The organism is Acinetobacter sp. G18, assembly GCF_052660225.1.
Genome location: NZ_CP109658.1, coordinates 3,171,936 through 3,229,606, shown reverse-complemented (window position 1 = coordinate 3,229,606; position 57,671 = coordinate 3,171,936). Strand labels below are relative to the sequence as shown.

Here is a 57,671-nt window from a genome sequence, read left to right as displayed (position 1 = left end):
CTTAATTGATAGCAATCGAATTGTCCGAGTTATGCCAAATACGCCAGCCCTCGTTCAAACTGGTGCGCATGGTATCTATGCAAATGATGTGGTGGGTTCTGCGGATCGTGAATTAACGAGTCAAATTTTAGCAGCCACAGGCTTAACAATTTGGGTAAACTCCGAAGCTCAAATTGATGCGGTAACAGCGGTTTCTGGCTCAGGTCCTGCATATTTTTTCTATCTCATGGAAAGTATGATCCGTGCTGGTAAAAATTTAGGACTTGATGAAAAAGTTGCCACTGCTTTAACTCTTCAAACGGCATTAGGTGCAGCTCAAATGGCGATTACGAGTTCAAATACTCCATCTGAACTTCGTAAGAATGTGACATCACCAAATGGTACGACACAAGCTGCACTTGAAGTTTTTGACCGTGCACAAATCTCCCAAAATATTCAATCTGCATTGGCTGCTGCACAGAAGCGTAGTCAAGAGTTGGCTCAAGAACTGAGTGACAGTGCAAAATAGCTTAAATAGGATAAGACAACTATGGGTGCAAATTCTGCGCTAATTTTTGGAATTTTAATTAATGTCGCGATTTTATTGGTCTTTTTCCGTTTTTTAATGCAATTGGCGGCAGTAAGTCCTTATAATCCTGTGGTTTTATCGACAGTAAAAGCGACGAAAATTGTTGATATTTTTGGCCGAATTTTTCCAACGGTCGCAAAAGGCCGATTCAATTTAGCCGCGTTAGTTCTTTTAATTATTTTATATTTACTGAAAATTTTCGGTGTAATGTATCTTTCAGGTTCAATGCCAAATAGTCCGATTCATTTAGTGATTCTGACATTTGTGACCATGATTCAAGATTTGATTCGTTTCTGCCGTTATTTAATTTTTGCGACAATCATTTTGAGTTGGGTGGTTATGTTCACTCAATCGCGTTCACCTTATATTGAGGTGATTCAAGATTTAGCTGAACCATTACTGGCACCATTCCGTCGTTTGTTGCCTAATATGGGAATGATTGATTTATCTCCAATTTTGGCATTCTTGGCACTCTATATTGCCGAGATCTTAATGAATGAAGTCGCTAAAGTTCTTTTAACTGGACTCTAAGTTGAGACGATAAAAAAAGGGCTGTATTTCACAGCCCTTTTTTATTGGTTTATTGATGACTTAGTGCGCGTCATCCCAGTTTTGTCCTTGCCCAACTTCAACCACTAAAGGTACGGAAATTTCTACAACAGATTCCATGACTTTTGCGATTTGTTTTGAAAGTTCCTCAGCAATATTTTGATTAGCTTCAAATACTAATTCATCGTGTACTTGAAGTAGTAGTTTGGCTTGATCTTTTGGCAAGATTTTATCAACTTCAATCATTGCAAGTTTAATAATATCAGCCGCACTACCTTGTAAAGGCGCATTAATTGCAGCACGTTCGGCAGCCTTACGCACCATCACATTTCGTGCATCAATATCAGGTGTATATAGACGACGACCTAAAATGGTTTCAACAAAGCCTTGCTCTGATGCAACTTGACGTGTGCGTTGCATATATTCATAAATGCCAGGATAGCGCTGGAAATATTGCTTAATATAATTTTGCGATTCTTGACGTGTGAAGCCTAATTGACGAATTAAGCCAAACTCAGACATACCATACAGTAGACCAAAGTTAACTGCTTTCGCTTGGCGGCGTTGGTCATTAGTCACATCTTCAATTGCAATACCCAATACTTCTGCTGCCGTACGACGGTGAACGTCTTGACCATGTTGGAACGCGTGTACCAATGCTTCATCTTGAGAAAAATGAGCCATTAAACGAAGTTCAATTTGCGAGTAATCGGCCGCTAGTAAAACTCGCCCTTCTGGTGCAATGAATGCTTTACGAATTTGACGGCCAATTTGTCTACGAATTGGAATATTTTGTAAGTTCGGATCGGAAGAGGAGAGACGACCTGTTGCTGTGAGTGCTTGGTGATAACTCGTATGTACGCGATGCGTATCGTTATGAGATTGCTCAACTAAACGGTCAGTATAGGTACTTTTAAGTTTTGCTAAACCGCGATGCTCTAGAATAATTTCCGCTAAAGGATGTTCTATTTTTTCTAAAACACTTTCACTGGTGCTGTATTGCCCAGTTGCAGTTTTTTTACCACCTTTGATTCCTAATTTATCAAATAGTATTTCGCCGACTTGTTTAGGTGAAGCAATATTAAAAGTTTCATCTGCAATTTCCATCGCTTGATTTTCAAGCCCTTCCATTGTTTTTGCAAATTCAACGCTTAACTTGTCTAAGAATGCATGATCTAGTCGAATACCATCTTCTTCCATGCCTGACAAAATTCGGGCAACTGGCATTTCAATGTTATATAAAATATTTTCTAGCTCAGGATGTGCTTTGAGCTTACTTGAAAGAACTTCATATAAACGATAGGTCACATGTGCATCTTCGGCTGCATAATGAGCAGCAACTTCAATCTCAATTTGATTAAAAGTCTTTTGTTTAGCACCCTTACCAGCAATTTGTTCAAAAGTAGTGGTCAAGTGACTTAAATAGACACGAGCTACGTCATCCATGCCGTGACGAGTTGCTGCTGCATTTAATACATAAGATGCCAGCATGCTATCGAAGTACCAGCCTTTAAGCTCTATACCGTGGTTTGCAAAAATATGGGCGTCATATTTAAGGTGATGACCAATTTTTTTAACTGCTTCATTTTCTAGCACAGGCTTAATTTGCGCTAGAATTTGTTCACGGTTCAGTTGTTGTGGTGCATTTTCATAGTTATGCGCTAAAGGCACATAGTAGGCATCTTGTGCATCAAAGGCGACTGAAAAACCGACCATCTCTGCAATACGGTAATCAAGACTTGTGGTCTCTGTATCAATAGCAAAATGATCGGCATTTTGCATGCGTTGCCAGAGTTGATCCCAAGCTTCTTGAGTTAAAACAGTATGATAATTTGCAGTTCCAAGCTGGTCATCTTGACTAGTTAAGCTGGCGTGATCTTCGGTTTCTATCGTTTCAGCAGGTTTAACTTCATTTTGAACCACTGTCTGTGAAGCTTGCTGTTTGTAGCTTGAACTATTGGGGTTGTTTGGATGATCAAGCGATTGTAATTGGTTTCTAAACTCAAGCTCAGTGTATAGATTACGCAAAGCCTCTACGTTTGGATCAGTAAGCTTTAACTCATGCCAGTCGAGTTCTAAAGAAAGATCGCAAACAATACTTGCCAATTGATGATCAAGCTTAATGTTATCTAAATTGTCTTTAATATTTTGGCTCAGTTTGCCTTTAAGCTGTTCTACATTAGCAATGATATTATCTAAAGTGCCATACTCGGTCAGTAACTTAGCTGCTGTTTTTGCTCCCACGCCAGGCACGCCCATAATACCGTCAGATGCATCGCCCATTAGAGTCAAGTAGTCGATAATCTGATTTGGCCAAACACCAAACTTCTCAAATACGCCGTCGGTGTCCATTACACGGTCTTTAAAGCTATCTTCTAATTTTACATGGTCATTGACGAGCTGAGCCATGTCTTTATCTCCAGTTGAGATAAGGACATGATGGCCCTCGAGTACGGCACGTTTAGCAAGTGTACCGATAATGTCATCAGCTTCAGCACCCGGAAGGCTATATAAAGGAATCCCTTGAGCTTTAATCAATGCATGCAAATATGGAATCTGTTGAGATAACTCTTCAGGCATGGTTGGGCGATCACCTTTATAAATAGGTGAAAGCTTATGACGGAAAGTTGGCTCAGGCGTATCAAAAATGACAGCCATATGTGTTGGCTGCATACGGCGCATTAATTTTTGAATGGCAGAAATTGCCCCACGTATTGCATTGGTATGTAACCCTGTAGAGGTCGTCAATGGTGGTAATGCATGATATGCACGAAATAAAAAATAGGACCCATCAACCAAGACAAATGGTGGCATTGAACAATTCCTTAATTTGAATTAGGGGTATTTTACGTGAAAATGGCTATGAATGCAGGATTATGATTTTTGCAGTATTTTGTATGAATAAATATACGCTTGTATTGGCTTGAAGTAATATGACATGTAATGAAGCTGTTATATTGCTAAGCCCATGTATAAAAAAGACAAACAGGGAATGATCGTCGTTTTGATCGCTTTGACTTTGTTTTTAGCCATTTCAATTGGTTTTAAATTTCAAAGCGCCGTTGTTGCTTTATCTATTGCGCTCACTGTCATATTAGTTCAATTTTTATCAAATTTGCATCAGCGTTTAATTCATTTAGAACAACAGTTTTCTCAGCAGAAAACGCCACTTTATTCTATACACATACAAAGAACAGTAATTTATGCAGCCGCCTTGGTTGCATTAGTTGCTTATATCAATCATTGGATGTGGATTGCTGGTGGGGCATTACTGGTTTTATTATTATGTTTGATTCAAACTATTAGTACATTTCATACTCGTCTATTGTTCCTTGAGTCAGCAAAACAAACTGTTCGTGTAAACGATACTCTACAAACAGAAGCTATAACTCCAGCGATAGAGCAAGTTGATCCAAAAAATATCGTTGAGCCAGTCAAGCCAGCTCTACCTGAAACAATAGCTTTAAATCAAGAACAACAAATAGCTCCTGTACATGCCGCATGGTGGCAACCAGCAGTCGATTGGATGGTTCATGGCAATCCAATTTTAAGAGTTGCTGTCGCTGTACTGATGGTTGGAGTAGTGTTGTTATTACGTTTTGCAAGCGAGCACTGGCAGTTAAGCTTAGGTGTAAAACTTGGTTTTATTGCTCTTGCTGGAGGTGTGTTAACAGCATTTGGGTATACCTTGCAAAAGAAAAACCAGCTTTTTGCTGTGGCATTGCAGGGTGTAGGACTTGCGGTTGTATTCCTGACGCTTGTGTTCTCACATCATTTTGGTGTAATTGCCAATATCACTACAGCGAGTATTTTATTTGCTATTTTATTAGCAATTACGGTATTCCTGAGCTTAAAACAACAAGCAATTTATTTAGCAATATTAGCACTCGGTATGGCTTATGCGGCTCCTTTAGTTATTCCACAATATCGCCCAGATGTAATTTTTCTATTTAGTTATTACTTCGTCATTAATCTTGCAGTGGCTGCTGTTAATTTTATTCAGCCTTGGAAAATCCTAAATCAGATTGCTTTCTTTGCCACGATGTTTATTGGTGGTAGTGCAATCGCATTTTATGCTGAGCCAGCAAAATTTGACACATTAGACTGGATCTTATGGTGTCATATTGCTTTGTTTATTTGGTTAAGTGTTCGTTATAGCCAAAATATATCGCGGGTTTCAGAACATGATAAACAAGTGGGTATTCGCTTACCTCCACTGTTAGATGTTGGTCTTATTTTTAGTGTTCCTGTATTAGGCTTTACGCTTCATGCCTATTTAGTTCATGAATCTACGCAAGCATTAACAATTGGTGCTGCTGTCTTGGCGGGCACCTATGCGGTATTAACTTATTGGATTAAAAAATCCCATCCTCAACTTTCAGTTCTTGCCAAAAGCTTTTTCATTCTTTCCGTTGCATTTTTTGCCTTAATTTTTCCACTCGCGAAAGGGGCACATTGGACAGCAATTGGTTGGGTTGCTCAAGGTACAGCTCTTATTGTATGGGGTGTCACTGAGCGCTACCGTTTAAGCCGATATATTGGGGTAGTTTTAGTTTTACTTAGCTCACTTGCACTGTTTTATCAGGTTTGGGCAAATGAAGAGTTCCCAACGCTAAGCACTAGCATTTATGCAATTGCTCAATTCATTTCAGCTTTTTATTTACTGCAATACAACAGTAAAGAACAACGTTATTTCAGTGCAAGCATGTTTAGTGGCATTTTCTTATGTCTAGGTATGTATGCGGGTGCTGTAGCAGGTGTAGAAATAATGGCATGGCATCATCATGCATTAAGCCCATATTTGATGTTTGCCATAGCCCTAATCGCAATATTTAGTGCAGTTATTCATTATAAGCTTCGCGTCCAATGGGAAAGTTTACAGTTACTTTTAATTAGTCTGTTACTGTTACTAATTTTGGGTGAAGCCTTTACAAGTCAAGTTTTTACGTTGTTTAAATGGGTAGATTCATTACAGCAAATTACTTTCCTTGTTAGTACTATTCTTCTTAGTGGTTTATTTATTATCGCTCAACCGCAGTCGGGGGAGTCTAGCTACTTAAAAGTCTGGGCTGGTTTAAGCTGGTTAGTATTAGCGATAGTGGGTATGGCTATTTTTCCGCAAATGCCAATTGTGGCTTTGGCTTTTGTTCCAGGGGGGTATTCACTTTGGGCATATAAAGCTCATAAAACGACGTTGTTGCATCAAATTCCGGTGTGGTGTTTGAGCTTATTGTGGTTGCTTGCGATGAGTGTTGATATTCATTCTGCCGAGTACCTATATTTTGTTCCTTTATTTAACTTAACTGACTTACTTTCAATTGCGGGATTTGCAGGCCTACTCTTTATTATTTATCAACATGATTTTGATCAAGATAAGTCACTGGAGTGGACTTTTAAAATTACAACAATTTTAGTGGGACTGTTAGTGTTCAGTAGTGTGGTCGTTCGGGGCTTGCACCACTACTGGGCGACACCACTATGGAGCGTGGCAATTTGGACAAATGGAATAGTCCAATTAAGCCTGACACTACTTTGGGTTATTTTGGCATTTGTATTGACCACATACTCTAGTCGGAAAATGATTCGTCAACTCTGGTTTGTAGGTGCAGCACTTTTAGGGATTGTTGTATTAAAGTTGATTTTGCTTGATCTATCGCAAAGTGCAACATTAACTCGAGTTATTTCATTTATTGGAGCAGGTGGGGTAATGTTGATAATTGCTTATCTTGCACCATTACCACCATCATCCTCTGTGCAGAAGAATCAAGAGCCTAAGCTTTAGGCTCTCGTTTTAACTCTTTCTGGTTGCTGTATTGATCGATATCATCTTCAGCAAAAACACTAGATGGACGATCAATTAATCCCATTTTAGGAACAGGAATTTCAATTTGATTATCTAAAAAGCCATTTCGGATACGTTCTTGCATTTCATCTCGAACTTTTAAAGAATTTTCTTGGCGGCACCACATTGCAAATAAAAGCTCAATCGATGACTCTCTAAATGCAGTTACAGTTACCGCAGGTTTTGGGTCATCTAATACGAGTGGATAATTCGCTGCCACATTTAGTAAAACTTCGCGAACTTTAATAATGTCTTCGTGAAAGTTAATGGCGAGTGTAATTGGAATACGCCGTATTGGATATTTAGATAAGTTGTGTACAGGTGCACGAATAAGTTGTTCATTCGGCAAACGAATATAAACATTGTCGAGCGTGAGTAGCTTAACCGAGAGTAGGTCAATTGAAATGACTTCACCTTCAATGGTATTGCCACGAATGAGGGTAATTTGAATGGTATCACCGACTTCAAATGAACCTTCTCCAATCAAAAATAGACCACTAATTAAGTTACTGGCTGATGTTTGTGAAGCAAAACCAAGTGCTACTGTTAAAATCCCTGCCGCTCCAAGGAATACACTAAGTTTAAATCCTGCCTCTTTCAAACTCGTCATAATGAAGAGTAAGAAAATAAAATAAAAAATACCACGACGCCACACTAAACGTTGATGAGCATTAAAGCGTGAACCAATAGTTCTAATAAATGTATTTGAAATAATGCGTGCAAGAACAAAACCAATAAAGCAAAGCACAACACCGACTAAAATTTCACTAATACGTTCGGTATTAATATTGGTAAATATACTTTTGAGGCTATCAGCGATATCCTTAGGAATACTTGTATCAGCCATATAAACCTCTTAAAAGAATGAATCAAACATATTGAATAATGCTCCACCAGGTGAACGTGGTGGGTGAACATAGGTCACTTCACCAGCAAGAGGTGGCGTACGATTTTCAATACGAATACGGGCAGGACGGTCAGAGCCCTCATAATAAACTTTAATTTGAGAAGTCCATAAACGACCAGTACTTTCACTGTAAAAAAGAGGTAGGGCAGTTACTGGTACATTCATACGATCAAAGCGTAATTGATGGTTACTGGTATTGTGAAAATCAATGGGTGTAACCGCACGAAATGCACGTGGTGTTAACAAGTTTAAATCGGTACGTCCATCAACAGAGGTTGCATAGCAAATTTCACCTTGCTGCGCATTAGGCCCAAACCATGTATCTTTAGGCTGAATTACAGGAATTTCAAATAAAGGCTCATGCTGACTTTCAACTAAACCAGCAATCCAGAGAGGCGTACTAATATAAAGTGTTCCTCGCTGACCTGCTGGAATATAAATCGGATCAACAGGTTTAATAACAACAGAACGATCTGCCAGACGTGGCATAAGTAAAAATTCTGAATTGGTCTTTCGAAACATATACCGTTCGACTTGAACATTGTGTGGAAAAGCAAAGTGTGGGTCGGCAACTGAGTGCCAATCTTGCTCATTATCATCTTGAAGAGAAGGACGATAATATTCAATACGCCATTCTTTTATGCCACGCGTTAAACGAAAGAGCATTGAACCAAATTGCCATGCTTTGGATTGGTTAATTTCAAAGTGCTGTTCACCCCACCATTTTAAAGAATTTTGGGGGCTAGGCTGATATTCATTATTTTCAAACAAGACGTAAAATTCCTCTACCGAGTTGTTAAACAGACTTCACGCTGTAATCTGCTTAGAGTACACTCAAAATCATCTTACTCATCATTATAAATTGTGATGCAAATATTGAAACAAATACAAGTTCCATATAGTTTTGCCAAGCGTCATGGTGTTTTATTTCGTTATGACGGTGATCAAGTTTTTATTGTTAGACGTCAAAATACAGAAAAAATTGCATTGCAGGAAGCAAGACGAATTTTGGGGAAGCCTGCACATTATCAGTTATGTACTGAACAAGATTTTAATAGCCTATTAAGTACGAGTTACGCAGGCGACACTGGGGAGTCGCAACAAGTTGCGGCTGGTTTAGAAGATCATCCAGATTTATTGAGTCTTGCAGATCAAGTTCCTGAAACAGAAGACTTAATGGATCAAGAAGATGATGCTCCTATTGTCCGTCTTATTAATGCATTACTTTCAGAGGCAATTCGGGTAGGGGCTTCAGATATTCATATTGAAGCTTTCGAAAAGAAATTATCTGTTCGTTTACGGGTAGATGGTCAATTGCGTGAAATTGTACAGCCACGCCGTGAACTAGCTCCGTTACTTGTTTCACGTATTAAAGTTATGGCGAAACTCGATATTGCCGAAAAGCGTGTACCGCAAGATGGACGTATTTCTTTACGTCTTGCTGGCCGTGAAGTTGATGTCCGTGTTTCAACTTTGCCATCGTCACATGGTGAAAGGGTTGTTATGCGTTTACTCGATAAACAAGCGGGTCGACTCAATATGACTCACTTGGGCTTAATGTCAAATGATTATGAACGTTTAACGCAATTGGTACATCGTCCACACGGCATTATTTTAGTCACAGGGCCTACGGGTTCGGGTAAAACAACAACTTTATATGCAGCTCTATCTGATCTAAATGACAATACCCGAAATATCTTAACTGCTGAAGATCCTATCGAATATCAACTCGAAGGTATTGGTCAAACCCAAGTGAATACCAAAGTAGATATGACATTTGCTCGTGCTTTAAAAGCAATGTTACGTCAAGATCCTGATGTGGTGATGGTGGGCGAGATTCGTGACTTGGAAACTGCTGAAATTGCAGTACAAGCCTCGTTAACAGGTCATTTGGTTTTATCTACACTACATACCAACACTGCTATTGGAGCGGTTACTCGTCTTAAAGATATGGGGATTGAACCCTTCTTATTATCAAGCTCTTTAATTGGGGTGGTTGCTCAACGTTTGGTTCGTACTTTATGTCCACATTGTATGACATGGCGTGAAGCCGATACTTTTGAAAAGCAGGTTTTTCAACATATCTCGCATGAGCCAGCTTTAAAGTTACCTGAAGCCAAAGGGTGTGATCATTGCTCACATTTAGGGTTTAATGGTCGTACGGCTATTTATGAAATTGTACCTGTTGATGAACCTATGCGTCGCCTTATTCATGGCAATGCCGCTGAATATGAATTAGAAAACCATGCTCGTCAGTATTCAGGCTCAATTCGTGATGATGGTTTACGTAAAGTGCTTTCGGGTAAAACTACACTTGAAGAAGTGCTGCGAGTAACCAATGAGGCAAGTGAAGCATAATTTGGAAGATATAAAAAATGCCCGATTTGATTCGGGCATTTTTGAAATATCAAAACTTATTCAGTCACAATATTAAAAGTCACATCAATATTATTGCGAGTCGCATTTGAATATGGACAAACAATATGAGCTGCCTCCACTAATTTTTCAGCTTCTTCACGGTCCATACCGATTAAGTAAACATTTAACGTTACTTCAATACTAAAACCTGTAGGAATTGGACCAATACCGACTTCGCCTTCAACATAAGCATCTTTGCTAATATTAAATTTATCGCGGTTTGCAACAAACTTTAAAGCACCCAAAAAGCATGCTGAATAACCAGCTGCAAATAATTGTTCTGGGTTGGTTACGGCACCACCAGCACCACCCATTTCTTTAGGTACACCGAGTTGTACGTCTAATACGCCGTCTGATGAAGTTGCACGACCATCACGGCCACCAGTTGCTTTAGCTTTTGCACGATACACAACTTTTTCTAAAGACATCTTATAATTCCTAAATTAAATTGAATACAAATATATCGTACACGACTTAATTATTTTAACAAGTCAAAATTGTAAAAAAATGGGTGATTATTTAGCTATATTTGTACGAAGTTGTGTCAGCTGATCTTTCAGACCAAGTAGGGTGGTCATGTCACAAGAACTTGCTTCTAAAATATGAGCTGGAATATTTACGGCTTGTTCTTTAAGTTTTTTCCCTTTTTTACTTAGTGTAATAATCACTTGGCGTTCATCTTCTTTTGAACGCGTGCGATTCACAAGTTGCATTGCTTCTAATTTTTTTAAAATGGGAGTTAAGGTAGAAGATTCTAAAAATAGTTTGTTGCCAATTTCTGAAACAGTGATCTCATCTTTTTCCCATAGAACCAACATCACCAAGTATTGAGGATAAGTAATGCCTAATGGAGTCAAAAGTTTTCGATAAAGCTGATTAAGAGCTAAATTTGTTGAGTAAATGAGGAAACATAATTGATTCTCAAGCTTTAAATTTTGACAGTCTTGGTCCATATATTCCTCAGAAAACTAAAAGATGCTTTTCTAGTATATCGCTTTATGTCTGATTTCTTAAATGCTCATAATTCTGAGCTATTGATAAAAATGAGATAACGCAAAAAAAAGAGTAATCGAAAGATTACTCTATAACTTTAAAATATGAATTTGGAACAGTTACCAGAGATCGGCAATTTTCTTCATTAAACGAGCACGATATTTTGCAGTTGGGTTATTTTCATTACGTTGCTGTTCTTGTTCGTAGAAATCTTGCCAAGCTGTAATCATTTCTAAGGTTGTTCCTTGTTTTTTAATCATAGAAACATCAGCAGGTTGAATATTCTCTAAACGTTGTCTCGCACCTTCTGCACCGGTTCCCCAACCAATAATCCGTTGTCCAAAAGCAGGGAGAGGGATATTTTTAGGAGTAGGTGGAAGGACATCTTGTTTAAGCTGTAAGTTTGGAGAAACAAAATGATTTGTTGCACCAAATTCAGCTGCATAACAGTGAATATTTGCCCCTAAGCAAAAAATGCTAATTAAATATTTCCACATGAATAATTAAGCTTTTAATAGTGAATTAATTTACGATGCGTCATTAAAGGCATTGATGTACGGACAAGCTCTTGAGCAGTTAAATCAAAAGGTACAGTAATTAAACCATTACCTTCATGTTCAATCATACTTAAAACTTGTCCACGGCTATCAGTTGCTCCTGCATGTCCCCAAGTTTGACGTTTTTCTCCATGCCAACCTTGCTGTGCTGCCCCTAAAACATAACATTGACTATCCATCGCACGTGCTTGTAATAAAAGCTGCCAGTGCATTTGCCCTGTTGTATAGGTAAATGCTGCTGGTGCAGTCAATAGATGAGCACCTTGTTGTCTCAAGGTTAAAGCTAACTCAGGAAAACGCAAGTCATAACATACCATTAGCCCGATATTGCCAAAAGGGGTAGATGTGACTACAACGTCTGTTCCAGGTTCAAAGAAGCGGGATTCTTGATATCCACCGACAGCATCGCCAACTTGAACATCAAATAAATGTATTTTGTCGTAACGTGCTTCTGTCCTTTCTGGACTAATACATAAGCTTACTGTGCGCACACGGTCATCTTGTATGATAGAACCATCTGGACGAAATGGGCACGGTAAAGTGCCAGCAACAATCCAAATTTGATATTGATGCGCAAGTTTCTCAAGTCTTTGCTGAATTGATTCAAATTGCTCAGCTGTTTCACGCTGTTTACCAGCAGCGAAACATACAAAGTTTTCTGGAAAAACAATTAAGCTGGCATTTTGAGCTTTGCTTTGCTGAATCAATGACTCGATTATTTGAAAGTTGCTTTCAATGTCATCTTGAGAATTCATTTGAACAACTGAAACAAGAGTCATATACAAATCCAGATTAGCAATAAAATTTAGGCATTTTGCTTATCAGATACTTGTTCAAGCGTGTCTTGTTCTTTCTGCAATTGCTTAACAAGTGGCTCAAACATATTCTGATTGTTTGCATTAAGTTTCATCAATGTCTTGTGTGCATCCAGAACAGTTCTTAGCATCGCATTATGAGTAATGTGTTCATCCGTTAACGTTAGAGTGCAAACACTAGGATCACCACAATAATTCAGAATGACAAAAACCTGCCCTAGCCCCATGCTGTTGGCTAAGGTTGTGATATCTGGATTGGTAGATAGCATCACAGCTTGAATATGATGAGTCTGTTTAAGTTTTAAACCTAGCTTGGCTAGGATACCTAATACAGTACTATCAATAAATGTTGTTTGGGTTAAATCAACGATTGCACCAACAACATTCTCTTGCTGTTCAATTCTGTTTAAAAGTTTGTCTAGACTTATACAAGAATGGGCTCGCACTTCACCAATAAGTTTGAAAATATGCGTTCCATTTAAGCTTGCATATTCAACATGACCTGTTGACATATAAATGCCATTTTCAGAGAAGGATAGAAAAATTATCACATAGTGCCATCTCAGACTCAAGAGTCCTTAAGTCGTATATTTTTTAATTGATTGATTTTTAAATTAATTCATTCGACAAAGACTAAAAATCGCGATGTCATCAGCAACATGATCAGGGGCTTGGAATGATTGATTTTGCAAATGTTGGACCAATTGTTGAAACTGATCATTCAATCCGCCATCAAATGGTTCTAGTGCTCCATCTGAGCAAACAATAAAACGTGCATGACGATTTAATGTGCAAACATGTTCTTCAACTTCCAATTCATCTGTTAAACCCAAAGGGAAACTACTAGTCGTTAAAATTTTTGGAGGTTGATTAGGTTCAAAAATAATTGGAGGAGGGTAGTGGCCTGCACTAGACCAGCGAAGACTATGCGTTTCCAGATTTAAAATACCGACCACAATCGTAATATGCTTTTCAATATTCTCTTGAACGAGCATTCCATTTAATTTTTTAATCAACTGTCTTGGAGTTTTTGATCGGCCATGAAAGGCGGCCATCCAAGAAGTTAATAAACTGCTTGTTACACCGTGTCCTGATACATCTGCAAGATAAAATAAAACTTCTTTATCGTTTAATTTCCAATAGTCATACCAGTCACCTGATAGATATGCGGAAGGTTGGAAAAAAGTTTCAACTTCATAATTTAATAAATCAATAGGATTCGGTAGTAAACGTTTTTGCAACTCTGCCGCCGAAGGTAAGTCGCGACTATCTTGATTGCGTTTATATTGAGCATCAATTCTTGTTAATGCTTTATTCAGATCTTGAGGTAACTGGTTCCATACCCATCCAGCAAGAGCACCTGCCTCCCATGCCTGAGCTAATGCACTACCTTCATGTTCGAAAGCAATCACAATGGTAGGTAAACGCCATTTATAAGTTAGGAAATCTTGTACATCAGCAATTGCGATAATTGTTGGATCGTATAAATCGAGATCATCTATGTGAATGACTTGTAAGTCTGGAAGTGAATCCAGAGCTTGCTCTAAGAAAGGGATAGAGCGTGTCGGTTTAATAAAATACATAGAAGATATGATTGTCCTTTTTCAAGATCATTTTATCCATCATAGAGGATGTATAATCAAAATCAAGGTATTGCCTTTCTATATAGTAGATACAATACCTTGGTTTCCTCTTTAATTATTTCTTGTTTTTAGGCTGGCTATCATCTGGAACATCTTCAGATTCGTCATCATCGATGAAAGATACGTCTGCTGAATTACCCTTTTTCTCGGCAATCTGGAACGCCTTACGTTGAAGATACAAATCGCGAATCATCGCATATTGATCGCCTTGTATCGTTTGATCCAAATCTAAATACTGGGCACGTGTATCAACAGCTTGTAAGACGTTGGTTGACCAATACAAACCATCTTGGTTATCCATAATATACTTTTGTGGACGAGCTTGAGAGTCTACAGCTAAGCCTACACCATCACGTAAAGTACTTGGGCCAAAGAAAGGTAGCATTAGGAAGGGTCCAGAAGGAACACCATAGTAACCAAGAGTTACGCCAAAACTTTCATCTTCAGGTGGAAGCCCTAAGCGACTAGCAGGGTCAGCTAAACCTAAAGTTGTTAAGGTGTTCACAGTAAATCGGCCTAGTGTTTTTACTGCGCGACCAGGACGACCTTGAATGAGTTGGTTAACAGCATTCCATGGCTCACCCAAGTTTTTACGGAACTGGCGATAAGAGCCGCGAACATCTTCTGGTGTTTTTTCATTATATTGAACTGCAACGGGACGTAAAAAATTGCGATCTAGCATGTCATTAAAAGAATAAATCGGGCGGTTTAATGACTGTAATGGATCTTTTACTGTGTCAGGTTGAGCAGCGTTTGCATTTATTTTTAAATCTTTAGCTTTTAGACCTTTCAAGTCTTTAATAATTTGTGAGCGGGGGCGACTCTGCTGAGCCTCTGTCGAAGCGACATCTTCCGAACTCGCGGTAGATCCTTCAGTAAGATTTTCTTGAGCGTGTGCTGATGTATAAATACCAACAGTTAATAAGCTCGATAATAGTAAATTAGAATAATTCATATAATTCCTTAACCGCTAGCCAGGCTATCTATAATATGCAGTTGGATAGAGATATATTTTAATACAGAAGCGATAACCTATTATCAATGTAAAATTGGTCAAATAATATAGAAATATGGCGAAAAAGCCTAAAAATTGATCTGTTGAATAATAAAATATGAGAAAGGTATTGCAAAGGGATCTTAATGCTCTATAATGCACATCCATCGGCGGTGATGCAGATAGAAACTTGTTGAAAAACAGTTACTTGTGATTAAGTTGGTTGCTTTAAGTGATGAATTTGATGACAAGGTGGTTTAGAGAATAAGTTTTAAAAAATATCGAAATTACCTGTTGACTTTTAAGAGATTAAGAGTAATATAGCCGACCTAGCTTGCTGGTGACGAACCAGGAAGAAGATCATTAAGAGAATTGAAGAACAACTTGTGTGGATTTTTACTGATTGATTAATCGAAATAATTTTCATTGATTGATTGGTTTAAATTACTCGAAGTTTATTTGAGCGAAATTTAAGTCAGTAATTGATGAGCCAGAATTGGTACCTTGTCTTTAAATAAGGTACAAAATGATTTTAACTGAAGAGTTTGATCATGGCTCAGATTGAACGCTGGCGGCAGGCTTAACACATGCAAGTCGAGCGGAGAGAGGTAGCTTGCTACTGATCTTAGCGGCGGACGGGTGAGTAATGCTTAGGAATCTGCCTATTAGTGGGGGACAACATCTCGAAAGGGATGCTAATACCGCATACGTCCTACGGGAGAAAGCAGGGGATCTTCGGACCTTGCGCTAATAGATGAGCCTAAGTCGGATTAGCTAGTTGGTGGGGTAAAGGCCTACCAAGGCGACGATCTGTAGCGGGTCTGAGAGGATGATCCGCCACACTGGGACTGAGACACGGCCCAGACTCCTACGGGAGGCAGCAGTGGGGAATATTGGACAATGGGGGGAACCCTGATCCAGCCATGCCGCGTGTGTGAAGAAGGCCTTATGGTTGTAAAGCACTTTAAGCGAGGAGGAGGCTACTTTGGTTAATACCTAGAGATAGTGGACGTTACTCGCAGAATAAGCACCGGCTAACTCTGTGCCAGCAGCCGCGGTAATACAGAGGGTGCAAGCGTTAATCGGATTTACTGGGCGTAAAGCGCGCGTAGGCGGCTAATTAAGTCAAATGTGAAATCCCCGAGCTTAACTTGGGAATTGCATTCGATACTGGTTAGCTAGAGTGTGGGAGAGGATGGTAGAATTCCAGGTGTAGCGGTGAAATGCGTAGAGATCTGGAGGAATACCGATGGCGAAGGCAGCCATCTGGCCTAACACTGACGCTGAGGTGCGAAAGCATGGGGAGCAAACAGGATTAGATACCCTGGTAGTCCATGCCGTAAACGATGTCTACTAGCCGTTGGGGCCTTTGAGGCTTTAGTGGCGCAGCTAACGCGATAAGTAGACCGCCTGGGGAGTACGGTCGCAAGACTAAAACTCAAATGAATTGACGGTACACAAGCGGTGGAGCATGTGGTTTAATTCGATGCAACGCGAAGAACCTTACCTGGCCTTGACATAGTAAGAACTTTCCAGAGATGGATTGGTGCCTTCGGGAACTTACATACAGGTGCTGCATGGCTGTCGTCAGCTCGTGTCGTGAGATGTTGGGTTAAGTCCCGCAACGAGCGCAACCCTTTTCCTTATTTGCCAGCGAGTAATGTCGGGAACTTTAAGGATACTGCCAGTGACAAACTGGAGGAAGGCGGGGACGACGTCAAGTCATCATGGCCCTTACGGCCAGGGCTACACACGTGCTACAATGGTCGGTACAAAGGGTTGCTACACAGCGATGTGATGCTAATCTCAAAAGCCGATCGTAGTCCGGATTGGAGTCTGCAACTCGACTCCATGAAGTCGGAATCGCTAGTAATCGCGGATCAGAATGCCGCGGTGAATACGTTCCCGGGCCTTGTACACACCGCCCGTCACACCATGGGAGTTTGTTGCACCAGAAGTAGCTAGCCTAACTGCAAAGAGGGCGGTTACCACGGTGTGGCCGATGACTGGGGTGAAGTCGTAACAAGGTAGCCGTAGGGGAACCTGCGGCTGGATCACCTCCTTAACGAAAGATTGACGATTGGTAAGAATCCACAACAAGTTGTTCTTCATAGATGTATCTGAGGGTCTGTAGCTCAGTTGGTTAGAGCACACGCTTGATAAGCGTGGGGTCACAAGTTCAAGTCTTGTCAGACCCACCATGACTTTGACTGGTTGAAGTTATAGATAAAAGATACATAACTGATGATGTAAGCTGGGGACTTAGCTTAGTTGGTAGAGCGCCTGCTTTGCACGCAGGAGGTCAGGAGTTCGACTCTCCTAGTCTCCACCAGAACTTAAGATAAGTTCGGATTACAGAAATTAGTAAATAGAGATTTCGGTCTTGGTTTATTAACTTCTGTGATTTAAGTATCACGGTATTAAGCATGACCTGACGAAGGCGTGTTTATTCATTAACAGATTGGCAAAATTGAGTCTGAAATAAATTGTTCACTCAAGAGTTTAGATTAAGCAATTAATCTGAATGAATTGAGAACTAGCAAATTAACTGAATCAAGCGTTTTGGTATATGAATTTAGATTGAAGCTGTACAGTGTTTAAGTACACAGACAACAGATAGTGGCGATGAAGAATCGCACGGACAACACTCACTTGTAGGTGTTGACGACTGTTTGGGGTTGTATAGTCAAGTAATTAAGTGCATGTGGTGGATGCCTTGGCAGTCAGAGGCGATGAAAGACGTGATAGCCTGCGAAAAGCTCCGGGGAGGCGGCAAATATCCTGTGATCCGGAGATTTCTGAATGGGGGAACCCACCTACTTTAAGGTAGGTATTGCAACATGAATACATAGTGTTGCAAGGCGAACGAGGGGAAGTGAAACATCTCAGTACCCTTAGGAAAAGAAATCAATTGAGATTCCCTCAGTAGCGGCGAGCGAACGGGGATCAGCCCATTAAGTTATGTGTGTTTTAGTGGAACGCTCTGGGAAGTGCGAACGTAGAGGGTGATATTCCCGTACACGAAAGGGCACACATAATGATGACGAGTAGGGCGAGGCACGTGAAACCTTGTCTGAATATGGGGACCATCCTCCAAGGCTAAATACTCCTGACTGACCGATAGTGAACCAGTACCGTGAGGGAAAGGCGAAAAGAACCCCTGTGAGGGGAGTGAAATAGATCCTGAAACCGCATGCATACAAGCAGTGGGAGCCGACTTGTTCGGTGACTGCGTACCTTTGTATAATGGGTCAGCGACTTATATTCAGTAGCGAGGTTAACCGTATAGGGAGCCGTAGAGAAATCGAGTCTTAATAGGGCGTTTAGTTGCTGGGTATAGACCCGAAACCAGGCGATCTATCCATGAGCAGGTTGAAGGTTGGGTAACACTAACTGGAGGACCGAACCCACTGTCGTTGAAAAGCCAGGGGATGACTTGTGGATAGGGGTGAAAGGCTAATCAAGCCTGGTGATAGCTGGTTCTCCCCGAAAGCTATTTAGGTAGCGCCTCGGACGAATACCATAGGGGGTAGAGCACTGTTTCGGCTAGGGGGTCATCCCGACTTACCAAACCGATGCAAACTCCGAATACCTATGAGTACTATCCGGGAGACAGACTGCGGGTGCTAACGTCCGTAGTCAAGAGGAAAACAATCCAGACCGCCAGCTAAGGCCCCAAAATCATAGTTAAGTGGGAAACGATGTGGGAAGGCATAGACAGCTAGGAGGTTGGCTTAGAAGCAGCCACCCTTTAAAGAAAGCGTAATAGCTCACTAGTCGAGTCGGCCTGCGCGGAAGATGTAACGGGGCTAAAACTATGTGCCGAAGCTGCGGATTTGACATTAGTCAAGTGGTAGGGGAGCGTTCTGTAAGCCGATGAAGGTGTATTGAGAAGTATGCTGGAGGTATCAGAAGTGCGAATGCTGACGTGAGTAACGACAAAACGGGTGAAAACCCGTTCGCCGAAAGACCAAGGGTTCCAGTCCAACGTTAATCGGGGCTGGGTGAGTCGACCCCTAAGGCGAGGCCGAAAGGCGTAGTCGATGGGAAATTGGTTAATATTCCAATACTTCTGTGTAATGCGATGAGAGGACGGAGAAGGTTAAGTCAGCCTGGCGTTGGTTGTCCAGGTGGAAGGATGTAGGTATGTATCTTAGGCAAATCCGGGGTACTCTATACTGAGATCCGATAGCAAGCTGTACTTGTACAGTAAAGTGGCTGATACCATGCTTCCAGGAAAAGTCTCTAAGCTTCAGTTACACAGGAATCGTACCCGAAACCGACACAGGTGGTCAGGTCGAGTAGACCAAGGCGCTTGAGAGAACTCTGCTGAAGGAACTAGGCAAAATGGTACCGTAACTTCGGGAGAAGGTACGCTGTTGTTGGTGATGGAACTTGCTTCCTGAGCTGATGACAGCCGCAGAAACCAGGCCGCTGCAACTGTTTATTAAAAACATAGCACTCTGCAAACACGAAAGTGGACGTATAGGGTGTGATGCCTGCCCGGTGCTGGAAGGTTAATTGATGGGGTTAGCGTAAGCGAAGCTCTTGATCGAAGCCCCAGTAAACGGCGGCCGTAACTATAACGGTCCTAAGGTAGCGAAATTCCTTGTCGGGTAAGTTCCGACCTGCACGAATGGCATAATGATGGCGGCGCTGTCTCCAGCAGAGGCTCAGTGAAATCGAAATCGCTGTGAAGATGCAGTGTACCCGCGGCTAGACGGAAAGACCCCGTGAACCTTTACTGCAGCTTGACACTGAACTTTGACCTTACTTGTGTAGGATAGGTGGGAGGCTTTGAAGTTGGAACGCTAGTTCCAATGGAGCCGTCCTTGAAATACCACCCTGGTAATGTTGAGGTTCTAACTCTGTCCCGTTATCCGGGACGAGGACCGTGTCTGGTGGGTAGTTTGACTGGGGCGGTCTCCTCCTAAAGAGTAACGGAGGAGTACGAAGGTGCGCTCAGCGTGGTCGGAAATCACGCGTAGAGTATAAAGGCAAAAGCGCGCTTAACTGCGAGACCCACAAGTCGAGCAGGTACGAAAGTAGGTCTTAGTGATCCGGTGGTTCTGTATGGAAGGGCCATCGCTCAACGGATAAAAGGTACTCTGGGGATAACAGGCTGATACCGCCCAAGAGTTCATATCGACGGCGGTGTTTGGCACCTCGATGTCGGCTCATCTCATCCTGGGGCTGAAGCAGGTCCCAAGGGTATGGCTGTTCGCCATTTAAAGAGGTACGCGAGCTGGGTTTAGAACGTCGTGAGACAGTTCGGTCCCTATCTACCGTGGGCGCTGGAAATTTGAGAGGATCTGCTCCTAGTACGAGAGGACCAGAGTGGACGAACCTCTGGTGTACCGGTTGTGACGCCAGTCGCATCGCCGGGTAGCTATGTTCGGAAGGGATAACCGCTGAAAGCATCTAAGCGGGAAGCCTACCTCAAGATAAGATTTCCCTAGGAATTTATTCCTCTAAAGAGCCGTTCGAGACTAGGACGTTGATAGGTTGGATGTGGAAGCATAGTGATATGTGAAGCTGACCAATACTAATTGCTCGTGAGGCTTGACTATACAACACCCAAGCAGTTGTATATAAAGCATCAATCGATTCATAAATCTACAAAGAAACTTGATTTAGTTATTCCACTAGATAAAATGAACAAGTCAGATTCAATCAGCCCAATCTGTAAAGATTTGGAAAACGCTTCGGCAAATAATAAGACCAAAGCAAGTATCCATAAACAGTTGTGCTGGCGACCATAGCAAGAGTGAACCACCTGATCCCTTCCCGAACTCAGAAGTGAAACCTCTTAGCGCTGATGGTAGTGTGGGGTTACCCATGTGAGAGTAAGTCATCGCCAGCTCATTATTCAAACACCCCGGTCTCGAAAGAAACCGGGGTGTTGCTTTATGCGCGGAAGAAATTTCTACGGTTGCCCTGCTTCAGAGATATGCATATATCAAAATGCAAAGTTAATTTAATTAAACAACTCATCTTTTTCGGTTGTTAAAATAGATTTTTAGAAGAATAAATTAATAATTTTCTCATGAAATTCTCAGTCAATATATAGGATAAAACTTGACTATATGCTATAAATAATAAATAGGCATGATTTTTGCTTGTTTATTGGAAAGAGAAATATATGAAATTATCTGTTGGATTGAAAGTTGCGAATTCATTATCGTTAACGCCTCAATTGCAGCAGGCAATCCGATTACTGCAGCTCTCAAGTTTAGAATTAGAGCAAGAAATTCAAATTCAATTAGATAGTAATCCATTACTTGAAAAAGTGGAAGATGAATCACTAGCCGAAAGTTTATCCACTTTAGAAAACAAAGAAAGTAATGATCTTACAACGGAGTTAAATGCAGATCATTTACCTGATGACTTACCTGTGGATACTGAGTGGGATGATATCTATACACATCAGTCGACGGCTTTAGGTACTCCTGAGTTTGAAGAGCGTGAAGATAATCGCCAAGTTCAGATGACGCTAAAAGAACATATGTTAGAGCAAGTGAACTTGCTGCATTTCTCAAAAATAGATCAGTTGATTGCTTATTGTATTATCGATGCTTTAGATGATAAGGGCTTTTTAGATGCTGAATTAGAAGAAATTATTCTCGCTGTACAATATCTATTAAATGACATGGATATTGAGGAAGAAATTGAAGAAGACGAAGTCTTAGTTGTTTTAAAACATATTCAACGTCTTGATCCAGTTGGAATAGGATCTCGTAATCTTGCTGAATGCTTAAAGATCCAATTGGATTTTTTACCAAAAGGAACTGAATATTTAAAAGAAGCACAAAGTTTACTTCAGTATTATGAGTTATTAATTGCAAATGATTTAAATAAATTATTAAAACAAACAGGCCTATCGAAAGATGAATTAAAGCTTTCGGTTGACTTATTAAAAACATTAAAGCCTTATCCTGGTATGGATTTTCAAAAGCAAGAATCGGAATACCAAATCCCTGATGTCGTGGTTGCTAAAAAAGATCAACATTGGCAAGTCCAATTAAATCCAGATATCATGCCAAAATTAAGAATCAACTCTTTCTATTCGAGTATGATTCGTAGAGCTGATCAAAGCGATGATAATTTATATCTACGTAATCAAATGCTTGAAGCTAAAAATTTCATAAAAAGTATCGATGAACGGCATAAAACTTTATTAAAAGTTGCGACTTGTATTGTTGAACACCAAAAAGCATTTTTAGAGATAGGTGCTGAGGCAATGAAACCCTTGGTGCTAAGGGATGTGGCTGAAGAAGTGGAGCTTCATGAGTCTACTGTTTCACGTGTCACTACAAATAAGTACATGCTGACACCTCGTGGGCTTTTTGAGTTGAAATACTTTTTTTCTAGTCATGTGGGAACAACTACGGGAGGAGAAGCTTCTTCTACTGCAATTAGAGCTATGATTAAAAAATTGGTTTCTAATGAAAACCCACGTAAACCATTGTCTGATAATACTATTGCGGCTTTATTAAAGGATGAAGGTATAGAGGTGGCTAGAAGAACTGTAGCAAAATATCGTGAATCGTTACATATTCCATCGTCATCCGAAAGAAAAGTCTTGATCTAATTTTTGAAGTATGACTATTCTAGATGTTCATTATGACGAAATAATGAAATTTCAATTTCACCAAGAGGAGCTGCTAAAATGATTTAATTGTCCAAAGTCATCTTTTTTAGATCACATTAAATCGTTTTAGCTCTTCTTTATTAACCCAAAAAGGTGAGGGATAGAATTATGCAAATAACGATTCGTGGACATCATTTAGCAATTACACCAGCTATAGAAGAAAATATTAAAGCAAAATTTAATCAGTTAACGAAACATCTCGATCAGGTGAATAGTATGCAGATTAAATTAACTAAAGATCATCAGATTGACAAACGTTCACATAAGGGCAGCTCTAATCATGTGGCAGAAGCAATAGTTCGCTTACCCGGGATTGAACTATTTGCTCAAGCAGCAGCAGATGACATGTATACATCAATTAAAAAGTTGACTGAAAAATTAAAAAAACAATTGTTAAAATATCGGAAAATGCAATGTACTTATTCACAAGTTGCTGTTTCTATTTGATAAGTTTTTAATAATTGAGAGAGGCTTGAAATATAGCCTCTTTTTTATTGATAAAATATAAACACGTACTGAATTCTTGGAAAAAGTTATAGTAAAATACTTCGTTTTACACCGTAGGTTGTGCCAGAGGTCTTTGCAATGAATAGTGAACAGCTCACTCAAATTTTAAAAGAAGCTTTTCCTGATGCGGAAGTAGCGGTGAGCGGACAGGCTGGAAAATTTGACCTCCGTATTGTGGATGATCAATTTGAAGGTAAGCGTACTGTTGCTCGTCAACAAGCAGTTTATGCACCATTAAATACTTATATTGCAAGTGGCGAAGTTCATGCCGTAACAATTCGTGCGATGACCAAAGACGAATGGCGCAAAGCAAGCCTTTTCGGAGCTTAAATATTAATGGATAAATTTTTAATTACGGGCGGTGTTAAGCTCGAAGGGGAAGTACGCATTTCTGGTGCTAAAAATGCGGCTTTACCATTACTTGCAGCAATGATTCTTGCTGATTCACCTATTACTTTAACCAATGTTCCAAATCTTAAAGATGTAAATACCTTGGTAAAATTAATTGGTGGATTAGGCGTCACAATTAGTTATGAAAATGACACAGTTAAAGCAGATACTTCTACTTTAGATAACCAGTTTGCTCCTTATGAACTGGTAAAAACCATGCGCGCATCTATTTTGGTGTTAGGACCATTATTGGCACGTTATGGAAATGCTAAAGTTTCGTTACCAGGTGGATGTGCGATTGGATCTCGACCAGTAGATCAACATTTAAAAGCCCTAGAAGCATTGGGTGCACATATTGAAGTTGAAAATGGGTATGTCCATGCCACTGTAGATGGTCGTCTCAAAGGCGGCGAAGTGATTTTTGATATGGTCACTGTAGGGGGCACCGAAAATATTCTAATGGCGGCTGCTTTAGCGGATGGTGTAACTACAATTCGTAATGCAGCACGTGAACCTGAAATTACTGATCTTGCTCAAATGCTTATTAAAATGGGCGCAAAAATTGAAGGTATAGATACAGATACACTTATTGTTACTGGTGTTGAAAGTTTACATGGCTGTGAATATGCAGTTGTTGCAGACCGTATTGAAACAGGTTCGTACTTAGCTGCTGCGGCAATTACAGGTGGTCGCATTAAAACTACTCATACAGATCCATCATTACTTGAATCTGTTTTAGATAAGTTTGAAGAAATGGGTGCGGAAGTCACTCGTGGTGATGACTGGATTGAATTGGATATGATGGGCAAGCGCCCTAAAGCGGTAAGTTTTAGAACATTACCTCATCCAGAGTTTCCAACCGACATGCAAGCGCAAATTATGGCCGTAAATGCAATTGGTCGCGGTTTTGCAACGATCTCCGAAACTATTTTTGAAAATCGGTTCATGCACGTTCCTGAATTGTCACGTATGGGTGCTAATATTCAGGTCGAAGGTCATGATGCTGTGGTGACTGGAGTTGAAAAATTGCAAGCTGCTCCTGTAATGGCAACAGACTTACGTGCTTCATTCTCTTTGGTCTTAGCGGCTTTAGTTGCTGAAGGTGATACATTAATTGATCGTATCTACCATATTGACCGTGGTTATGAGCATGTCGAAGAGAAACTTCAAGGTTTAGGTGCCCAAATTAAGCGAGTAAGTTAATGAATGACGTAAGAAACGATGATCCTAATTTTGATGTAATGGGTAATTTTGATCATGGTTTGACCTTAGCACTCAGTAAAGGGCGTATTTTAAAAGAAACTTTACCTTTACTTGCAACAGCAGGTATTAACTTGCTTGAAGACCCAGAAAAATCTCGTAAGTTGATTTTTCCTACAACACATAAGCAAGTTCGTATTTTGATTTTACGTGCGTCTGATGTGCCAACCTACGTTGAGAATGGTGCAGCTGATTTAGGTGTAGCAGGTAAAGATGTACTCATGGAACATGGTGCTCAGCATGTTTATGAGTTATTGGACTTACAGATTGCAAAATGTAAGTTAATGACTGCTGGCAAAGTTGGAATGGAACGTCCAAAAGGCCGTTTAAAAATTGCAACTAAGTACGTCAATCTAACGCGTCAATACTATGCAAGCTTAGGTGAGCAGGTAGATGTTATTAAGCTTTATGGTTCTATGGAATTAGCACCACTTGTAGGTTTGGGCGATTATATTGTTGACGTAGTTGATACTGGAAATACTTTACGAGCAAATGGGCTTGAACCATTAGAAGAAATTTGTAAAGTATCCTCACGTCTTATTGTTAATAAGGCAAGCTTTAAGCGTAAGCAAAGTTTGTTAAATCCTATCATTTCTCAACTTGAACAAGCTGTTCAATCACGTTAAAAGTAATTTCCTATCATGCTTTTGCGATAGTTGTAGATATGATGCCCACAAGGGCTTAGAAAAAGAGTAAACTTGGTTTTTCTTTTTCGCCTTGTGGGTAAATTGATGCGACGTTTATCGACTCAAGATCAGAACTTCAAACAGATTTTTGCAGAGCTTTTAGCTTTTGAAACTGTTAATGATCCTAATTTAGTTCAAACAGTAGATCAAATTATTGCTGATGTTCGTCAGCATGGTGATGATCATGTTTTAAAACTTACTCAACAGTTCGATCGACATCCAGCGCATCAATTTTCCGATCTAGAATTGTCTCAACAACAACTTAAAGCTGCGTTTGATGGCCTAAATCAAGAAATTCGTGAAGCCCTGCAACTTGCTGCTAGTCGTATTCGTAAATTTCATGAAGCCCAGAAACAAGATAGCTGGACTTATATAGATGATTTGGGAAATACACTAGGACAGAAGGTGACACCACTTGACCGAGTTGGTATTTATGTACCTGGTGGACTAGCCTCTTATCCTTCATCTGTGCTTATGAATGCAGTACCAGCTCATGTGGCCGGCGTACCTGAAATTATTATGGTAGTACCTGCACCAAACGGTGAATTAAATCCACTTGTTTTGGCTGCTGCTTATCTAGCTGGTGTGAGTCGAGTATTTACTATTGGTGGGGCGCAAGCTGTTGCAGCTCTAGCTTATGGTACTCAAACTGTTCCGCCTGTAGATAAAATCACTGGTCCTGGAAACCGATTTGTAGCAGCTGCTAAACGTGCTGTATTTGGTCAGGTCGGTATCGACATGATTGCAGGACCTTCTGAAATTTTAGTATATGCAGAAGGGGCGAATAACGCTGAGTGGTTAGCGATGGATGTATTATCTCAAGCTGAACATGATACGGTTGCCCAAGCTATTTTTATAACCCCAGATGAAGCTTTGTTAGAAGCCGTAGAGGCAGCAATTGAAAAGCACTTAAATGACTTGCCTAAAGCTGATATTGCACGTACGTCTATTGAAAATCGTGGGGCTTTAGTTTTGGTAAAAGACCGTGCAGAAGCTGTTGATTTGATTAATCAAGTTGCACCAGAGCATTTAGAATTGTGTCTGGATGATGCCGAAGCAATGAGCGAAGACATTCGTCATGCAGGTGCAATCTTCATGGGACGTTATACACCTGAAGCAATTGGTGATTACTGTGCTGGTCCAAACCATGTATTACCAACATCCGGTACAGCGCGCTTCTCGTCACCACTGGGTGTATATGACTTTCAAAAGCGCTCTAGCTTGATCATGTGCTCAAAAGAGGGCGTAAAAACATTGGCTAAAACCGCTGATATACTTGCTGTTCAAGAAAATCTTGATGCTCATGCGCGCTCGGCTCGTTATCGTTATCAATAAGCTTTAAACCTTTCAGTATTTTAAATGATTATTCAGGGCTGATTTTCAGCCCTTTTTTGAGATAAGACTATGACTGTATCTACAGCACAAATGCGTTTTTGGAGTCCTGAGGTTCGTGAATTAGAGCCTTATGTGCCAGGTGAGCAACCGAAAATCCAAAATTTATTAAAGTTAAATACTAATGAAAATCCGTATCCGCCATCACCAAAAGTAGTAGAAGCGGTTCAAGCTGTACTACATGATCAAGCTGATGCACTACGCTTATATCCAGATCCAGATGCAACTGCCTTAAAACAAGCTATTGCTACGCAACAGAATATGGATGTATCTCAAGTTTTTGTAGGTAATGGTTCCGATGAAGTGCTTGCTCATATTTTTAAAGCATTTTTCCTTCAAGATGAACCTATTTTATATCCGGATATTACTTATAGCTTTTATCCAGTTTATAGCCAGTTTTTTGGAACAAAAACAAAAGAAATTCCACTCAATGATAACTTTGAGATTGATGTCAAAGATTATGCACAACCTAATGGTGGTGTGATTATTACCAATCCTAATGCACCGACTAGTATTGCACTTAGCTTGGTAGAGATTGAACAAGTGCTACAATTTAATCCAGACCGTGTGGTTGTGATTGACGAAGCTTATGTCGATTTCGGTGCTGAGTCAGCTGTAAGTTTGGTAAACCGTTATGAAAATCTTGTGGTGTGCCAAACAACTTCAAAGTCTCGTTCTTTGGCTGGTTTACGTGTCGGATTTGCGATTGCTCAGTCACACTTGATTACAGCACTTGAGGCGGTAAAAAATAGTTTTAATTCATATCCAATTGATCGCTTTGCTATTGCTGCGGCTGTGGCTTCTTTTGAAGATCAGGCTTACTTTGAAGAACAGTGTCAAAAAGTTATTACGAGTCGAGAAAAGCTGGTTAGTGATTTAACTGAACTTGGCTTTAATGTTTTACCATCAAAAGCGAATTTTATTTTTGCTTCACACCCACAACATGAGGCTGGGCAACTAGCGCAAAAATTACGTGCGCAGGGTATTATTGTTCGCCACTTTAATAAGCCTCGCATTAATCAGTTTTTACGTATCACAGTTGGAACTGATGAGCAAAATGCACGTTTAGTTCAAACTTTGAAGCAAGATATTCTTTAAAAATTATTCTGCTGTGCTGTTCATTAAGTTCAGCATAGCAGAGATTTTATCTAAGCTTTCTTGATATTCGGCCTCGGCTTTTGAGGCAATCGTAATACCACCACCTGCCCAAATAGAAAGCTGGTTTTGATATTGTTGAAAACTACGAATCAGAATATTCCAACGACCAGTACCATCAAAATTAAAATATCCCAAAGTACCGCAATATGCCCCTCGTGGTGAACCTTCTAGTTCTTCAATGATTTGCATTGCTCGAATTTTAGGAGCGCCAGTAATTGAGCCGCCTGGTAAAGCACTAAGCAACATTTGCATAGGATTAATATCATTTTTAAGTATAGCTGTGACTTCACTTATCATATGATGAACTTGATTAAAGCTTTCAATTTCGAATAACTTTGTTGTTTTTACCGAACCTGTATTGGCATAAAGACTCAAATCATTACGTAATAAATCAACAATCATGACATTTTCTGCCTGATCCTTTTGCGAGTTTTTTAATGTTTGCTTTGAAATTAAATCTTGTTCTTTATTTTCATATCGAGGCATCGTGCCTTTGATTGGTCTGGTTTTAATTTGTTTGTCTGTACTAAATTCAATAAATAATTCAGGAGAGCAGCTTAGTAACTCAAAGTTATTTAATTTTAAATAACCTGAATAAGGTGCATTGGTTAAATTCCATAATTCTTCTGCTTTATTTAATAAAGCTCCTGTGAAAGTTGTATTAAACTCTTGCGTAAGGTTGATTTGATAGCAGTCTCCTGCTTTAATATAATCTTGTATTTTATGAAAAGCGGTCAAATATTCATTTTTAGACCAACGGGGATAAATATTTTTATCTAATTTAAAAATATTTTTTCTTAAATGATTAGAAGAGCTATATAGTAATTCTGTAATGTAATTAAAAATTTCTGAACTGTTTTTTTCATCACTAAAAAAATACCATTCATTATTTATTTTTTTTAGAAAAGAGTGGTAAGAACCTATAAATAAAGAGGGTTGTTGGTGTGATTGATTTTTAATAAATTGATGTGCAGAAAAATCATAACTAATGAATCCAATATATCCACCATTAAAACTGATATTTTTATTTTTTGATTCTTCTGTATGGAATTGAGTGAAGTCTAAAATACTTTCTGCATTAGGTGAGTTTATATACTTATTAAGGGTATCTTGCTCGAATATAAAATTTTGATGACCTTGAGTAATTAGATATTTTTTTGGCAGAAAGCCAATAATAGGATTGTTATCATCATAAAGATATACGAGCCCAGTTAAATCTTCTAATTTTTTTAAAATATCGGCAGCTGATAGAGTACTTTCTAAAGAGATTTTTTTCTTTAACTGAGACATTTTAAACATGACAAGTTTGGAAGAGGTCGCCTAGTTTACTACAACTTATAGTTCATCAGTCATCTAGGTGGTAAGAGTTTAACTTTTCGTCGATAAAATCATCTATTTTTTCGTTACAACTTAAGCATAATTGGTCTGCATATTTAAGAAAGTGTGACCCTTGTACCGTTTATCGGGTAATTGGCAAAAAATGCATTACAGTAGTTGAACAAAAATTAACGTAGCTGTAATTTAGTAATTGCTAAGCAAAACTACTCAAGGATTGGAAGTTTCGGTTGCTATAAAAGAAAAATGCAACTTGAGACAGTAAGAGTGGTTAAGTCAAAAAATAAATGCTCTTGGGAGAGTGCTCAATGAAAATGTTCACTAAACTTGCTTTAGTTTCTTCTTTAGCTATCAGTGCAAATGCAATGGCAATGCAGTCAATGGACGATGCAGCGCTGAGTGCAGCTACAGGTCAAGATGGTATTAATATCGGTATTGCTTTAGGTTCTGGTGGTATTTCTATTGATAAACTGTATTTACATGATAATGATGGTCTAGCATCATCAACTGGTATCACTGGTGCTTCTGGTACAGCGGGTGCAATCGCAATTAGTGGTGTAACGGTAACTCAAAAAGGTACAGGTAATCTTTTAGATTTAAAAATTGATACAAATGGTGCTTCAGGTTCAAATGGTGCTTTCTTAAATGTTGCAGCAACAGTAGGTGCTGTTGATGTACATGTAGGTTCAATTGGCGTGGGTACTTCTGGTACATTAAATACGACTACTGCTGTACGTGGTATTACTGAAACAGCTCCGACTGAGATTATTTCTGGCTTAGATTTATCTTTGGGTCAAATTTCTGCGAATGTTCAGTTAGGTTCAACTCCGCAAGGCGCGATGATCAAAGTGAACTCTAGCTTACAAGGTGGTTTAACACTATCTAACTTCGGTATTAATGATGCTGCTGGTGGTGGTAAAATTGTCCTAGACAAAGTAATGGTTCGTGGCTCAGGTAATACAACTGGTGACTTGGATGTGAATGCGAACATTTCTGTTGTGCCTACAGGTTTACGTATCCAAAATAATAGTACACAAGGTATGAACGTTTATGCACAAGGCGTACACTTGGGTGCAGCGGGTAATGCTTCAATTGGTGATTTAGAAATCCAAGGTTTAAATGTAGGAACGTCTACAATTACTATTTCTGGTCACTAATTTAAAGAGTGATAAAAAGCGCGTTTATACGCGCTTTTTTATTTGCCATAATAAAACTTAACTTCATTTTTTATATTTAAATCATATTAATTTATATAATAAAAAAGAATGTAAAAAACAAATGAGAATTAATTATCAGTTTATAAATGTAAAACTATGCATTCATCAAAAAGATTAAAAAAAAGCTGTTTTTTACAGAAAAAAAAGGTATCTTCAACACACAGGGATGTAGAGCTATTGCTCTAAGAATAAAATGAATAAGGCCGGTTAGGCCACCATTTAGACCAAGTGCTTATGTTAGAGATAGTTTTAGGCTCAGCATTGATGTATTACTTTGCGACAGAAGCCTTCGAAATAGAAAAAAAGCCGCCGGGAACTGTTTATTATACAGAGACTGCCGATTCACGTAATTTATCGTTTCATCGAAATCATATCGAACCAGTTCAGATTAAACCAGCTGTGGAAGATCAGTTTCGTGGCATTGTTCGGCAAGCCTATGATTATAGTTGTGGGTCTGCTGCACTTACAACTCTATTAAATGGTTATGTAGGGACAAGTTTAACTGAACAGCAAACAATGAGTGGTTTGCTACAGTATGGTGAATATCAACGTATTATTGAGCGCCGAAGTTTCTCATTACTTGATATGAAGCGCTTTGTCACAGCGATTGGTTTAGACAGTGGGGGGTATCGTGGTGAGTTTTCCGATTTAGTTAAACTTGCCCAACCCGCAATTGTGCCTATTTCATATGCCGGTTTTAAACATTTTGTCGTATATAAAGCTTATAAAGATGGACGAGTGTATGTAGCTGATCCTGCTTTAGGGAATATCAGCTTTGATGAAAACCGTTTTAAAGAAATTTGGGATAATAATACTTTATTTGTTATTTCTGTTCCTGAATCACAACGTAAAGACTTATTGGCATTAAAAGATGCGGATATGCGTCATGTCGAAGATTCAACGGTCAATAAATATGCTTTTGTTGATGTTCAATATCCAACATTTAACTTTGATCGTTTAGCTAATAAAGCTTCGACCATGAGGCGTGTATTGGATAATGATAACCATTCGCCAACATATGGACAGCCGATAGAAACCTATATGCGTCTTTATTACAAGCGTAAATAGTCAAATTTAAAGTTAGTAAAATAAATAAATTGGGTGGGAAAAACATGAATAATCGATGGATGAAGATGAGTGTGTTGGCCTTAAGTATAAGCGCCATTACAGGGACAATCTATGCCGAAGATCAAGTACAACAACCGCAAGTAGAGGGAGCACAAAGCTCTGGGGCTACTGATGCGGCAAGTTCTAGTTCTGCAACAACAGATGCTAGTGTACAAACGTCGAGTATAGCGGATGCTAATACTGTAGCTCCTGCAGCTAATACTGATGCACATCAAGCAGCAAGTGCTTTACAGAAAAAAGAAGGTGATGCTAGCCAAGAGACAAACTTACAAGAAGTATTTACTTCAAATGAACGTCAATATTCTTTAATTAAGAAAGGCGTAATTTCATCTTATTATGATCTCGATTACACTTACTACCGCGATACGCGTATTGACTTAGCTTTATCTGATAATTCTTCTCAACTTAACCGTTTACGTGTTGAAGAAGATGCTAACCATACATTGACGAACAGTTTTACTTTTCAATATGGGGTATTGGATAATTTAACTTTGTCAGCAACTCTCCCTTTTGTTGCAAAGTCTGAAATTATTAAAGATAAAACAACAGCTGGTTTAGGGGATATATCTCTTGGTGCACGTTGGGAACCTTTTCCGTTAAAGCAGGGGCGTTTACCACTTGTTCTTTTTGGTAGTGTATCTACCAAAACGGGTGATAGTCCTTATGAAATTGGTATAGATGAACTTTCAACAGGTAAAGGCTATTACTCAGTTGGTGTAGGTGCAAGTACCCGTAAATATATCGATCCAGTTGTTCTGTTTGCTTCAGCATCGGCTAACTATGGCTTTAAAGAAAGCGGTCTTAACCAAGCACGTGGTTCACGTAACTTAACTTCTTTTGATCCAGGCATTAGTGGTGGGTTCTCGTTTGGTTTTGCCTATTCATTTAACTATGACGTGTCTTTAACAATGTCATATCAGCAAAGTTTTAACATGAATGCTGAATTCCAGTTTGACAATGGAGACTCTTATAAATCACCAGATCAAAGTAGCGGAATGTTATCTTTTGCTCTAGGTGTTCGTGTTTCACCAGATACGATTGTTAACGGTACTGTTGGTATTGGTTTAACTGAAGATGCGCCAGATATTTCACTTGGTCTGTCTTTCCCGTTAGATATTTTAGGTTTTAATAAAAAACAAAAATAAGGAGATATGCAGGTGAAATATCCTAAATTATGTCCTCTAACGGCGGCAATTGTTATCTCCGGTGTTTCTAGCTTTGCCAACGCTCAATTAGGACAAAACTTAGCTGTTGATATTCGTTCACTGGCGATGGGGAATGCTGTAACTGCAGATCCTCCTGGTATTAGTGCGGTTCATTTTAACCCTGCAGCCTTAGCAAAAATTGATGGGCTACAAACCGATGTACAGGGGATTTTGGCTAACTTTGATATCCAGCGTGAATTTTCAGCTCCTCCTGGCTATAACATTTTCGGTTATTCAGATGACCCTCTTGTTTGTAATGATGGTCCGGAAGTTTCCGCTAATATTTGTACAGATTTCAAAGGGACCGTGCATGGTGATGTGGAATACGCAAGCCTATATGTGCCGATTCTTAAAAAAATGGTTGATCTCGGGCCAGGGTATCCTTTAGTTGCCCCTACAGCCGGAATTGCTTATAAACCACCTGGTTCAAAAGTTACTTATGCAACAGCCGTATATGCGCCATTGGTAGCTGGGTTTGGTGCAGAGAATGGTAATCCTGGTAACTATATGGGCAAGCAAGTTGCTGTAGAGCGAATCACTTATTTATCCCCATCGTTTGGTTATCAGGTAAATGATCATTTATCAATTGGTGCTTCTATAGGGATGTCCTACAACGCAATCGCTTTAAATACTGATCTACGTTTTCCAAATGAGATGATTGGTGTATTGCGTATGGTTGATGATGTGGTATGTGCACCCTTCAAAGACAATAACGATATGATCACCGATCTATTGTTATTGGGAATTTGTAATGCAAAAGAAGGCATGAATCCATTTGGTAAAATGGGTTCATTGCAAGTTTCATTAGAACAATCATTAAGCCCAAGTTATAACCTAGGTTTACTCTGGGAACCAACTGATGACTTTGGCTTTGGTATGGTCTATCAAAGTGCTGCCAAGATGCGTTTAAAGGGCAAATACATGATTGATAATGCCAAGGCACCTCAAGAGCTTATTAAAGGTCTTAACTCCTCTGCTACAGGACAAATTTTAGCTGCTATTCTGGGGTTACCTGGAAATGTACCTGATGTTGAATCTGGTTTAGTTGCTATGGATCTTGAATATCCAGCACATTTCCAAGCGGGTATTAAGTATAAAATATTACCCGATTTACAAGTTAACTTTGATGTAGGATGGACCGATTATTCTGCTTGGAATAAGTTTAAATTTGAATTTGATCGCCAAATTACTTTATTAAAAGTAGCTAAACTTTTGTCTAATGATGTTACTGATAACTCATTGTCATTACCATTGAAATTTACCTCACCGTGGAGCTGGGGAATTGGTCTTGAATATTCAGCAACTGATCGTTTGAAATTAAGAGCAGGTTATGAGCCTCGTGCCAGTTCGATACCTGATGATAAACGTAATACCATGGTTCCAATCAATAATGCACAATTATTTGGTCTTGGGGTAGGGTATCGTTTTGATGCAGATACTGACTTAGATCTTTCAGTAGGATTTTTACGTAGTCGTGACAATATTCCTGCCTGTTCGAGTACATTATCGAACAAGTGTGGTGTCGATAATATTTTATTAAATCCTTATTCAGGTTTAGATGTAAAAACAAATACTAAAGTTACAGTACTTGGTTTGAGCTATAGAACAAAATGGTAAAACAATATAAATCGATGTTTCGACCTAAATTTGCTATCTCGATTTTATGTATTGCGGTAGCCAGTATTTCTGTATCCTATGCAGACAGTTTCTATACAATCATTGGTCCTGATGGCCGTCCAATGATTGTACCCAGTAAAAAAGTCGGACAGAAGCAATCAAATATTAGAGTAGAAGTACCGAAACAAGTTGTACAGCCGCAAGTAGATGCTAAACCTGTTCAAGAAGTACCTAAAGAAAATATTCAAAATTCAAAAGTGCCTCAAAAGTTTGAACCACACGTTAGTAAAAAATTAAATACTGCACCGACTGCACCAGAGCGTCCTGTAACGGTTAGTAAAGCTCAGAAGAATGAAGTTAAAAAGCAAAGTAGTACTATTAAAGAACAAAGTACTCCAGTTAAAAGTCCCCCATCTGTAGCAAGTACTTCACAAGCTATTTCTACTCAAAACTCATCAAATGATCCATCTAAGTTTACGACTGTTGATGGCATAGAGTATGTAAATAATGAGTATTTAGAAGATCAAGAATTTAATCTTGAAGGAAAAAAACGCTTTTATGTGATGCCCGATGGTTTAGGTCGAACAGAATTTATTGAACGGAAAAAGGGTGTGAGTAAATCTACCTTAGAACAACTCTTCAATAAGCAATCTCAAGATGATCAAGCAGCAATTATTTTAGCGCCAACTTATATACGACTATCTCAAAAAGACCTAGAAACGACTTTTGAACAAGATAAGTGTTTTGTTCAAGACTACAAAAAGTCAATCAAAGTACTTGGTGATAAAAAAGACGTAAATTTATGGCCTCGAAAGCCATTAAAAGAAAAGTTTGAATATGAGTTGGTAAAATTAGATCCATCTGTACAACATTTACAGCTGATGTCTTTTGCAGCGAGTAATTCGACACCTCTCTATTATTGGCCTTTAGCTATATTTTTAGATGAAAAAGGTTGCATTTTAGAGGGGGCAAGTGGTTTTAAGAGTAAGTCTTATCCTTCTACAATATTACAACATGCATCAATTCAGGGTACTTTAAAAGTACCACCTCATGCACGTTATATGATGTTAACTCCTTTATCTTCATCTGTAGATGTAGAGGAACATGAGTTATCTAATCAGGGACAGATTCAAATTTCGGTATTACGCTAAAAATTAAGTAAGAATGGGTAGAGTATCTAATGAATAAAAAATTATTATGGCCTTTTGCATTAACCACATTAGCAATCATGCTAAATGGTTGTGGTGGTGGAAGCTCAACAATTAATGAAGATCCAACATCTGGTAGCAATAACGGAAACTTAACTTCGGGTAGTTGTACACCAACCGCAAGTAATAATGGAGCCGAAGATTCAACTTGTTTGCAGTTTGCTTTAGATTATCCAATAGCAGGTATTAATTTTGATTGTAGTTCGGCAACGAACTTTCACTATGCAACTAAAATTTCAGGAAATGCTGTAATTGGATCATGTAAAGTAGGTGATACAGCACGTTTTTATATTCAAAGTAAAGATAATAAAAAGGTCTTCTTAGGAAATGTTAATCTTGATACAGTTGGAAAGTTTACTTCTATTGATTCTAATACCAAGCAAAGCAATCCTATATATTTAAGAATACTAGATTTAGCAAGTGGAATTACAGGAAAAACACCAGCAAGCTTAGATAAAAATGATGAAACCATTAAAACAGCAATTGCTCTAGTAAAAATTTTTCAAAGCATTGGTGTGGAAAATGGTGATAATCTCATTGGTGATATACAGCCAACTCAACTTACAGATACAAAAAAAGATCAACTTACTAAGATTTCTCAGAGCATAACAGCTACAGAGTTTCAAAATGGAGCTTATGCAAGCATTTTGAAACCATGGTTAGATGTAGACCAGATTTCTGATGATGAAGCATATAGACTTTTACTTCAAACGATTAATCTAAGTAATGCTGGTGTTCTTCAATCATTCAATTTATTTATTAACTCAACAATCCTTCAGAATTATCAAGTATTTAATGGGTGTAATAGAAGTACGCAAGAAGAATGTTTTAACAATACACCTAACCTGCATCATTCAACAGATGATCTTTATTTATTATCGGATCGTCAAGGTTATACCCTAGGATACGGTTTGCAATGGAAGGGTAATGCGATTATTATTACTGGAACTGGGGGGAATCAAGTAGTACAAAATCCTTATTTATTAACTTCAAAAGTTAAGCCAGCTAAACTCAACGTAAATGCACAAAATAATTGGCTAAATCCTATTAGTCGAGAAATTCAGTCAACTACACCACTCCGTTTGAGCTTTTCTAATAATCCAAATGAAGATTTACAGATTTATCAAGGAAAATTCTTTAATGATTATGGAGTAGCGGGTACAGAAGCATTCTATAAGTATCTAACAAAGCTTAGTACAGGTAATCCGCAGCATTATGGCTTATGGCGCCAAAATGTTGATGGAGATAACTACAATGGTGTCTTGAGTATTATTAAAAGTAATCCTATTAGTTATCTAGAGAGAAATGTTTTTAAAACATCGGGTAATGTGAAAGCAGGACAAAATTATATTTTCCCTCTTTATGCTACTTTAACATTTAATTTTTCAAATACTACTATACAACCTGTAAATTTAGGTATTGTCATTGATGAGCATGGAGATATTCGTACTGATATCAAACCTAATTCAACGACGACAGATATGTCAGGTCAATGTGCTACAGTGACAAATGGAAGTTTAGTTGACAGTAATGGCATACAACAATATCGAATTGGTACTACGGCAGCAACATTTGATAATCCTCTTAATGCGGACAAGTCTGTTTATGTTCGTATGATTTTATCTAATGCTAAATTTGCTAATATTGATGGTGCTATGGTTGGGTTAACTTTTGTAGGAGTTTCTCCAGGTCCGGCAAAATTAAATCTATTTAACCTGTTAGCAAATAAAGTAGATAGTACTAGTATTGATTTTGATAATAATACCGCTTGGTATAATCAATATGCTGCTGCCCAAGCTACCTATAATAAGCTTGAAAATGTACCTCCACCAACTGCTGAGGACAAAGCCTTAGCACAACGTATTTCTGGTACAGTAACAATTAAACTTGCTGATCAGTCTATTCCAGCATGTAAAGCAATCAAAGTTAAATCTTAATTAAATAGAATAATAAAAAAGACCGCAAATGCGGTCTTTTTTTATTATCTAATTTATTAACCTGTATGGTCTAAACGAGTTCCTAACGTTTCTAAATGGGTTGGAAAAACTTGTTTTTTACGATCTTCAAAATAATGTTTGAGTGTGTGTTCGACACTCGGGAAAGCTAGCTCTCCCCATGGAATTTCATGCTCTTCAAACAGGCGACTTTCTATACTTTCTTCACCTGCACCAAAAACTCCATCTTTTAACTGCGCTTTAAAAAGTACATAAATTTGCCCAATACGAGGAATATTGTACATACAATAGAGTTGTTCTATTTCAATCTCAGCTTCTGCTTCTTCACGTGTTTCACGTGCCGCACCTTGTTCCATAGTTTCGAACAGTTCCATATAGCCAGCAGGCAATGTCCATAAACCATAACGAGGTTCGATAGCTCGACGACAGAGCAGTACTTTGTCTTCCCATAACGCTAAGGCACCGCAGATTACTTTGGGGTTTTCATAGTGAATATTGCCACAATGAGTACAAACACGGCGTACTTTATGATCACCTAAAGGAATTTTTTGTTCGGTTTTATGCCCACACGCTACACAGAAACTCATAATTATCATCGAGTATAGAGATGACTCAGCATAACTGAATTTTTAGACTTACGCATCAACTCTATTCCCTAAGTTTTATTTTCAGATATGATGAAAAGAGAGACAGAATAATAGGTGAAAGGTATGGAAGAGCACTTGCTAACACAAAAGTTACAGCAAAGATTGCGCTTTTCCACCCGCATACAAGAAGCACAAGCAGCAGTACTGATTGCGATTACAAATGAAAATGATCCCAAGGTACTACTCACACGCCGTTCAATACATATGAACAACCATGCAGGAGAGGTTTCTTTTCCAGGTGGAAAGCGTGACCCCAGTGATACCAGTAATATTGTTGTAGCGCTAAGAGAAGCTCAAGAAGAGACAGCTTTAAACCCTTTTGATGTACAGTTGTTAGGTGATTTGCCAATGCAGCGCGCAAGAAGTGGTTTGTCTGTAAAGCCAATTGTTGGGCTTATTCCACCAGAGGTTCACTTAATACCTCAGCCTACTGAAATTGATCGAATTTTCTTTGTGCCATTACAGCAACTTATAGAGACGCGTCCGACACCCTATGAAGTTCGATATGCCCATCAGTCTTTGTATTTTCCAAGCTTACAGATTGATAATGAAATTATCTGGGGTTTAACTGCGCGTATGTTAGTGGCTCTATTTAAATATGGTTTGGGTTATCAAAAGGACTGGCCATTTTTACTCAACTCGCCAACGTTTGGAATGCCAAAATTTTCTCATAAAAAATAAAGATCAGGATTGATAAATTATGATGTATAGCTATCAAGGACAGCATCCAAAAGCATTACATGAACCATGGGATGGCTGGATTGCTCCAACAGCAACGCTCATTGGACAAGTAGAATTAGGCCGTCAGGTCAGTATTTGGTTTGGTGCGGTAGTACGTGCTGATAACTGTGTTGTTCGGATTGGTAATTTTTCTAATATTCAAGAAAACTCGGTATTACATACCGATGCAGGCCTTGAACTAAATATTGGTGAATATGTCACGGTCGGACATAAAGTCATGCTGCATGGTTGTACGATTGGTGATAATAGCTTGATTGGTATGAACGCTGTCATTTTAAATCGAGCTGTAATTGGTAAGAATTGTATTATTGGTGCGAATGCCTTAATTCCTGAAGGGAAGGTGATTCCAGATAATTCAGTGGTGATGGGTTCGCCTGGTAAAATTGTCAAAACTCTAGATGAAGAAGGCGCTGCAAAAATACGCTTGAGTGCCCTACATTATGCTGAACACTTTAAAAGCTATACAGATTTAAAAGAATTTCACTTTTAAATTTTCAGTAAGATATTTTCAATGCCAAGCACTCGCTTGGCGTTTTTATTTAGACAGGAACAACTCGCCTATCAGGGCCGAGTGGGGTATCATTACTTCCGTTTTTAAACTAATTGAATACTAAGGTTGTGCATGAAACTGCTGGCGTTGGAAACTGCAAACGAGCAATGTTCCATTTCATTAATCGATGAAACCCAAGAACTCTTTTTCCAACTCGATACGCGAGCGAAAGCACAAACCCAGACCATTCTACCAATGATTGAGCAGGGCTTACAGCAAACTGGACTAGACGCTGCTGGTTTAGATGCGATTGCTTTTAGCCGTGGGCCGGGTTCTTTTAGTGGTGTTCGAATTAATGCTGCTGTTGCTCAGGCTTTAGCGTGGTCACAAGATTTACCTGTGGTTCCAGTTTCTACCTTGCAAGCTCTCGCGCAAGCGGCTTACCGACTTGAAGGCTTAGAGCAGGTAACTGCAGTACTCGATGCCCGTATGAATGAAGTTTACATTGCAAGTTTTGTTCTAAATGAACAAGGCATAATGGATTGCATTGATGAAGAGAAATTAATGAACTACGAGCAAGCCGCTGCTTATGCAAAGCATTGCTTAATCGGTTCAGGTGCTAAGCTTCTTCAAGCCGATGCAGAGCATCAAACTATCACTGCTACTGCACAAGACATTGCTTCGATTGCACGTGTTTATGCTGCTCAAAAACAGTGGGTTGATGCAGAACATGCTTTACCGGTTTACTTGCGTGATGATGCCTGGAAAAAAATAGCAGATCAGGGTAAAGCAAAGTAAAGGCACTACTCATGCATATATATTTTGAAGTAGATTTTCAAGAGCAAGCACAGCACTACCAAGCTGTGCTTTGTTCTAGAGGTGTAGCAGCCGATTTGCAGCCGATTGAAAAACTCAATGCTCGTTTCTTACGCTTAAATCCTGAACTGGCACTTTGTGTAGATGAAAATGGGCTTTGGTTGTCTGCAAATGGTATGAAAATGCAGCCTGACTGGAAGGCGGAAATTCCGCGTTTAAAACGTGCCAGTCTTAAATCAGAAATGATTGCTCGAGCTTGTCAGCTTGGTGAAAAACCAGTACTCGTTGATGCTACAGCAGGTTTAGGTCACGACAGCTTACTCATGGCGTATTTAGGTGCTCAAATACAGCTTGTTGAACGTCATCCGATTTTATTTACTTTACTTGAAGATTCAAAAGCTCAGGCACAGCGTGATCCATTTTTAAATCAATTTATGGAACGTATTGAACTGGTGTTTGCTGACTCTGCAAGCTATTTACAGCAATTAGATCAAGAAGAAAAAACGGTTGATGTGGTTTATTTAGACCCGATGTTTCCACAGCGTGACCAGAACCAGCAAGCGATTAAAAAACAAGCCCAAGTCAAAAAGCAGATGCAGCTTTTGCATTTACTTTTACCTGAAGATGGGGAAATGGATTTAGGTGATAATTTGCTTGAGTTAGCCAAGAAAGTTGCCAAGCGTGTGATTGTGAAACGCCCACGACATGCGATTTTTTTAGCAAATCAAGAGCCAGCCCATCAGTGGCAGGGAGATGCTTGTCGTTTTGATGCTTACTTTCAGTAAGCTTATGTAAGGTTAAGTTTTATTGCTTGAATAATGCACAAATATATGTGATATAGTTCAAAAGCATGATTGCTAAAATTCTTAGCAGGCATACACTTATGGTGCCTGACAAAAACGAAATTTTTGAAACCTTTTTATGATTGATCTCAAACCTTCCATTAACTTTTGGCATGATTTTAAAAGTAACCAGCTTGCCGGAATGTGGTTATTTTTGGGGTCAAGACGTTCCTTACAGATCGTACATCCCTCTATTCTTCAGCTTATTGTTTGGGGAATATTAGGTGGATGTACCAATTCGCTTTATAGCTGGCTTGTTGCTGGTCAAACGGGTGATTTCAACTCGCAAGGTTTAATTGGGTATGCACTTTGGCCTTTTATCGCGCTTATTGTTGGTATTTTTCTATCACAGCGTATTAATCAGCCGCGTTTGATGTTAGTTCCAGCTTTGCTCTGGCTGGTTTTAGATACCAATATTTTATTAATTCAATGTTTAATTCAATATTTGGGTTCTAACGGTTATCTAAACTTTATTCCCGATGCCATTTATAACGGTATTCTACCAAGCCTATTTGTGGCACTTTTTGTGTGGCAAAGTTTAGCTGTCATTTGGGTTTTCTCACGTGAGTTGAAATGGCCTTGGTGGGAGCGGGCGTTGGTCATGGTTGCGACTATTGCGACCATGGTGGTCTGGCAACTTTCAGTAAAAGATCAGCCTATTTGGAAAGTAGAAGACTCCCCACCTACTTTTGCCGAAGATGCTTTTTATGCACAAAGTAAGTTACTTCATGATGCTTTAGAGCAAGTCCAATATGGTGAGATAGCCAGAAGTCATTGGTATTTCTTGGGTGTTGCGGGCGATAGTTACCAAGACGTTTTTAAATCGGAAGTGGTTCGTATTAAAGAACAATTCGATACGCGTTTTGGTACAGTTGGGCGTTCAATGATGCTGGTCAATAACCCAGATACCCGAACCGAAATCCCGATTGCATCTAAAACCAGTATAGAGTTGGCTCTACGCCGTATGGGCCAACAAATGAACCGCGATAGTGATGTACTATTTTTATATATGACATCGCATGGTGAGCAAAACCATTTTGAAATTGAAAATGCGCCTCTAGATTTGGGGCAGGTCGATCCGAAATGGTTACGTGAAACACTCGATAAAGCTGGTATTCGTTGGCGCGTGATTGTCATTTCTGCTTGTTATTCAGGAAGTTTCATTCCCGCTTTGCAGTCACCAGATACTTTAATTATTACGGCATCTGCGGCAGACAAAACTTCTTTTGGTTGTAATAACGAAGCTGACTACACCTATTTTGGACGAGCTTTTTTTGACTTGGCGATGAGAGAGCAGTCTTCTATGAAAGATTCGTTTAATGCTGCCAAGCAAACTGTGACCAAATGGGAAGTGGCTCAAGGTGTAGACCCTTCAGAACCGCAATGGGTGATTGGTAAGAATATGGAACTTATGCTACCTCAGTTGGAAAAATATCTTTTCCCACAGCAAAGTACAGGTAGTGTAAATATTGCTCAAACACAAACAGAGGCTAAAAACGATGCAACTCCTGCAAAAAAACCGTTGCTTTGAGGGTGAGCAGCGCATTTACCAGTTTGATTCTCAATTATTAAAAGGCTCTACTAAGTTTGGTGTTTATTTACCACCAGCAGCTTTGGAAGGGAAAGCCTGTTCAACTTTGTTTTATCTCGCTGGGTTAACGTGTACTGAGGAAACCTTTGCCATTAAAGCACATGCGCAGCATATGGCAGCCCATCTTGGTCTGATATTGATTACGCCTGATACTTCACCTCGTGGCGAACAAGTCGCAGTAGGTGACAATTGGGATATAGGACAAGGTGCGGGCTTTTATATCAATGTAACGCAAGCACCTTGGTCTGAACATTATCAGATGGAAAGTTATTTAATTGATGAGTTATATCCGCTCATTTTAAAAAGTTTTCCAGTAAATGCTCAACAAGTTGGTATCTTTGGGCATTCTATGGGCGGCCACGGCGCATTAACTTTGGCTTTTAAATATCCAGAGAAATTTAAGTCGGTATCTGCATTTGCACCGATTTGCGCACCAAGTGAATGTGCATGGGGCGAAAAAGCATTTAGCCATTATTTAGGTACAGACCGCGATAGCTGGTTGGACCATGATGCCACAGCTCTAGTCTCAAAAAATGGTGCAGTTTTTAGTGAAATTTTGGTTGATCAGGGATTAGATGATCAATTTTATGAACAACTTCACCCCGAAAAATTTAAGCAAGCATGTTTAAAAGTAGGACAGCCTTTAACTTTAAGACAACATGCTGGCTATGATCATGGTTATTACTTTATCCAGACCTTTATGGATGAGCACTTACAGTTCCATGCGATCCAATTAGAAAAGGTCGCTGGCTAATTAGTGTTGCCATTCCACCTCAAATTCTTGTTGAGCCATGCGGTTTAGATGATCAAGGACAACTTTTTCTAAGTGGTCATGGTCATCTAACTGACTATCAATAGCAACATTTAACTGCTCTGTTTGAGGTGCAAGTGTAATGGTTGCTGTAGGCATTAAGATTTTAAAGTCTTGCTCGGTTTCTTGTACTTCAAACTTATGTTTCCAATGGTTAACGAGACGTTTTGCAATGCGTTTTCCATCATTTGTTAATAGATGAGTCGTACTTTTCATTATCAATCCTCACATTGGTTTAATGTACCTTAACAAATTCGTATGGCACTTGGCATTCTATAATAGCAACGTTACGTTGCAAGCTTGAAATGTTGTGATTTAGGCAAGGAAGAGCGGGTCAAGGAGGTTCTTTTTTGTTATAATTTTCAGCCTCTCCTTAAATTTCTAGCCAGGTCATCCACCTATGTCCAAGCCTTATTTGATTGCTCCTTCTATTTTATCTGCCGATTTTGCTCGTTTAGGCGAAGATGTAGACAAAGTGTTAGCTGCAGGTGCAGATGTAGTGCATTTTGACGTGATGGATAATCACTACGTTCCAAACTTAACTTTTGGTGCTGGTGTGTGTAAGGCTCTAAAAAACTATGGTGTCAAAGCTCCAATTGATGTGCATTTAATGGTGTCTCCAGTTGACCGTATTATTGGTGATTTCCTAGAAGCTGGTGCGGATATCATTACGTTTCACCCAGAAGCATCTCACCACATTGATCGTTCATTACAACTGATTAAGTCAGGTGGCGCTAAAGCAGGTTTAGTCTTTAACCCAGCAACGCCGTTACACCATTTAGATTATGTGCTTGATAAAGTAGATCAAATTTTAATAATGAGTGTAAACCCTGGCTTTGGTGGACAAAAGTTCATTCCAATGACTTTAGAAAAATTACGTGCAGCGCGCAAAATTATCGATGCAAGTGGCCGTGATATCCGTTTAGAAGTTGATGGTGGTGTTGGCCCAGCAAATATTCGTGAAATTGCAGAAGCGGGTGCAGATATGTTTGTTGCTGGTTCAGCAATTTTTGGTCAACCAGATTATAAAGTCGTGATTGATCAAATGCGTGCAGAGCTTGCTAAAGTAGGGACGAAAGAGGTTTAACAGCTTTTTTGTGCTTGGATAAGGTGAGATGTGTTTTTCGCCACTCACAGCATAGCTGTTCGTCTTGCACTCGGGCAGCGATACTTAATCGCTGCTACCCCTCGTTCATGTGGATAACTTTGTTTATAACTGTATGGATAACTGTGTTGATAACCGTATGGATAAGGTGTTGGTAAAATAAACAAAATTAGATCAACCGTTTATTCTCTAGGCAAAAGCTATGAAAAAAGAACGTTTTGGCGTTCTTTTTTTACGCATATTGAATATTTTATTACCTGATTTTTTATTGAGCTTTACTAAAAAATAACCTGTGCATAAAACGAGATGGAGCTGTGTAAAACCTTTTATGGATAGATGAGTAGAAAACTGTAAAAGTGTCATGAAAAGTAAAGCTAAATTTGCTTTAATAAGATTTTAGTAAGAGATCTTGATAATTAATGTCGGTAAAAATTTTAGCGGTAGATATGGATGGGACTTTTCTTAATTCTAAGAAGCAGTACAACAAAGCACGTTTTTTAAAACAGTATGAACAACTAAAACAAAATAATATTCATTTTGTGGTGGCCAGCGGTAACCAACTTGCAAAGCTTGTTACTTATTTTCCAGAAATTAATCATGAAATTGCTTTCATTGCAGAAAATGGGGCACATGTTGTCGATGCAGGGCAAGAAATTGCTTTTGCCCATTTAAGCAAAGAACAGTTTGGTAAGATTCTAAAAGCGATTGACTCTGTGTATACCTCGACTATGGTGATCTGTGGAAAACGGAGCGCTTATGTACATAGGAGTATGAATGCAGAGGACTACGCTAAAGTCGCTCGATATTTTGAGAAGCTGACAGTTATCGATGACTTTTATGCGTTAGATGATCTGGTGTGTAAAATTACTTTTACTGCTCAGGAAAACGAAAGTTTTGCAATTTTTGAGCATTTTCAGAAACAAAGTTTTGTTGCAGATAAAGTCTTAGTACCTGTTTCAAGTGGTTTTGGTTTTATTGATTTGATCCTTCCGGACCAACATAAAGCACATGGTTTGAAACTATTATTGCAAAAATGGCAGATTGAGCCTCATCAGGTGGTCGCGATTGGCGATAACAATAATGATATTCAGATGATTAAAGCAGTTGGTTATGGGTTTGCAGTTGAAAATGCTATTGAAGCTTTAAAAGCAGTAGCACCTTATACAACGGTAAGTAATGAACGAGAAGGTGTATTAGAAGTGATTGATTTAGTTCTTCAGCATCAAGCTCCGTTTGCTTAATGACCATAAAAACAATCAATTAAGATGTAAAATTGTATCTGTTTTAAAACTTGGTTATGCTTATATCCCATAGATAAATGGATTGCTCAAGGCAATTGATGATGACGCTGCAACACTTACGCAAGTATGCTTGGTTTGTGTTCCTAATGACTTTGGTCATTGGGTGGAGTGGCGTGTCTGTTGCTCAGATGCCTATGCAGCATGATGTTCATACGATGCCTTGTCATACTAAACAAATGACGCATCATTCTATGCATGTTCAAGCTGATGACCAGGCGATGTGTCATCAATCTATGGCTCAAGTTTCTCATCAACATGGTGAACACTGCCAAGACTGTAACCCAGTCCATTGTCAGATGGTGAATCTGGCTTTACAGCAAGCTGTACCAGATATTGAGTCATCATTTATTCCTATTTCATCTCAATTTAGTAGTATTTATCAGGCTCAACATTTAGCTGGATACTGGCAAGAAATTTTACGTCCTCCAAAAGCTTAATCCTTTCTTACTTATTTTTTAGTTCAAAGGATTACAGCAATGTCTCATAAAACAATTAGCAGCCTCGTCGCTGTATTTGGTCTATTGGTTTCACCATGGACACTCGCGGCAATTAAGGAATATCACCTTAATATTAATGAACAACGGGTCAATGTTACTGGTCAGCCGCTCAAGCGAATTACCGTAAATGGCAAGTTTACAGCACCACTCCTTGAGTTTGAGGAAGGAGATGAGGCTGTTATTCATGTTCATAACCAATTGAAGAATCAAGATACCTCTTTACACTGGCATGGCTTATTACTACCCGGGTTAATGGATGGTGTACCGGGTTTCAATGGTTTTAAAGGAATCGCGCCAAACGGAGATTTTGTTTACCGTTTTAAGGTGAAACAAAATGGCACATATTGGTATCACGCTCATAGTAAAGGCCAAGAGCAAGATGGTTTATATGGCCCGCTCGTGATTTATCCAAAAGGAAAAATACCCGTAGCGGCGCATGACAAAACTGACCGTGATTATGTGGTGATGCTTTCAGATTTTCATAACTCTTCTAGCGATAGCATTATGAAGAATTTGAAGAAATCTGCTGAGTATTATCAAAACCGCCGTGAAACCGTATCTGATGTTTTGAAGCAAGTTAAAACACAAGGCTTAAAGGCAACTTGGCAAGATCGTTCCATGTGGAATCAGATGCGGATGTTAAAAACCGATATGTCTGATGTGACGGGTTATACCTTCTTAGTTAACGGCAAGACACCAGAGCAAAACTGGACAGCTAATTTTAAAGCTGGCGATAAGGTTCGATTACGATTTATTAATGCTTCAGCAATGTCATTTTTTGATGTCAGAATTCCAAATTTAAAAATGAATGTCGTGAGTGCAGACGGACAGCCAGTTAAACCTGTTGCAATTGACGAGTTTCGTATTGGCACAGCGGAAACCTACGATGTCATTGTGGAACCTAAACAGTCAAATTATCAGATTGAAGCAGAGTCTATTGATCGTAGCGGTTTTGCTATCGGCACTTTGCATAATGAAAATACACAAGCTGTGGGGCCAGTTCAAATACCACAGCCGCGTCCGCGTGCTTTGTTAACCATGGACGACATGGGCATGAGTCATGGTGAAGGAAGTGATGAACATGCTGGCCATCAAATGAATATGCAACATGACATGTCATCAATGCCTGAAATGAAAAAAGAGGCGGTTCAAGATAGTGCTAACCATCATCATGCAATGATGAACATGGATCATGACATGAAAAATATGTCATCTGACGAACATGATCACTCTATGATGCACATGAAGCATGATATGTCGGCCATGCCTGAAATGAAAAAAGAAGAGGGGCAGACTAATCATGATCACACAATGATGAACATGAGCCATGACATGAAAAATATGTCATCTGAAAAACATGATCACTCTATGATGCACATGAAGCACGATATGTCGGCCATGTCTGAAATGAAACATGATATGCAGGCAATGTCGTCTAGCGAACATGATCACGCTATGATGAATATGAAGCATGAGATGCATGAGCAATCTGAGAATAAAACTAAAAAAGATGAGCCTGTTTATGGCTGGGCAAATGCTTCAACACCAGCAGGTATGAAAGCGCTGCAATATAGTGATTTGCAATCTTTAACACCTCAGCCAGACACACGTGCGCCAGAACGAGAGCTTGTTATTCGTTTAGGCGGTAACATGGAGCGTTATATCTGGACCATTAATGGCAAGAAATTTAACGAAGCTGAGCCGTTACAAGTTAAATATGGCGAGCGTATTCGCTTGAAGTTCGTGAATGAAAGCATGATGGCCCATCCAATGCATTTACATGGCATGTTTATGCAATTAGAAAATGGTCAACAAGCTGAAAACTTACCAAATAAACATACCGTTATTGTTCCACCTGGAAAGACAGTTACTGCGTTATTGACAGCCGATGCCTTAGGAGAATGGGCGATTCATTGCCATCTGCTTTATCACATGAGTGCAGGGATGATGAATAAGTTGATTGTGGCTCAAGTGAATGATGGAGCAGTAGATGCATCTCAAGCACCTGTTCAATCTGAAAATGAAAAAGGAGCGAGTCATGCGCATCACTAAGTTATTTTCTCAAATGATATGTTGCGGTGTTTTCTCTGGTGTATCGGTTCTTGTTTTGGCACAAGAACCCTTAACGCATGATCATTTACGTGAACATGGTGGACAGGTTTATCAAGCAACAAAAATTGATACGGGCTGGACTCAAAATGAAGATGGAGAAGGACGTTTTTCTTCTGAATTGGAAAGCTGGGTGGGAACTGATGAAAACAAATTATTCATTAAAGCTCACGTTGAAAAGTCCGAGTCGGAAGATGCCAATTATGGCGGTTCAGTACTTTATAGCCGAAATGTAGCTGACTATTGGGATGTGCAGGCTGGGGTAAACTATGAACGTTTACAACGTGAAGATGAAAAGCAAGACCGCTGGGCTGGTGTAGTGGGTTTGCATGGCATGGCGCCTTACTTTTTTGAAACCGATGCTTATCTTTATGTAGGTGAAGATCAGTTATGGAAGTTAAGTTTAGAAACGGAAAGGGACTTACTCTTTACCCAAAAGTTGATTGGTAAGCCCTATTTAAAAGCAGATGTTGTTTTGCAAGATGAATCTCGCTATGCCAGTAAAACGGGGCTATCGAGTTTGCAGGCAGGTTTTCAAACCCGTTATGAAATCAATAAAAAGGTCATGCCATTTGTTGATGTTGGTTACGGCTATGAAAAAGGCTTAAAACAAACTGCTTGGCAAACTGGAACCGACTCTGAACATGGTTGGTATTATGGTGCAGGGTTAACACTTAAGTTTTAATTGCCGAACAAAAATTAAGCTTAATGACATGCCATTGGTTTATACTGATGGCATTGTTTTTTGTGTCAGTTATGGTGCAAAGATGGCTTTAGAAAAACAAGAGAATCAAATAAATGTAAATAAAAGCTGTTCAAGCTGTGGGTGCTCAAGCGTAGCAACTCAGAACTATTCTATGCCGAGTGAACCTATGGCGAATAAAATCCAATGGGTGAGTTATTACCATATTCCTCACATGGATTGCGCAGCAGAAGAGGAAATGGTGCGAATGGCTTTAGCACCTTATGCTGAACATATTCAGGAACTTGATTTTGATTTGCCTGCTCGGCATTTAGCGGTATATCACAGTACAGAAGCTGAAAAAATTACCCAAAGCCTGCAACGACTAGGTTTAGGGGCAGAGTTACAGCAAACCCAGCCTCACTATGAACCCGTTGAAAAGCCTAAAAAGGTACGTGCTAGCTCTTCAAACTATGCAGCACAAAAACAGGTTTTACAATGGTTGTTACTCATTAATGCTGTGATGTTTTTCATCGAATTTATGGCAGGCATTATTGCGTCATCAACAGGATTAATTGCTGACTCACTCGATATGTTTGCCGATGCGGCAATTTATGGCATTGCTTTATTTGTGGTAGGTAAAAACCTCAATGCTCAATTAAAGGCTGCACATATTTCCGGATGGTTTCAGTTTGGCTTAGCCATGATTGTGTTAGTTGATGTACTACGTCGTTTTATATACGGCAGTGAACCTGTTTCAATTCTCATGATTTTAATTGGTGGTTTAGCGCTTGCAGCCAATGTTAGTTGTCTTTATTTAATGAGAGACCATAAGGAGAGCGGCGCACATATGAAGGCGAGTTATATATTCTCTGCCAATGATGTCATCGTAAATTTAGGTGTCATAATTGCGGGAATATTAGTTGCAATCACTGGCTCTCGTTATCCTGATTTAATTATTGGATTAATTATTGTTTTGTTTGTTTTAAATGGTGCACGGAAAATCTTACAACTCAAAAATGAATAAGATTTATAGATTAAAGGTGAACTTGAGTTCGGGTTTGCCTACATTTTTTATTTTAAAGTAAACTGAGTCTTCACATAAGGAGGAACGACCTCCCCCATAATGGGTAATCATGTCAGGACGACCTGACACTATAAAAATTAGTGAATGTTATGGCTTGGGCTATTTTAATTTTAGCAGGTGTATTTGAAATCATTTGGGCATATTCTATGAAAATGTCTGAAGGTTTTACACGTTTAACACCTAGTATTATTACCGTAGTTTTTATGATTTTGAGTGTAGTTCTGCTTTCAATATCAATGAAAACTCTACCCCTTGGTACTGCTTATACGGTTTGGACAGGCATAGGTGCAATTGGATCATTTTTAGTGGGTATATTTTTTCTTCATGAACCTATTGGTGCGATGAGAATGATTGCCGCTGTACTGATTGTATCGGGACTGGTTCTAATGAAAATTTCGTCTCCATCTTAAAAGGATAAAGTATGTTGCTGTCTTATAAGTATATCAATTCGCCTGTTGGGCAATTAATGCTAGTTGCGAATGAAAATGCTTTGGTGGCAGTACTTTGGGACAATGAAAATCCAAAACGTGTTCGACTAGCAGAGCTGGTCGAACAAACTGAGCATCCAGTCTTATTAAAAACTGAGCAACAGTTAAAAGAATACTTTGAAGGTAAGCGCCGTGAGTTTACCTTGCCATTAGATTTTGAAGGTACAGCATTTCAAAAGCAGGTGTGGGCGACATTACTCAGTATTCCCTATGGTGAAACAAGAAGTTATAAAGAGATTGCTGTTCAAATTGGCAATGAAAAAGCAGTACGAGCAGTAGGGGCTGCTAATGGTAAAAACCCAATTTCGATTATTACACCTTGTCACCGAGTCATTGGGGCAGGCGGTGCCTTGGTCGGTTTTGCTGGTGGTCTTGATAAGAAAGATATTTTATTAAAATTAGAGCAACAATAAGCTATTTTTAGCGCTCGATTTTTTCAGGCTTTTCTAATAAGCTGTCAACACTGATATTTCATGTAAAGCATGTTTTGTTACATCGCTATTTTCTGAAATATTAATCTTTTCATAACAAACTCTGGATGTTCTAAAAATGGCTGTCGGCGACGTAACAATGCCACAAATGCATGTGGTAAAAGGTGTAAAAATTGGCTCAACTGAAGCATATGTACGTTACCAGAACCGACGAGATTTAGTCATTTTTGAGTTTGCAGAAGGTTCAAACGTTGCTGGGGTATTTACCCAAAATGCATTCTGTGCAGCACCTGTTCATGTATCGAAAGCTCATCTTGCACAAGGCAACCCTCGTTATTTAGTGATTAACACAGGTAATGCCAATGCGGGTACTGGACCTACAGGCTTAAAAAATGCCCAAGACACTTGCGCGAAGTTAGCTGAGCTTGCTGGTGTGAAAAGTTTTGAAGTACTTCCGTTTTCTACGGGTGTGATTGGTGAACAGCTTCCAATGGAGCGCTTACTTGCTGGTCTTCAGCCTGCATTAAATAGTGTACAAGATGCTGCTTGGAATGATGCTGCAACTGGTATTATGACGACAGATACTGTGCCTAAAGGTGCATCTGAACAATTTGAACTTGATGGCATTACTTATACCATGACAGGTATTAGTAAAGGCGCAGGCATGATCCGTCCAAACATGGCAACGATGCTGAGCTTTGTTGCTACAGATGCGCCTATTAGCCGCGATTTAGTGCAAAAACTATTAAAGACCACAGTTGAGCATTCATTTAACCGTATTACTATTGATGGTGATACTTCAACAAATGACTCTTGTATTTTTGTGGCGACTGGTCAGGCAGGTGGTGCTGAAATTACATCAGACAGCGATCCACGCTACACAAAAGTATTAGAAGTGCTTGCTCGTCTTATGAACCGTTTAGCGCAGTTAATTATTCGTGATGGCGAAGGTGCAACTAAGTTTATTACTGTTGCTGTAGAGGGTGGCGGTAACATTCAGGAGTGTTGTGACATTGCGTATAGCATTGCGCATTCTCCACTCGTTAAAACTGCACTTTTTGCATCTGACCCGAACTGGGGACGTATTTTAGCGGCAATTGGCTATGCTGGAGTGAAAGAATTAGACGTGTCTAAAATTCAGGTATGGCTAGACGACGTACAAATCTGTAAAGATGGTGGTGCAGCCGAGGACTATACCGAAGAAGCTGGTGCGCGCGTTATGGCACAAACCGAAATTACCATTCGTGTTGACTTAGGTCGCGGGCAAGCCAAAGATACAGTCTACACATGCGATTTATCTTACGACTATGTCAAGATTAATGCAGATTACCGTTCGTAAATATTCAGTTATAATCAAGCCTCGACAAAGAGGCTTTTTTATTAGCCCCAACTTTTGATATTAAATGATTCAATCCGTAAATCATTTAAGCAGTAACGTTATATGCGAGCAGGTATGCCAGCATGAAGGATAGAGAAGACGTTTTATGAGTGATGCGACTTTAATTGCCAACGATGCAAAAAACATTGTACAAGCGCATTTAGACCGTTTAGGTGAGCCAAAAGACAATCGCTTAAGTGAAGAAGCAAAACAACAAAAGTTTGCACAGATCGAAGCAGAGCTCAAAAAACGTGATGCTGTCCTTGTTGCTCATTACTATTGCGACCCTGAAGTACAAGAGCTTGCTGAAAAAACAGGTGGATGTGTTTCTGATTCTTTAGAAATGGCCCGTTTTGGACGCGATCATGCTGCCTCAACATTAGTCGTTGCTGGTGTTAAATTTATGGGGGAGACAGCTAAAATTCTGTCTCCTGAAAAAACAATTTTAATGCCGACACTTGAAGCGACCTGCTCACTCGACTTGGGCTGTCCAGTTGATGAGTTCACAGCATTTTGTGATCAACACCCTGACCATACTGTAGTTGTTTATGCAAACACATCGGCTGCTGTTAAAGCACGTGCAGATTGGGTCGTAACTTCAAGCTGTGCTGTTGAAATTGTTGAGCACCTAGACAGTTTAGGTGAAAAAATTATTTGGGCACCAGATCAGCACTTAGGTCGCTATATCCAAAAGAAAACCGGCGCTGATATGTTGCTTTGGGATGGTGCATGTATTGTGCATGAAGAATTCCGCGCACGTGGTATTGCCAGCATGAAAGCACTGTATCCAGACGCTGCTGTATTGGTACATCCAGAGTCGCCAGAGTCGGTTGTAGAAATTGCCGATGCGGTAGGTAGTACTTCTCAACTCATTAAAGCTGCACAGACTTTACCAAACGAAAGACTCATTGTGGCAACAGACCGCGGTATTTTCTACAAAATGCAGCAAGCAGTACCCAATAAGATTTTAGTTGAAGCACCAACAGCGGGTGAGGGGGCAACTTGTCGTTCATGTGCTCACTGTCCGTGGATGGCAATGAATGAACTCGATGGAATTTTAGAAGTTTTACAAAAAGGTGATCAGGAAATACACGTCGATCTAGCGCTAGCTGAACGTGCCAAAATGCCTTTAGATCGAATGTTAGCCTTTAGTGCATCGTTAAAACGTTAAAAAACCTCAAAATGCTTGTTAAATATACATTTGATAAGGATTTTTAACTTTTTTTTAGAATAGGTGTTGACGTCTGAGGGCGTCGCGCCTAGAATGCACACCGTACCGCACGATGTGCGATACAGCAAAAGCTGAGATAGATCGGAGCATAGCACAGCCTGGTAGTGCACCTGGTTTGGGACCAGGGGGTCGTAGGTTCGAATCCTACTGCTCCGACCACTTAAAATAATATTTTAAGATCGGCGAAGTATCGCATGATAAGCATCATCGGTTAAGCGCCTGTAGCTCAGTTGGATAGAGCATCCGCCTTCTAAGCGGATGGTCACAGGTTCGAATCCTGTCAGGCGCGCCATTTGGTAGCTTGGTATATAGAACTTATTTGATGGTGGATGTAGCTCAGTTGGTAGAGCCCTGGATTGTGATTCCAGTTGTCGCGGGTTCGAATCCCGTCATTCACCCCAATTTCGGAGCATAGCACAGCCTGGTAGTGCACCTGGTTTGGGACCAGGGGGTCGTAGGTTCGAATCCTACTGCTCCGACCATATTTAAAAAGCGTTCAAGCTTTAAAAATATCCCAAATATTGAAAAGAATTTCTTCTAGTTTTACAGATAGAAGGAATTTTTTTGTTTTTATATATTTTAATTTATACACACTCCAATATTTGAACTTATTTATATAAGCTCTGTTCTCTGTTCTCTGTTCTCTGTTCTCTGTTCTCTGTTCTCTGTTCTCTGTTCTCTGTTCTCTGTTCTCTGTTCTCTGTTCTCTGTTCTCTGTTCTCTGTTCTCTGTTCTCTGTTCTCTGTTCTCTGTTCTCTGTTATTGATATTTCTGCCTTAACTCATCTTTTTCTTGATCTGACAAAAATGCGATTTTAAGACCATTTTCTTGAGCTGTATAAATTTGCTCAGGGCTTAAACCAGCTAAAGGGGCAGCAGTTAAATATTCATATTGTATCTCAATACCTTCTACCGCAGGGTCATCTGTATTAATGGTGGCAAGCACACCATGTTCTAAAAAAGTCTTTAATGGGTGCTCTGCTAAAGAAGGCACTGTATTGGTTTGAATGTTTGAGGTGAGACAAGATTCAATACCAATCTGATGTTTTGCTAAATAATCTAAAAGTTTTAAATCTTGAACTGCTTTAACACCATGTCCAATTCGTTCGGCACCTAATTCTTCAATGGCTTGCCAAATACTTTCTGGGCCAGCAGCTTCGCCTGCATGTACTGTAATGTGCCAACCTGCATCACGCGCTTTTTTAAAGTGATCAATAAATAAATTACCCGGAAAACCAAGCTCATCTCCAGCAAGATCCAGCGCTTTAATATCATTTTTATGGGCAAGCAGGGCATTTAATTCTTTTTCGCAGGCTTCTTGGCCAAAAGTACGGCTCATAATGCCAATTAAATTCACTTTTACTCCGTAAGCTTGGCTGCCTTCTTTTACACCAGCAATCACAGCTTCAACAACACCTTCAAGTGGAAGTTGATGGGTCATTCCCATATAACCCGGTGAAAAACGTAACTCTACATAGTCTAGGCCTTGTTGTGCTGCATCTTGCATGTTTTCAAAAGCAATACGTTTGCAGGCATCTAGGCTTGCTAATACTTTTACGCCCCAATCGAGCTTCGATAAAAAACTTAATAAGTCAGGTTGGTTATCCATCACTTGTACGTGTGGCCGTAAAGATTCAATGTCGTAGGCGGGTAAATCTAAATGGTATTGTTGGCCTAATTCTAAAATAGTTTGAATGCGGATGTTGCCATCAAGATGACGGTGTATATCTGTAAGGGGAAGCGTTTTTGTAATCATAGACTTCTTCTTATCTGTTCGTATCAGTTCATCATGCCTGTTTATAGTCACTGATAAAAGTTTGGATTTGCTATGTTTTTGTGAAAAGCGTTGAGTTGAGTTTTTTGAACTTACTATATTTGTATAAGTTTTAATTTTGATGACATTGTTCTGGCCTAAGAAGATAACGCAGTCTGTGTAAGATACAAGCACCAAGATTTTTATTGTTTTTAATTTCGCTGAGCCTGTTTTGTTGACTCTTCAACAATAGATTGGCTGAAGAATGGTCATTGGTATTTTGCCTTTTAGTTGTAAAGATGAATAAAGGCTTGCTAAAGACCAAACTGATAAAGCGATTAATTTATCTGTAGAAATCTATTTCTGGCAAGTAAATGAAAAAGAAGAAGTAGGAAGCGCTCAAATGAAGTCGGTACTTTGTCATCAAGCAAAATTACAAGTGGTGGACCAACCGAAATTAACGCCTGCAAAAGGACAGGTGTTATTGGAAGTGGTGCGATGCGGTATCTGTGGTTCAGATTTACATATGCAGCACCACTGCGACCACATGCATGATTTGGCTGCACGTGTAGGATTTAATGGTTTAGTCAAGTCTACAGATCCGTTTGTACTAGGACATGAGTTTTGCGGCAAGGTTTTAGACTATGGCCCAAAAACACGTCATAAATTTAAAGCAGATACACTTGTTTGTGCAATGCCGCTTTTAAATGTAGATCCGCATGGTTATTTGTCTACAGGGCTTTCCCCAAATGCTTCAGGTGGTTATGCCGAGCAAGTATTGGCTCAGTCGAGTTTGATGTTTGAAGTACCCAATGGTCTAGATGCAGATAGTGCTGCCATGACTGAACCTATGGCGGTTGCATTGCATGCTGTTCGCCGTAGCCGTGTGAAAACTGGTGAACCCGCTATTGTAATTGGTTGCGGTCCTGTTGGGCTAGGTGTCATATTAATGCTTAAAGCTGCGGGAGTTAAAACCGTAGTTGCCAGCGACTTTTCACCAAACCGACGTAAACTTGCCGAACAATGTGGTGCGGATATTGTGGTAGACCCTAAAGAGACATCGCCATTTGCCAACTGGAAAGAGTTTGGATTGCTTGGCAATGTATCAGATGCGATTAATATGGGCATGGGGCTGTTTGATAAGTTACAAGCGACACGCTTACCATGGTGGCACGGATGGCGCATGATTGATAAGTTGGGTGCTCTGCCAAAACGTCCTGTTATTTTTGAGTGTGTGGGCGTACCGGGTGTCTTGCAGCAAATTATTGAAGGTGCACCTTTGTTTTCCCGAATTGTTGGGGTGGGTGTCTGCATGCAAAGTGACAAAATAGAACCCGCACTTGCGATTAATAAAGAGCTAGAAATACAGTTTGTATTAGGCTATACACCGCTTGAGTTTAGAGATGCGCTACACATGATTGCAGAAGGGAAAGTGAACTGTTCACCGCTCATTACGGGTGTTGTGGGCCTAGAAGGTGTTACGAGTGCATTTGAGGCATTACGTGATCCTGAACAGCACGCCAAAATCTTGATTGACCCTAAACGTAGCGGTTCAGATATTCAATTGATGAGTCGTTAATTCAAAGTCATTTATGCTCAATTAAAAAGGTTGTGATCTTATCAATCACAATCTTTTTTTTATGGGTATAGTTCGCGATATCGGTTATAAATAAAGGC

At 39.5% G+C, this 57,671-nt stretch carries 48 protein-coding genes, 6 tRNA genes and 3 rRNA genes (1 of these 57 only partly in view); 43 read left to right on the top strand and 14 right to left on the bottom strand.

The window, feature by feature from the left end; genetic code table 11:
• Positions 1–508 carry the 3' portion of a pyrroline-5-carboxylate reductase gene (proC, locus tag NE363_RS15255; protein ID WP_191108061.1) on the top strand. 329 nt of this gene lie to the left of the window's left edge, so only the last 508 of its 837 coding nucleotides appear in the window; its start codon lies beyond the left edge, outside the window; its stop codon occupies positions 506–508.
• Between the two features lie 21 nt (positions 509–529).
• Positions 530–1,099: a YggT family protein gene (locus NE363_RS15250; RefSeq protein ID WP_002054582.1), complete on the top strand. Its 570-nt coding sequence runs from the start codon at positions 530–532 to the stop codon at positions 1,097–1,099.
• A 60-nt stretch (positions 1,100–1,159) separates the two neighbouring features.
• Here NE363_RS15250 and polA read toward each other — a convergent pair whose 3' ends face one another.
• Positions 1,160–3,931 (bottom strand): DNA polymerase I, encoded by a 2,772-nt coding sequence (gene polA, locus NE363_RS15245; protein WP_445535391.1) that lies wholly within the window; start codon positions 3,929–3,931, stop codon positions 1,160–1,162.
• Positions 3,932–4,085: 154 nt separating this feature from the next.
• Here polA and NE363_RS15240 point away from each other — a divergent pair, with 154 nt between their 5' ends.
• Positions 4,086–6,899: a DUF2339 domain-containing protein gene (locus NE363_RS15240; protein ID WP_445535390.1), complete on the top strand. Its 2,814-nt coding sequence runs from the start codon at positions 4,086–4,088 to the stop codon at positions 6,897–6,899.
• Here NE363_RS15240 and NE363_RS15235 read toward each other — a convergent pair.
• Both NE363_RS15235 and NE363_RS15230 read right to left on the bottom strand, forming a co-directional pair.
• Entirely contained in the window at positions 6,889–7,806 is a 918-nt protein-coding gene (locus tag NE363_RS15235) for a mechanosensitive ion channel family protein (protein WP_445535389.1), read from the bottom strand. The genes NE363_RS15240 and NE363_RS15235 overlap by 11 nt on opposite strands.
• Positions 7,807–7,815: 9 nt before the next feature.
• Positions 7,816–8,637 (bottom strand): hypothetical protein, encoded by an 822-nt coding sequence (locus NE363_RS15230; protein ID WP_445535388.1) that lies wholly within the window; start codon positions 8,635–8,637, stop codon positions 7,816–7,818.
• Positions 8,638–8,733: 96 nt separating this feature from the next.
• Between NE363_RS15230 and gspE the strand changes: the two genes are divergently transcribed.
• Positions 8,734–10,224, top strand: a complete 1,491-nt coding sequence (gene gspE, locus NE363_RS15225) for a type II secretion system ATPase GspE (RefSeq protein ID WP_445535387.1) — start codon at positions 8,734–8,736, stop codon at positions 10,222–10,224.
• Between the two features lie 56 nt (positions 10,225–10,280).
• On the opposite strand, the gene NE363_RS15220 is transcribed toward gspE, so the two are convergent.
• The 7 genes from NE363_RS15220 to NE363_RS15190 all read right to left on the bottom strand — a co-directional run bounded on the left by NE363_RS15220 (position 10,281) and on the right by NE363_RS15190 (position 15,247).
• The gene (locus tag NE363_RS15220; protein ID WP_004698547.1) at positions 10,281–10,712 is read right to left on the bottom strand and encodes an organic hydroperoxide resistance protein; all 432 of its coding nucleotides are present in this window, start codon (positions 10,710–10,712) and stop codon (positions 10,281–10,283) included.
• Positions 10,713–10,799: 87 nt separating this feature from the next.
• Positions 10,800–11,237 carry a MarR family winged helix-turn-helix transcriptional regulator gene (locus tag NE363_RS15215; RefSeq protein ID WP_004698539.1) on the bottom strand — a complete coding sequence of 146 codons (438 nt, stop codon included), beginning with the start codon at positions 11,235–11,237 and terminating at the stop codon, positions 10,800–10,802.
• 159 nt (positions 11,238–11,396) lie between these two features.
• Positions 11,397–11,774 (bottom strand): DUF4951 domain-containing protein, encoded by a 378-nt coding sequence (locus NE363_RS15210; protein ID WP_004698537.1) that lies wholly within the window; start codon positions 11,772–11,774, stop codon positions 11,397–11,399.
• A 14-nt stretch (positions 11,775–11,788) separates the two neighbouring features.
• Positions 11,789–12,613: a carbon-nitrogen hydrolase family protein gene (locus NE363_RS15205; RefSeq protein ID WP_445535386.1), complete on the bottom strand. Its 825-nt coding sequence runs from the start codon at positions 12,611–12,613 to the stop codon at positions 11,789–11,791.
• Between the two features lie 26 nt (positions 12,614–12,639).
• On the bottom strand, positions 12,640–13,161 hold the full coding sequence (gene gigB / locus NE363_RS15200; RefSeq protein ID WP_191106997.1) for an anti-anti-sigma factor GigB: 522 nt from the start codon (positions 13,159–13,161) through the stop codon (positions 12,640–12,642).
• Positions 13,162–13,263: 102 nt separating this feature from the next.
• Complete coding sequence (gene gigA / locus NE363_RS15195; protein ID WP_086496180.1) at positions 13,264–14,232, bottom strand: RsbU family protein phosphatase GigA; 969 nt, start codon at positions 14,230–14,232, stop codon at positions 13,264–13,266.
• A 115-nt stretch (positions 14,233–14,347) separates the two neighbouring features.
• Positions 14,348–15,247 (bottom strand): MlaA family lipoprotein, encoded by a 900-nt coding sequence (locus tag NE363_RS15190; RefSeq protein WP_068934848.1) that lies wholly within the window; start codon positions 15,245–15,247, stop codon positions 14,348–14,350.
• A 572-nt stretch (positions 15,248–15,819) separates the two neighbouring features.
• On the opposite strand from NE363_RS15190, the gene NE363_RS15185 reads away from it, so the two are divergent.
• The 12 genes from NE363_RS15185 (at position 15,820) to hisC (ending at position 28,270) form a co-directional block, all read left to right on the top strand.
• Positions 15,820–17,351: ribosomal RNA gene (locus tag NE363_RS15185) — 16S ribosomal RNA — on the top strand.
• Positions 17,352–17,410: 59 nt separating this feature from the next.
• Positions 17,411–17,487, top strand: a tRNA-Ile gene (locus NE363_RS15180).
• Between the two features lie 55 nt (positions 17,488–17,542).
• Positions 17,543–17,618, top strand: a tRNA-Ala gene (locus NE363_RS15175).
• Between the two features lie 352 nt (positions 17,619–17,970).
• Positions 17,971–20,856: ribosomal RNA gene (locus tag NE363_RS15170) — 23S ribosomal RNA — on the top strand.
• A gap of 178 nt (positions 20,857–21,034) precedes the next feature.
• A 5S ribosomal RNA gene (gene rrf, locus NE363_RS15165) occupies positions 21,035–21,149 on the top strand.
• The 16S, 23S and 5S rRNA genes sit together here with 2 tRNA genes alongside, the layout of an rRNA operon.
• Positions 21,150–21,428: 279 nt before the next feature.
• Complete coding sequence (locus tag NE363_RS15160) at positions 21,429–22,877, top strand: RNA polymerase factor sigma-54 (RefSeq protein ID WP_445535385.1); 1,449 nt, start codon at positions 21,429–21,431, stop codon at positions 22,875–22,877.
• Positions 22,878–23,045: 168 nt separating this feature from the next.
• Positions 23,046–23,384, top strand: coding sequence for a ribosome hibernation-promoting factor, HPF/YfiA family (gene hpf, locus NE363_RS15155; protein WP_019456521.1), 339 nt, complete (start codon positions 23,046–23,048; stop codon positions 23,382–23,384).
• 138 nt (positions 23,385–23,522) lie between these two features.
• Positions 23,523–23,774, top strand: a complete 252-nt coding sequence (gene ibaG / locus NE363_RS15150; RefSeq protein ID WP_004703799.1) for a BolA family iron metabolism protein IbaG — start codon at positions 23,523–23,525, stop codon at positions 23,772–23,774.
• A gap of 6 nt (positions 23,775–23,780) precedes the next feature.
• Positions 23,781–25,037 (top strand): UDP-N-acetylglucosamine 1-carboxyvinyltransferase, encoded by a 1,257-nt coding sequence (murA, locus tag NE363_RS15145; RefSeq protein ID WP_049064588.1) that lies wholly within the window; start codon positions 23,781–23,783, stop codon positions 25,035–25,037.
• Positions 25,037–25,720, top strand: coding sequence for an ATP phosphoribosyltransferase (gene hisG / locus NE363_RS15140; RefSeq protein ID WP_004703796.1), 684 nt, complete (start codon positions 25,037–25,039; stop codon positions 25,718–25,720). The genes murA and hisG overlap by 1 nt, the downstream gene beginning before the upstream one ends.
• Positions 25,721–25,825: 105 nt before the next feature.
• Positions 25,826–27,115 carry a histidinol dehydrogenase gene (gene hisD / locus NE363_RS15135; RefSeq protein ID WP_445535384.1) on the top strand — a complete coding sequence of 430 codons (1,290 nt, stop codon included), beginning with the start codon at positions 25,826–25,828 and terminating at the stop codon, positions 27,113–27,115.
• A gap of 69 nt (positions 27,116–27,184) precedes the next feature.
• Complete coding sequence (hisC, locus tag NE363_RS15130; protein ID WP_445535383.1) at positions 27,185–28,270, top strand: histidinol-phosphate transaminase; 1,086 nt, start codon at positions 27,185–27,187, stop codon at positions 28,268–28,270.
• Between the two features lie 3 nt (positions 28,271–28,273).
• Here the strand turns inward: hisC and NE363_RS15125 are convergent, their stop codons facing one another.
• Positions 28,274–29,620: an anthranilate synthase component I family protein gene (locus tag NE363_RS15125; RefSeq protein WP_346791398.1), complete on the bottom strand. Its 1,347-nt coding sequence runs from the start codon at positions 29,618–29,620 to the stop codon at positions 28,274–28,276.
• A 353-nt stretch (positions 29,621–29,973) separates the two neighbouring features.
• Between NE363_RS15125 and filA the strand changes: the two genes are divergently transcribed.
• From filA to filF, 6 genes are all read left to right on the top strand, one after another.
• The gene (gene filA / locus NE363_RS15120) at positions 29,974–30,822 is read left to right on the top strand and encodes a putative pilus system protein FilA (protein ID WP_213074356.1); all 849 of its coding nucleotides are present in this window, start codon (positions 29,974–29,976) and stop codon (positions 30,820–30,822) included.
• Positions 30,823–31,116: 294 nt separating this feature from the next.
• A complete protein-coding gene (filB, locus tag NE363_RS15115; protein WP_445535382.1) occupies positions 31,117–31,950 on the top strand; it encodes a putative pilus system C39 family peptidase FilB in 834 nt (277 codons plus the stop codon).
• 44 nt (positions 31,951–31,994) lie between these two features.
• Entirely contained in the window at positions 31,995–33,155 is a 1,161-nt protein-coding gene (gene filC / locus NE363_RS15110; RefSeq protein WP_445535381.1) for a putative pilus system protein FilC, read from the top strand.
• A 12-nt stretch (positions 33,156–33,167) separates the two neighbouring features.
• The gene (gene filD / locus NE363_RS15105) at positions 33,168–34,832 is read left to right on the top strand and encodes a putative pilus system OmpP1/FadL family transporter FilD (RefSeq protein WP_445535380.1); all 1,665 of its coding nucleotides are present in this window, start codon (positions 33,168–33,170) and stop codon (positions 34,830–34,832) included.
• Positions 34,826–35,983, top strand: coding sequence for a putative pilus assembly protein FilE (filE, locus tag NE363_RS15100; RefSeq protein WP_445535379.1), 1,158 nt, complete (start codon positions 34,826–34,828; stop codon positions 35,981–35,983). Before filD ends, filE begins: the two co-directional genes overlap by 7 nt.
• 29 nt (positions 35,984–36,012) lie before the next feature.
• On the top strand, positions 36,013–37,977 hold the full coding sequence (gene filF / locus NE363_RS15095; protein WP_445535378.1) for a putative pilus system protein FilF: 1,965 nt from the start codon (positions 36,013–36,015) through the stop codon (positions 37,975–37,977).
• Between the two features lie 56 nt (positions 37,978–38,033).
• On the opposite strand, the gene NE363_RS15090 is transcribed toward filF, so the two are convergent.
• Complete coding sequence (locus NE363_RS15090) at positions 38,034–38,582, bottom strand: NUDIX hydrolase (protein ID WP_019456691.1); 549 nt, start codon at positions 38,580–38,582, stop codon at positions 38,034–38,036.
• A 114-nt stretch (positions 38,583–38,696) separates the two neighbouring features.
• On the opposite strand from NE363_RS15090, the gene NE363_RS15085 reads away from it, so the two are divergent.
• The 6 genes from NE363_RS15085 to fghA all read left to right on the top strand — a co-directional run bounded on the left by NE363_RS15085 (position 38,697) and on the right by fghA (position 43,876).
• Complete coding sequence (locus tag NE363_RS15085; protein ID WP_191103008.1) at positions 38,697–39,323, top strand: CoA pyrophosphatase; 627 nt, start codon at positions 38,697–38,699, stop codon at positions 39,321–39,323.
• A gap of 22 nt (positions 39,324–39,345) precedes the next feature.
• Positions 39,346–39,873 carry a gamma carbonic anhydrase family protein gene (locus NE363_RS15080; RefSeq protein WP_086249623.1) on the top strand — a complete coding sequence of 176 codons (528 nt, stop codon included), beginning with the start codon at positions 39,346–39,348 and terminating at the stop codon, positions 39,871–39,873.
• A gap of 132 nt (positions 39,874–40,005) precedes the next feature.
• Positions 40,006–40,671: a tRNA (adenosine(37)-N6)-threonylcarbamoyltransferase complex dimerization subunit type 1 TsaB gene (gene tsaB / locus NE363_RS15075; RefSeq protein WP_445535377.1), complete on the top strand. Its 666-nt coding sequence runs from the start codon at positions 40,006–40,008 to the stop codon at positions 40,669–40,671.
• A gap of 11 nt (positions 40,672–40,682) precedes the next feature.
• Entirely contained in the window at positions 40,683–41,474 is a 792-nt protein-coding gene (locus tag NE363_RS15070) for a class I SAM-dependent methyltransferase (RefSeq protein ID WP_445535376.1), read from the top strand.
• Positions 41,475–41,610: 136 nt separating this feature from the next.
• A complete protein-coding gene (locus NE363_RS15065) occupies positions 41,611–43,062 on the top strand; it encodes a C13 family peptidase (protein WP_445535375.1) in 1,452 nt (483 codons plus the stop codon).
• Entirely contained in the window at positions 43,031–43,876 is an 846-nt protein-coding gene (gene fghA / locus NE363_RS15060) for an S-formylglutathione hydrolase (protein ID WP_445535374.1), read from the top strand. Before NE363_RS15065 ends, fghA begins: the two co-directional genes overlap by 32 nt.
• Here fghA and NE363_RS15055 read toward each other — a convergent pair whose 3' ends face one another.
• Entirely contained in the window at positions 43,877–44,149 is a 273-nt protein-coding gene (locus NE363_RS15055) for a DUF2218 domain-containing protein (protein WP_004703774.1), read from the bottom strand.
• Between the two features lie 184 nt (positions 44,150–44,333).
• Here NE363_RS15055 and rpe point away from each other — a divergent pair, with 184 nt between their 5' ends.
• The 14 genes from rpe (at position 44,334) to NE363_RS14985 (ending at position 54,724) form a co-directional block, all read left to right on the top strand.
• Entirely contained in the window at positions 44,334–45,020 is a 687-nt protein-coding gene (gene rpe, locus NE363_RS15050) for a ribulose-phosphate 3-epimerase (protein WP_019456697.1), read from the top strand.
• Positions 45,021–45,457: 437 nt separating this feature from the next.
• Positions 45,458–46,279: a Cof-type HAD-IIB family hydrolase gene (locus tag NE363_RS15045; protein WP_216133768.1), complete on the top strand. Its 822-nt coding sequence runs from the start codon at positions 45,458–45,460 to the stop codon at positions 46,277–46,279.
• Between the two features lie 101 nt (positions 46,280–46,380).
• Complete coding sequence (locus NE363_RS15040) at positions 46,381–46,776, top strand: hypothetical protein (RefSeq protein WP_445536393.1); 396 nt, start codon at positions 46,381–46,383, stop codon at positions 46,774–46,776.
• A 39-nt stretch (positions 46,777–46,815) separates the two neighbouring features.
• Positions 46,816–48,888 carry a multicopper oxidase domain-containing protein gene (locus NE363_RS15035; RefSeq protein WP_445535373.1) on the top strand — a complete coding sequence of 691 codons (2,073 nt, stop codon included), beginning with the start codon at positions 46,816–46,818 and terminating at the stop codon, positions 48,886–48,888.
• Entirely contained in the window at positions 48,875–49,630 is a 756-nt protein-coding gene (locus NE363_RS15030; protein WP_445535372.1) for a copper resistance protein B, read from the top strand. The genes NE363_RS15035 and NE363_RS15030 overlap by 14 nt, the downstream gene beginning before the upstream one ends.
• 28 nt (positions 49,631–49,658) lie before the next feature.
• Positions 49,659–50,654: a cation transporter gene (locus NE363_RS15025; protein ID WP_445535371.1), complete on the top strand. Its 996-nt coding sequence runs from the start codon at positions 49,659–49,661 to the stop codon at positions 50,652–50,654.
• 149 nt (positions 50,655–50,803) lie between these two features.
• On the top strand, positions 50,804–51,124 hold the full coding sequence (locus NE363_RS15020; protein WP_004703760.1) for a DMT family transporter: 321 nt from the start codon (positions 50,804–50,806) through the stop codon (positions 51,122–51,124).
• Positions 51,125–51,135: 11 nt separating this feature from the next.
• Entirely contained in the window at positions 51,136–51,615 is a 480-nt protein-coding gene (locus NE363_RS15015; RefSeq protein ID WP_445535370.1) for a methylated-DNA--[protein]-cysteine S-methyltransferase, read from the top strand.
• Positions 51,616–51,751: 136 nt separating this feature from the next.
• A complete protein-coding gene (gene argJ / locus NE363_RS15010; protein WP_445535369.1) occupies positions 51,752–52,972 on the top strand; it encodes a bifunctional glutamate N-acetyltransferase/amino-acid acetyltransferase ArgJ in 1,221 nt (406 codons plus the stop codon).
• A gap of 145 nt (positions 52,973–53,117) precedes the next feature.
• Positions 53,118–54,182: a quinolinate synthase NadA gene (gene nadA, locus NE363_RS15005; protein ID WP_191103000.1), complete on the top strand. Its 1,065-nt coding sequence runs from the start codon at positions 53,118–53,120 to the stop codon at positions 54,180–54,182.
• Positions 54,183–54,324: 142 nt separating this feature from the next.
• Positions 54,325–54,401: transfer RNA gene (locus NE363_RS15000), tRNA-Pro, on the top strand.
• Positions 54,402–54,457: 56 nt separating this feature from the next.
• A tRNA-Arg gene (locus NE363_RS14995) sits at positions 54,458–54,534 on the top strand.
• Positions 54,535–54,567: 33 nt separating this feature from the next.
• Positions 54,568–54,643, top strand: a tRNA-His gene (locus NE363_RS14990).
• A gap of 4 nt (positions 54,644–54,647) precedes the next feature.
• Positions 54,648–54,724: transfer RNA gene (locus NE363_RS14985), tRNA-Pro, on the top strand.
• Positions 54,725–55,001: 277 nt separating this feature from the next.
• Here NE363_RS14985 and add read toward each other — a convergent pair.
• Positions 55,002–55,997 (bottom strand): adenosine deaminase, encoded by a 996-nt coding sequence (add, locus tag NE363_RS14980; protein WP_445535368.1) that lies wholly within the window; start codon positions 55,995–55,997, stop codon positions 55,002–55,004.
• A 400-nt stretch (positions 55,998–56,397) separates the two neighbouring features.
• Here add and NE363_RS14975 point away from each other — a divergent pair, with 400 nt between their 5' ends.
• On the top strand, positions 56,398–57,573 hold the full coding sequence (locus NE363_RS14975) for a zinc-binding dehydrogenase (protein ID WP_445535367.1): 1,176 nt from the start codon (positions 56,398–56,400) through the stop codon (positions 57,571–57,573).
• The last annotated feature ends 98 nt before the right edge of the window (positions 57,574–57,671 follow it).

Excerpts from the sequence above, each read along its gene's own strand:
- NE363_RS15045 (WP_216133768.1), top strand. The coding sequence starts at position 45,458 with ATGTCGGTAAAAATTTTAGCGGTAGATATGGATGGGACTTTTCTTAAT.
- gigB (WP_191106997.1), bottom strand. The coding sequence starts at position 13,161 with ATGTCAACAGGTCATGTTGAATATGCAAGCTTAAATGGAACGCATATT.
- ibaG (WP_004703799.1), top strand. The coding sequence starts at position 23,523 with ATGAATAGTGAACAGCTCACTCAAATTTTAAAAGAAGCTTTTCCTGAT.
- filC (WP_445535381.1), top strand. The coding sequence starts at position 31,995 with ATGAATAATCGATGGATGAAGATGAGTGTGTTGGCCTTAAGTATAAGC.
- NE363_RS15235 (WP_445535389.1), bottom strand. The coding sequence starts at position 7,806 with ATGGCTGATACAAGTATTCCTAAGGATATCGCTGATAGCCTCAAAAGT.
- filF (WP_445535378.1), top strand. The coding sequence starts at position 36,013 with ATGAATAAAAAATTATTATGGCCTTTTGCATTAACCACATTAGCAATC.
- tsaB (WP_445535377.1), top strand. The coding sequence starts at position 40,006 with ATGAAACTGCTGGCGTTGGAAACTGCAAACGAGCAATGTTCCATTTCA.
- NE363_RS15125 (WP_346791398.1), bottom strand. The coding sequence starts at position 29,620 with ATGTCTCAGTTAAAGAAAAAAATCTCTTTAGAAAGTACTCTATCAGCT.
- NE363_RS15090 (WP_019456691.1), bottom strand. The coding sequence starts at position 38,582 with ATGAGTTTCTGTGTAGCGTGTGGGCATAAAACCGAACAAAAAATTCCT.
- NE363_RS15070 (WP_445535376.1), top strand. The coding sequence starts at position 40,683 with ATGCATATATATTTTGAAGTAGATTTTCAAGAGCAAGCACAGCACTAC.
- NE363_RS15190 (WP_068934848.1), bottom strand. The coding sequence starts at position 15,247 with ATGAATTATTCTAATTTACTATTATCGAGCTTATTAACTGTTGGTATT.
- NE363_RS15020 (WP_004703760.1), top strand. The coding sequence starts at position 50,804 with ATGGCTTGGGCTATTTTAATTTTAGCAGGTGTATTTGAAATCATTTGG.
- NE363_RS15055 (WP_004703774.1), bottom strand. The coding sequence starts at position 44,149 with ATGAAAAGTACGACTCATCTATTAACAAATGATGGAAAACGCATTGCA.
- NE363_RS15015 (WP_445535370.1), top strand. The coding sequence starts at position 51,136 with ATGTTGCTGTCTTATAAGTATATCAATTCGCCTGTTGGGCAATTAATG.
- filA (WP_213074356.1), top strand. The coding sequence starts at position 29,974 with ATGAAAATGTTCACTAAACTTGCTTTAGTTTCTTCTTTAGCTATCAGT.
- NE363_RS15080 (WP_086249623.1), top strand. The coding sequence starts at position 39,346 with ATGTATAGCTATCAAGGACAGCATCCAAAAGCATTACATGAACCATGG.
- NE363_RS15160 (WP_445535385.1), top strand. The coding sequence starts at position 21,429 with ATGAAATTATCTGTTGGATTGAAAGTTGCGAATTCATTATCGTTAACG.
- nadA (WP_191103000.1), top strand. The coding sequence starts at position 53,118 with ATGAGTGATGCGACTTTAATTGCCAACGATGCAAAAAACATTGTACAA.
- NE363_RS14975 (WP_445535367.1), top strand. The coding sequence starts at position 56,398 with ATGAAGTCGGTACTTTGTCATCAAGCAAAATTACAAGTGGTGGACCAA.
- gspE (WP_445535387.1), top strand. The coding sequence starts at position 8,734 with ATGCAAATATTGAAACAAATACAAGTTCCATATAGTTTTGCCAAGCGT.
- rpe (WP_019456697.1), top strand. The coding sequence starts at position 44,334 with ATGTCCAAGCCTTATTTGATTGCTCCTTCTATTTTATCTGCCGATTTT.
- filE (WP_445535379.1), top strand. The coding sequence starts at position 34,826 with ATGGTAAAACAATATAAATCGATGTTTCGACCTAAATTTGCTATCTCG.
- NE363_RS15040 (WP_445536393.1), top strand. The coding sequence starts at position 46,381 with ATGACGCTGCAACACTTACGCAAGTATGCTTGGTTTGTGTTCCTAATG.
- filB (WP_445535382.1), top strand. The coding sequence starts at position 31,117 with ATGTTAGAGATAGTTTTAGGCTCAGCATTGATGTATTACTTTGCGACA.
- hpf (WP_019456521.1), top strand. The coding sequence starts at position 23,046 with ATGCAAATAACGATTCGTGGACATCATTTAGCAATTACACCAGCTATA.
- NE363_RS15030 (WP_445535372.1), top strand. The coding sequence starts at position 48,875 with ATGCGCATCACTAAGTTATTTTCTCAAATGATATGTTGCGGTGTTTTC.
- NE363_RS15210 (WP_004698537.1), bottom strand. The coding sequence starts at position 11,774 with ATGTGGAAATATTTAATTAGCATTTTTTGCTTAGGGGCAAATATTCAC.
- fghA (WP_445535374.1), top strand. The coding sequence starts at position 43,031 with ATGCAACTCCTGCAAAAAAACCGTTGCTTTGAGGGTGAGCAGCGCATT.
- add (WP_445535368.1), bottom strand. The coding sequence starts at position 55,997 with ATGATTACAAAAACGCTTCCCCTTACAGATATACACCGTCATCTTGAT.
- murA (WP_049064588.1), top strand. The coding sequence starts at position 23,781 with ATGGATAAATTTTTAATTACGGGCGGTGTTAAGCTCGAAGGGGAAGTA.
- NE363_RS15065 (WP_445535375.1), top strand. The coding sequence starts at position 41,611 with ATGATTGATCTCAAACCTTCCATTAACTTTTGGCATGATTTTAAAAGT.
- hisG (WP_004703796.1), top strand. The coding sequence starts at position 25,037 with ATGAATGACGTAAGAAACGATGATCCTAATTTTGATGTAATGGGTAAT.
- hisC (WP_445535383.1), top strand. The coding sequence starts at position 27,185 with ATGACTGTATCTACAGCACAAATGCGTTTTTGGAGTCCTGAGGTTCGT.
- NE363_RS15205 (WP_445535386.1), bottom strand. The coding sequence starts at position 12,613 with ATGACTCTTGTTTCAGTTGTTCAAATGAATTCTCAAGATGACATTGAA.
- argJ (WP_445535369.1), top strand. The coding sequence starts at position 51,752 with ATGGCTGTCGGCGACGTAACAATGCCACAAATGCATGTGGTAAAAGGT.
- NE363_RS15240 (WP_445535390.1), top strand. The coding sequence starts at position 4,086 with ATGTATAAAAAAGACAAACAGGGAATGATCGTCGTTTTGATCGCTTTG.
- hisD (WP_445535384.1), top strand. The coding sequence starts at position 25,826 with ATGCGACGTTTATCGACTCAAGATCAGAACTTCAAACAGATTTTTGCA.
- NE363_RS15035 (WP_445535373.1), top strand. The coding sequence starts at position 46,816 with ATGTCTCATAAAACAATTAGCAGCCTCGTCGCTGTATTTGGTCTATTG.
- NE363_RS15025 (WP_445535371.1), top strand. The coding sequence starts at position 49,659 with ATGCCATTGGTTTATACTGATGGCATTGTTTTTTGTGTCAGTTATGGT.
- NE363_RS15220 (WP_004698547.1), bottom strand. The coding sequence starts at position 10,712 with ATGTCTTTAGAAAAAGTTGTGTATCGTGCAAAAGCTAAAGCAACTGGT.
- polA (WP_445535391.1), bottom strand. The coding sequence starts at position 3,931 with ATGCCACCATTTGTCTTGGTTGATGGGTCCTATTTTTTATTTCGTGCA.
- NE363_RS15250 (WP_002054582.1), top strand. The coding sequence starts at position 530 with ATGGGTGCAAATTCTGCGCTAATTTTTGGAATTTTAATTAATGTCGCG.
- gigA (WP_086496180.1), bottom strand. The coding sequence starts at position 14,232 with ATGTATTTTATTAAACCGACACGCTCTATCCCTTTCTTAGAGCAAGCT.
- NE363_RS15215 (WP_004698539.1), bottom strand. The coding sequence starts at position 11,237 with ATGGACCAAGACTGTCAAAATTTAAAGCTTGAGAATCAATTATGTTTC.